The organism is Klebsiella sp. JN_Kp122, from assembly GCF_040062085.1.
In the GTDB taxonomy this organism is placed as follows: Bacteria; Pseudomonadota; Gammaproteobacteria; order Enterobacterales; family Enterobacteriaceae; genus Klebsiella; species Klebsiella aerogenes.
In genome coordinates this window covers 1-57,671 of sequence record NZ_JBEAHW010000024.1, presented here as the reverse complement: position 1 = coordinate 57,671, position 57,671 = coordinate 1, and the positions used below count along the sequence as shown (strand labels likewise).

The following is a 57,671-nucleotide window of genomic DNA, read 5'->3' as shown; positions in this document are numbered from 1 at the left end:
TAACTGTTTCAAATAGTAAATGTTTTAAATTTCAGTTGGTTATTTGGTTTTGTCCTAAGCGTAACGGATGATTTAGTTAACTTGCTCACAGCATTGTAGGAAGTAAAACTTTCTCTTAGTTGCATTTACCGCGTTGAAGGACCGATGCTGCTCGCAAAGCGAAGTAGATCTGGATCACACTTTTGCGCTATACAGATCAATAACGTTCATGCATTTGAGGTGTCACTATGCCGTCGGTATATCGTCCGCTGGTTAATTTTGTTGCGAAGGCCATGCAGGCCGTGCTCAACCTGGCGCTATTGTGCCTGGGAATTATTCTGGTGGTGTTCCTGGGAAAGGAGACCCTGCATCTGGCGCACGTGCTGTTTACGCCGGAGCCGGTGAGTAAGTACAAGCTGGTCGAAGGGCTGGTGGTTTATTTTCTCTACTTCGAATTTATCGCGTTGATTGTGAAATACTTTGAGTCCGGTTTTCACTTCCCGCTGCGTTATTTCGTCTATATCGGCATTACGGCGATTGTTCGGCTTATTATCGTCGACCATGAGTCGCCGATGGCGGTGCTGATTTACTCTGCGGCGATCCTTATCCTGGTGATTACCCTGTGGTTGTGTAATTCCAACCGCCTGAAACGGGAATAAAAAAAGCGGCCTCCAGGGCCGCTTGACCGACAATCACAAATGAAATTTATGTAGGGTCCAGTAGAGGATTGCAGTGGCATTTGCCCTACTTTTTCAGGGAGAGGTGGGCTGCCGTACCCGGTTGGGGTCGTGTACCACATCCCACCCTCTCTGAAATTTTGGGCGATAAAACAAGGGTCTAACATGATGAAACTTAACCTTTCACCCCGCCCGCCGTCAGGCCGTTGACCAACCAACGCTGAGCCAGCAGGAAGACGACGGTAATCGGAATCGCCGACAGTACCGCCGCCGCGGCGAAGTCGCCCCACAGGTAGTTCTGCGGATTGAGATACTGCTGCATCCCCACCGCCAGGGTATAGCTGTTCACATCGCGTAGCAGCAACGAGGCCACCGGCACTTCGGTAATCGCGGCGATGAACGACAGAATAAACACGACCGCCAGAATCGGCACCGACAGCGGCAGCAGCACCAGGCGGAAGGCCTGCCACGGAGTGGCGCCATCCAGCGCGGCCGCTTCTTCCAGTGAACCATCGATAGTTTCGAAGTAGCCCTTAATCGTCCAGACGTGCAGCGCGATGCCGCCCATATAGGCGAAGATCACCCCGCCGTGAGTGTTGAGGCCGACGAAAGGCAGATACTGACCGAGGCGGTCGAACAACGCATACAGCGCCACCAGCGACAGTACCGCCGGGAACATCTGGAAAATCAACATCCCTTTGAGCAGCGTCGCTTTACCCGGGAAGCGCATACGGGCGAAAGCGTAAGCGCAGGTGGTGGAGAGGGCGACGATGCCGATCGCAGTAATCCCGGCCACCTTAATTGAGTTCCACAGCCACAGCAGGACCGGGAATGGCGGCGGCGTTACCCGGCCATCGGCGTGTTCGACGCTGAAGCCTAATGCCAGACGCCAGTGCTCCCAGGAGATGGTATCCGGGATCAGGCTGCCGGTCGCGAAGTTGCCTTCGCGCAGCGAGATAGCGATAACCATCAGCAGCGGGAACATAATCGCGGCGATAAAAATCAGCAGCAGGAGATGCGTGGTAAATAAACGTAGCTTCTGCGATTTGGGTTGGACCATAGCCATTATCGTTATCTCCTTTAATCAAACTTCATGCGCGTGGCTTTCAGATTCACAATCGCTAACGCCCCAACCAGCAGGAAGATAAGCGTGGCGATAGCCGCCGCCAGGCCGAAGTCCTGACCGCCGCCGCCTTCAAAGGCGATGCGATAGGTGTAGCTCACCAGCAGGTCGGTATAACCGGCCGGCGTGGTGGTGCCGAGACGGTCCGGGCCACCGTTGGTTAACAGTTGAATCAGCACGAAGTTGTTAAAGTTAAAGGCGAAGCTGGCAATCATCAGCGGCGTGAGCGGCTTGATCAGCAGCGGTAGCGTAATTTTAAAGAAGTTCTGGAACGGCCCCGCGCCATCCATCGCCGACGCCTCGTACAGATCGTCCGGAATCGCCTTCAGCAGTCCCATGCACAGGATCATCATGTACGGGTAGCCCAGCCAGGTGTTGACGATGATGATCATCGTGCGCGCGGTGGTTGGGTCGCTAAACCAGGCCGGTTTAATGCCGAACAGTGCGCTCAGCATCATGTTGATTTCACCAAAGCTCTGGTTAAACAGCCCCTTGAAAATCAGTATTGAGATAAATGACGGCACCGCATACGGCAGAATCAACAGCACGCGGTAAATCGCTTTGCCCTTCAACGCTTCCCACTGCACCAGGCAGGCCAGCACCATTCCCACGGCGACGGTCAAAATCACCGTCAGCACCGAGAACACCACGGTCCAGACGAAAATGGCGAAGAACGGCTTCTGGATCCCTTCATCCTGGAAAACGCGGGTGAAGTTATCCCAGCCGATGGTGACGGTATAACCCGGGCTCAGCTTCTCATTGCCCCAGCTGCCGTCGGCATTGATGGATTGATAAAAGCCGATGTCGGCGTTGGGGCGATATTTCACGCCGCTTTGGTTGTTGGTGAGCGTGCCGTCGTTAGCCAGCGCGTACAGCGGCTGGGTGCCGGAAAACTGGCGCAGTGAACTCATAATCACTTTGCTTTCATCCGGCAGCACGGCGGTCAGTTGGTTCAGCGCGGCGCGGTTCTGGGTGATTACGCGTAAATTCGCGCGTTCGCCTTGCGGCAGGGCATCGGCTTCTTTTAACGCCAGCTTCTGCTCGCCGCCAAATTTAAAGGCCTCAGAGAGATAATTTTTACCGCTTTCACCGTCCGTCAGCGCCAACTGCCACTCATCGCCTGCCGGGTAGAGTGAGAAGTTATAGGCTTTGCCGGCCTGGAAAGAACGATCCATCAGTACCTGTTGGGCGCGTTCGAAGGTGAGCTGGTTGGTGCTGCTGTAGTTGGTGAAGGCGATGGCAATGGTGCAGATCAGCGGGAACAGAACAAACAGCCCCATCCCGGCGAGACCCGGATAAACGTAACGCCAGGCATAGGCCTTGCGATTGGAAAAGATATACAGGCCAACTGAGCTTAAAATCAGCGTCATGATGGCGAACAGGTACTCCCCCTGGGCGTACATTAAAACAACAAGGTAACCCACCAGCAGGCACAGCAAACCAATCACAGACCATGTGAGTTGCGGGCTTTGCCACCAGTGTTTCTTTTTAACGGCATCCATGGGGATCATCCTCTACAACGTTAAATATCTGTCGACAAGAGTGCCTGATGGCGCTGTGCTTATCCGGCCTACAAAGCGTGTAGGCCGGATAAGGCATTTATGCCGCCATCCGGCACGTGTGCGACGGTATTACTTGGTGATACGGCCCTGTGCATCCTTCAGCGCGGCATCGACGGTCTGACGGCCGCTTGCGGCGTTGATAACCGCGGTACGGACGGCATACCAGAACGCCGACATCTGCGGGATGTTCGGCATGATTTCGCCTTTCTGGGCGTTAGCCATGGTGGCGGCGATACGCGGGTCTTTCTCCAGCTTCTCCTGGAAGGATTTCAGCGCCACGGCGCCCAGCGGTTTATCGTTATTCACCGCTTCCAGGCCCGGATCGGTCATCAGGTAGTTTTCGAGGAACTCTTTCGCCAGTTCTTTATTCGGACTGGCGGCGTTAATCCCGGCGCTCAGTACGCCAACGAACGGTTTAGACGGTTTGCCTTTGAAGGTCGGCAGCAGAGTGACGCCGTAGTTAACCTTGCTCTTGTCGATGTTAGACCACGCCCACGGACCGTTGATGGTCATCGCGGTTTCGCCTTTGTTGAACGCCGCTTCCGCGATGGAGTAGTCGGTGTCGGCGTTCATGTGTTTATTTTTGATGAGGTCGACCAGGAAGGTCAGACCGGCTTTTGCCCCGGCGCTATCGACGCCGACGTTTTTCACGTCGTATTTGCCGTTTTCAAACTTAAACGCGTATCCACCATCGGCGGCGATCAGCGGCCAGGTGAAGTACGGTTCTTGTAGGTTGAACATCAGCGCGCTCTTGCCTTTCGCCTTCAGCGCTTTATCCAGCGCCGGGATCTCTTCCCAGGTTTTCGGCGGGTTCGGGACCAGGTCTTTGTTATAAATCAGCGACAAGGCTTCCACCGCCACCGGGTAAGCGATCAGTTTGCCGTTGTAGCGTACGGCATCCCAGGTGAACGGATAGAGTTTGTCCTGGAACGCTTTATCCGGGGTGATTTCCGCCAGCAGACCGGACTGCGCATAGCCGCCAAAGCGGTCATGCGCCCAGAAGATGATATCCGGGCCGTCGCCGGTCGCTGCAACCTGCGGGAACTTCTCTTCCAGCTTATCCGGATGTTCTACGGAAACTTTAATGCCGGTATCTTTCTCGAACTTTTTACCCACTTCAGCGAGGCCGTTATAGCCTTTATCGCCGTTAATCCAGATAACCAGCTTACCTTCTTCAATTTTTGCGAGGGCAGAGGCGGAAAACATCATCGTCGTCAATGCAGACAGCGCGAGGATGCGAGCGCCAGTTTTGATTTTCATATACCCGTCCTATTTGGTGATGTGCTCGTGGATACACTTGAGTGGTTTAACGCTGATGAGTTTCCTTTTTTAACAACCTCTTTCCATCCTCCCTATGTCTACGCCCCGCCCGCCGTTTATGTGATCCGTATTGCAGAAATGCCGGTAATGGGCCCTGGAGCACATAAAAAAGTCACCGTTTTTGTCGCTTCGATCACGAAATGACGTTGTGCCGGGAACTTCCGGCGGCGAGAGGCGGTTTCTCATCCTCCCGTCTCCTCCCCCATCAAAAACCCGGGGGGTGGAGGATTTGCCAACGTAATGAATGCCGCATAGTCAGCCCATCTTGAATGTGTCTTTAAGTGACAGGTTGTAACGAAGGGAGAAGGGCATGGCGAGCGTACAGCTACGAAATGTAACGAAAGCCTGGGGCGACGTGGTGGTATCTAAAGATATCAATCTCGAGATCCAGGATGGGGAGTTCGTCGTGTTTGTAGGACCGTCGGGCTGCGGCAAATCCACCCTGCTGCGTATGATCGCCGGACTGGAAACGGTCACCAGCGGCGATCTGTTTATTGGCGATACCCGAATGAACGACGTGCCGCCCGCCGAGCGCGGCATCGGCATGGTATTCCAGTCATATGCGCTCTATCCCCACCTTTCCGTTGCCGAAAATATGTCTTTTGGCCTGAAGCTGGCCGGGGCGAAAAAAGAGGTGATTAACCAGCGCGTGACCCAGGTCGCTGAGGTCTTACAGCTGGCGCACCTGCTGGAGCGTAAGCCGAAAGCGCTCTCCGGCGGCCAGCGTCAGCGCGTGGCCATCGGCCGTACCCTGGTCGCCGAGCCGCGGGTTTTCCTGCTTGATGAACCCCTGTCCAACCTCGATGCCGCGCTGCGCGTGCAGATGCGTATCGAAATCTCCCGTCTGCATAAGCGCCTCGGTCGCACGATGATTTACGTCACCCACGATCAGGTGGAAGCCATGACCCTGGCCGACAAAATCGTCGTGCTGGACGCCGGCCGCGTCGCGCAGGTCGGAAAACCGCTGGAACTCTATCACTACCCGGCAGACCGCTTTGTCGCGGGCTTTATCGGTTCGCCGAAGATGAACTTCCTGCCGGTCAAAGTCACCGCGACCGCCATTGAACAGGTACAGGTCGAACTACCGAACCGCCAGCAGGTCTGGCTGCCGGTAGACAGCGCCCACGTTCAGGTCGGCGCCAATATGTCTTTGGGTATCCGCCCGGAACACCTGCTGCCGAGCGACATCGCCGATGTCACCCTTGAGGGCGAAGTGCAGGTGGTCGAACAGCTTGGTCACGAAACGCAAATTCATATCCAGATCCCCGCCATCCGTCAGAACCTGGTGTACCGCCAGAATGACGTGGTGTTGGTAGAAGAGGGAGCCACATTCGCCATCGGTTTGCCGCCGGAGCGCTGCCATTTATTCCGTGAGGATGGCACCGCTTGTCGTCGGTTGCATAAAGAGCCAGGCGTATAAGGTTCCCCATTAAAAGAAGACGCGAACCCAGCGCGCAGCCAACCATGCGGCGGCCGACGGGGAAGTGTTCAAAGAAAAGCAATGATCTCAGGAGATAGAATGATGATTACTCTGCGCAAACTTCCACTGGCGGTAGCCGTTGCGGCGGGCGTGATGTCTGCCCAGGCGCTGGCTGTCGATTTCCACGGCTACGCGCGTTCCGGTATTGGCTGGACCGGCAGCGGCGGCGAACAGCAGTGCTTCCAGGCCACTGGCGCTCAAAGTAAATACCGTCTCGGTAACGAATGTGAAACTTACGCTGAACTGAAACTGGGCCAGGAAGTGTGGAAAGAGGGCGATAAGAGCTTCTACTTCGATACCAACGTTGCCTACTCGGTATCGCAGCAGAACGACTGGGAATCTACCAGCCCGGCCTTCCGTGAAGTTAACGTGCAGGGTAAAAACCTGATCGACTGGCTGCCGGGTTCAACCCTGTGGGCCGGTAAGCGCTTCTATCAGCGTCATGACGTTCACATGATCGACTTCTACTACTGGGATATATCCGGTCCTGGCGCCGGTATCGAAAACATCGATCTGGGCTTCGGTAAACTCTCTCTGGCCGCCACTCGTTCTTCTGAATCCGGCGGCTCGGCAACCTATGCTGACCGCGATCCGCTGACTGGCGAACGCGTTTATGATCATCTGGTACCGAACGACGTCTTCGATGTGCGTTTAGCGCAGATGGAAACCAACCCAGGCGGTACGCTGGAGCTGGGCGTGGACTATGGTCACACCAACGTGCCGGATGACTACTACCTGCAGCCGGATGCATCAAAAGATGGCTGGATGTTCACCGCTGAACATACCCAGAGCATCCTGAAAGGCTACAACAAATTTGTTCTGCAGTACGCGACCGACGCCATGACCTCCAACGGCAAAGGCGTACCGCAGGGCGGCAGCATTAATAACGATGGTTCCATGTGGCGTGTGCTTGACCACGGCGCGGTCTCTCTGGCGGACGATTGGGACATGATGTACGTCGCCATGTACCAGGACGTCAACCTGGACAACAACAACGGTACCAAATGGTGGACCGTCGGCGTACGTCCTATGTACAAATGGACGCCGATCATGAGCACCCTGCTGGAAGTCGGCTACGACAACGTCAAATCGCAGAAAACCGGCGACAGCAACAACCAGTACAAAATCACCCTGGCGCAACAGTGGCAGGCGGGCGACAGCATCTGGTCCCGTCCGGCAATTCGTCTGTTCGCCACCTACGCGAAGTGGGATGAGAAGTGGGGTTACACCGATAGCGGCGTCGCCATGCGCGATACCTCTGGTACCGGTATCAACACTTCCAGCCGCGGCGACGACGATGAGTGGACCTTCGGCGCCCAGATGGAAATCTGGTGGTAATGCTATCCGCATCATGATGAGTAAAAGAGGGGCATCAGCCCCTCTGTTTTCGGCCCAGCGCGCTATTGCCTGGCTAACGCTCGGCCATAGGAATTGAGGTGATAACAATGAATATGAAGAAAAGTCTCGTTGCCCTCTGCCTGTCCGCCGGCCTGCTGGCCAGCGTACCCGCAGTCAGTTTTGCTGATGTCAATTTCGTGCCGCAGAATACCTCTGCCGCGCCGTCAATCCCGGCTTCCTCGCTGCAGCAGTTGACCTGGACGCCGGTCGATCAATCGAAAACCCAAACCTCTAAAGTGGCGATCGCCGGTCAAACGCTGAATGTCCCCGGTATCGCCGGGCCGGTGGTGGCCTATAGCGTACCGGCCAATATCGGCGAGTTAACCCTGACGCTGACCAGTGAAGTCGACAAACAGACTAGCGTCTACGCGCCAAATGTCCTGATCCTCGATCAGAGCATGACGCCGTCCGCCTTCTTCCCGAGCAGCTATTTCACTTATCTGGAGCCGGGCGTGATGAGCGCCGACCGCCTGGAAGGGGTAATGCGCCTGACGCCGGCGCTGGGACAGCAGAAAATTTATGTGCTGGTGTTTACCACTCCGCAGGATCTGCAGCAGACCACCAAATTAATCGACCCGGCGAAAGCCTACGCGAAAGGCACCGGTAACGCGGTGCCGGACATTCCGGATCCGATCGCCAAACATACCACTGACGGCACCTTGAGCCTGAAGGTGAAAACGTCTTCGAGTTCCAGCGTGCTGGTGGGCCCGCTGTTCGGCTCCTCCGGCCCGGGCCCGGTGACCGTCGGCAATACCGCGGCGCCGGTCTATAACGCCCCGGCCGCTGCGCCGGTAGCCGCGCCAGCCCCAGCAGCCAAAAGCGAACCGATGCTTGACGATACCGAAACCTACTTCAACAACGGTATTAAGCAGGCGGTGAAGCAAGGTGATATCGACAAAGCCCTGAAATTGATGAACGAAGCTGAACGCCTCGGCTCGAAATCTGCTCGTTCCACCTTTATCAGCAGTGTAAAAGGCAAGGGGTGACCGTCTCCCCACAATGCTGATGTTTAGGCACAGCCTTTAGGTGCGTCCGCCTGGACGCACTTTTTTTTCTCGCGCAGCGGCAACTGTTGCATGCCTGTTGCGCGGATGATCGTATATTGACGTTTGCCCGCCCTCAAAACGCTATTCTGCGATACAATGCCTGCACGTTTTGTACCGGAGAATCAGGCATGCCACATCCTGCGCTTACGCAACTGCGTGCGCTGCGCTATTTTGCCGCCATACCCGAGCTGGACGCGCCGCTGCGCGACTGGCTGTTGCTGGAAGACTCAATGACCAAACGCTTTGAGCAACAAGGGAAAAAGGTCACCGTGACCATGATTAACGAAGGTTTCGTCGGGCGCGACGCGCTGGCGGGCGAAGAAGCCCTGCTGCCGGAAGAGGCGCGGTATTGGCTGCGGGAGATCATTCTTTGCGCCGATGGCGAACCCTGGCTTGCCGGTCGTACTCTCGTGCCGGAATCGACGCTATGCGGCCCGGAATTAGCCCTGCAGCAGTTGGGGCAGACGCCGCTGGGTCGGTATCTGTTTACGTCGTCGACGTTAACCCGTGATTTTATTGAGATTGGCCGTAGTGCACAGCTGTGGGGGCGACGTTCCCGTCTCCGGCTGAGCGGCAAACCGCTGCTGCTGACAGAGCTTTTTCTGCCTGCATCGCCATTGTATTAAGAGGAAGAGAAAATGGAGTGGAGTCTGACGCAGAATAAGCTGTTGGCGTTTCACCGCCTGATGCGTACTGACAAACCAATCGGCGCGCTATTGCTGCTGTGGCCGACGCTGTGGGCGTTATGGGTGGCTTCACCCGGGGTACCGCCGCTGTGGATTCTGGCGGTATTTGTCGCTGGCGTCTGGTTGATGCGCGCCGCCGGCTGCGTCGTGAATGACTATGCCGACCGTAAATTTGATGGTCACGTTAAGCGTACGGCTCGCCGGCCGTTACCAAGCGGCGAGGTCACGGAAAAAGAAGCGCGCATATTATTCGCGGTGCTGGTGGGGCTCTCCTTCCTGTTGGTGCTGACGCTCAATACCATGACCATCCTGCTGTCGGTCGCGGCGCTGGCGCTGGCCTGGGTCTACCCCTTTATGAAGCGCTACACCCATCTGCCGCAGGTGGTGCTGGGCGCGGCCTTTGGTTGGTCGATCCCGATGGCGTTCTCGGCGGTAAGTGAAGCGCTGCCGCTCAGCTGCTGGCTGATGTTCCTCGCCAATATTCTGTGGGCGGTAGCCTACGACACCCAGTACGCGATGGTCGATCGCGACGATGATGTCAAAATCGGCATTAAGTCGACGGCGATTCTGTTCGGCGAAAACGATCGTTTGATTATCGGTATTCTGCAGGTTGCCGTGCTGGTATTGATGGGGGCTGTAGGCTGGCTGAATGGGCTGAACTGGGCGTTTTACTGGTCGCTGTTTATCGCGGCAGGACTGTTTGTCTGGCAGCAGAAACTTATCTTCAAGCGCGAACGCGATAACTGCTTCAAAGCGTTTATGAATAATAACTACGTTGGGCTGGTGCTGTTTCTCGGTCTGGCGATGAGTTACCTGCAGTAAATCCTTCTGTTCCCCGACTCGCGCCGCGAGCCGGGGAACAGAAGCCGCAACGTTATGCGTCGTCCTGAGCGGCGCTTTCAATCGTCAAACGTACATCCGACGTAATCAAATCCGCCAGCATCTGGTAGACCTTCAGGGTCTCTGCCGGCTCGGCATCGCCAGTATCGCTGATGTAGCCTTCGTCACGCAGGGTCAGCACGAGGGTACTGAACACCGCCTTATCGAAGAACTCCGGCGCATTGATACCATGCAGTACCGACAGACGCTGCGCCATGGTGCGGCTTTCTTTCTCCAGCGTACTGCGGTTGATGGACGGGTTGGCGCTCAGCAGCCAGAAGGTAATCGCGTAGCGCTGTAACGTCTCACGCGCGCCGGCGGCCAGCAGCTGCAGGGAACGAGAGTGAGCCGGATTGACGCTCATCTCATCGCCATTCAGCACCACCAGCCCCTGACGCTGCATCTCTGCCATCAGCGCATCGATAACGCCCGCCAGTTCTTCTTTTTCCCAGCGCAGGAACAGTTCGGCTTTCAGGAACGGATAGAACATCTCGACATGACGCAGCACTTCGCTACGGGAGATGCGGCGATGCTGGGTCACGATAGCGGCCAGCAGCGATGGCATCACCAGCATATGGGCGATGTTGTTGCGATAGTAGGTCATCAGCACCGCCTGCTCGCGCGGCAGGATGATGATATCGCCGATGGTGTCTTTCTCGACTTCGAACTTGTTCATCTGCAGCGCGTGGTCGATAAGCTCGCTGGCGGAAGCCGTCGGCGCGGTCGAATCGGTGGAGTACGGCACGTTACGCAGCAGGTCGAGGTAGCAATCCAACTGTTGGGTTAGTTGCTCACGGGTCAAAGAACGCTGACGTGACGCCAGAAGCGCCGTACAGCACAGGTTCATGGCGTTAGCTGCCCCGGCATTGTTGATGCGCACCATCAGGTCGGCGGCGATATTATTCACCGTCGGCGTCAGCCAGGAAGGGCGGACGGCTTCGATAGGATCGATGGCTTCGCGCCATTCCGGCACGTGCTGATTGAGATAGGTCATCAGCGGCAGCGGTTCACCGAAGTTAACGTAGCCCTGGCCAAGATTACGCAGCTTACTGAGGCCGCGCATCATCTGCGGCAGGCTCTCTTTTTCTTTTGTCGCGCCGCGCAGCTCTTTGGCGTAGGTACCCACTTCCATCACGTGCTCGTAGCCGATATAAATCGGCACCAGCGTGATGGGGCGGCTACCGCCGCGCAGCATCGCCTGGATAGTCATCGACAGGGTGCCGGTTTTCGGATCCAGCAGACGGCCGGTACGGGAACGCCCGCCTTCGACAAAGTATTCCACCGAATAACCACGGCTGAACAGCTCGCCAAGATATTCGCGGAATACCGTGGAGTAGAGCTTGTTGCCCTTAAAAGTACGACGAATAAAGAAAGCGCCCAGGCGGCGGAAAATCGGCCCAGCCGGCCAGAAGTTGAGGTTTATGCCGGCAGCGATATGCGGCGGCACCAGACCCTGATGATAGAGCACATAGGAGAGCAGCAGGTAGTCCATGTGACTACGGTGACAAGGCACATAGACAATCTCATGGCCGTCATGCGCCAGCTGGCGTACGCGCTCGGCATTGTGCACGTTAATCCCCTGGTACAGACGGTTCCAGGTAAAGCCCAGAATACGGTCAGTCAGGCGGATCATTTCATAAGAGAAGTTAGCGGCAATCTCTTCCATCAGCGCAATGGCGTTCTGCTGGGCCTTCTCGTGAGATATCTTCTTGCTGCGCGCTTCATCTTCTACCGCGCGGGCGATAGCTTTCGACGCCAGCAGCTTGTTGAAGAGATCCTGGCGGGCAGGGAGGCGCGGGCCGACGGCGGCCAGACGTTGACGGGCGAAGTGCATACGCGCCACGCGGGCCAGCTTCTGAGCGATGATTTTATCGGTCCCGTGCTCATCCGCCATGCGGCGCAGAGAGACCGACGGCGAGAAACGCACGAAGCTATCGCGGCCAAGCCAGGAGACGGCGAAGAATTTCTGAATACCGTTAAGCATCCGCAGCGGCGGATTCTCTTCGCCTTTTTCACGACCCGGCGCGCGGCCGAACATGACCGACACCGGTACCATTTGCACGTCGAGGTCGGGATGGTTACGGTGCAGATCCAGGTAGTCGTGGAACAGCTTGATGGACTCTTCTTTCGGCGTGTAGTAAGTAAACACGCGCGGGCCGCCGTGGATGAAAACGTAGCGCGGCAGCAGTGTGCCGTCGATTTCCAGCGGTTCAAAAGGGTCGGGTAAATCATGCGCCAGGCACTGGGCGCGCAGGGTCAGCAGGTCCGCCTTGGAGTTATAAGGCAAGACGTACATTATCGGACGCGAGGTATCGAGCCCTAATTCCTGAGCAGGTTCTGCCGGAATAGACTTGCTTTTTACCAGCACCCGTAATGGTAAATTCAGTAATTTATAGTAAATTCGTTGCCAGCCGGACATAAACGATGTGAAGCCTCTGGTTAATCATGCAAATGCGCGGCAAGAATAACAGAAAGCGTACAAAATTTCCGTTGTCGCACGGCAAACACGTACACTCGTCGACGTCATTTACATTAAAAGGTTCTTTTTGATGGCCAATAATACCACTGGGTTAACCAGAATCATTAAAGCAGCAGGTTATTCCTGGAAAGGTTTCCGTGCGGCATGGGTTAATGAAGCCGCTTTCCGTCAGGAAGGGGTCGCCGCTATTGTGGCCGTGGCGATAGCTTGCTGGCTGGATGTCGATGTCATTACGCGAGTCCTGCTTATTGGCTCGGTCCTGTTAGTGATGATAGTCGAAATACTTAACAGCGCGATTGAAGCGGTGGTTGATCGTATCGGGCCTGAACACCATGAACTTTCCGGGCGCGCCAAGGATATGGGGTCGGCAGCGGTGCTGCTGGCGATAATCATCGCGCTGATCACCTGGGCCATGCTGCTGTGGTCGCATTACCGCTAAGTCTTGTCGGCAACGCTCGCAAAACGGAAAGAATCTCCTGATTTTTATATGATATGTGGTTCCAAAATCACCATTAGCTGTATATACTCACAGCATAACTGTATATACACCCAGGGGGCGGAATGAAAGCGTTAACGACCAGGCAGCAAGAGGTGTTTGATCTCATCCGGGATCACATCAGCCAAACGGGCATGCCGCCGACGCGTGCGGAAATTGCTCAGCGCTTGGGGTTCCGTTCCCCAAACGCGGCGGAAGAACACCTCAAAGCGCTGGCGCGTAAAGGCGCGATTGAAATCGTCTCCGGCGCTTCCCGCGGCATTCGTCTGCTGACGGAAGAAGAACATGGCCTGCCGCTGATTGGCCGCGTTGCCGCCGGCGAGCCGCTGCTGGCGCAGCAGCATATTGAAGGTCACTACCAGGTTGATCCGGCGATGTTTAAACCGAATGCCGACTTCCTGCTGCGCGTAAGCGGGATGTCGATGAAAGACATCGGTATCCTCGACGGCGATCTGCTGGCGGTGCATAAAACTCAGGACGTGCGTAACGGGCAGGTGGTTGTCGCGCGTATCGATGAAGAAGTGACTGTTAAGCGTCTGAAAAAGCAGGGCAACGTCGTTGAACTGCTGCCGGAAAACAATGAGTTTTCCCCGATCGTCGTCGATCTGCGCCAGCAGAGCTTCACCATTGAAGGTTTGGCCGTCGGCGTGATCCGTAACGGTGAGTGGCTGTAACTCCCGTCTTAACGCAGCGTCATCATGATACATGACGCTGCGATGTTCCTCCTCTGTCTGGTCCCTCTTCATGCTGCTCAACGCCGCCGATAAAGCACTGTGGCGCCTCGCGCTACCAATGATTTTCTCCAATATCACCGTTCCGCTGTTAGGGCTGGTCGATACCGCCGTTGTCGGTCATCTCGATAGCCCCGTCTATCTTGGCGGCGTCGCCGTCGGCGCGACGGCGACCAGTTTCCTCTTTATGCTGCTGCTGTTCCTGCGAATGAGCACCACTGGCTTAACCGCTCAGGCCTATGGCGCCAAAGATCCGCAGCGCCTGGCGCGCGCGCTGGTGCAACCGCTGATCCTGGCGCTGGCCGCCGGGCTGCTCATCGTTCTGTTCCGCATGCCGCTTATTGACCTCGCGCTGCATATCGTCGGCGGGAGCGAGGCGGTACTGGAACAGGCCAGGCGGTTCCTGGAAATCCGCTGGCTCAGCGCCCCGGCGTCGTTGGCCAACCTGGTGCTGTTAGGGTGGCTGCTTGGCGTGCAGTACGCTCGCGCCCCGGTCATCCTGCTGGTGGTCGGCAACGTGCTGAATATCGTGCTCGATCTGTGGCTGGTGATGGGGCTGCATATGAACGTGCAGGGGGCGGCGCTGGCGACGGCGCTGTCGGAATACGCCACCTTTATCATCGGCCTGCTGATGGCGAAACGGGTGCTGGCGCTGCGTGGCGTGACGTTTGCCATGTTGAAGGAGGCGTGGCGCGGCAATATGCGGCGCCTGCTGGCGCTTAACCGCGACATCATGCTGCGCTCGCTGCTGCTGCAGCTCTGCTTTGGCGCCATCACCGTCTTCGGCGCCCGTCTTGGCAGCGACGTGGTGGCGGTCAATGCGGTACTGATGACCATGCTGACCTTTACCGCATACGCGCTGGACGGTTTTGCCTATGCCGTCGAAGCTCATTCCGGGCAAGCCTACGGCGCGCGTGACGGTAGCCAACTGCTGGAAGTCTGGCGCGCGGCCTGTCGGCAGTCGGGAATGGTAGCGCTGGCGTTTGCGTTAATCTACAGCGTGGCCGGTGAGCATATCATCGCGCTATTGACCTCTATCCCATCATTGCAGCAGCTGGCCGACCGCTATCTGTTCTGGCAGATGATCCTACCGGTGATTGGCGTTTGGTGTTATCTGCTGGATGGCATGTTTATCGGCGCGACGCGCGGCGCGGAGATGCGTAATAGCATGGCGGTAGCCGCTGCGGGGTTTGCGGTGACGTTGCTCTCTGTGCCCATGCTCGGCAATCACGGCCTGTGGCTGGCGCTGGCCGTGTTCCTGGCTTTGCGTGGGCTTTCGCTGGCGCTCATCTGGCGCCGCCACTGGCAGCGTGGCACCTGGTTTAACTCACCCTCCTGAATGTAAAAAGCCCGGCTCAGCGTAGCGCGAGCCGGGAAAATCCCCCAGCGTTTTCAATCGACCTGATGGTTAAAAATTCCGAATAACGAATCGGTACCAGCATTGTCATCTATAGTTATTACCATGTCCGGAACAAAACGGGCTGTTAACCCACCGAATGATGAGGACGTAATGATGAATAAAGACGAAATCAGCGGTAACTGGAAACAGTTGAAAGGTAAAGCCAAGGAACAGTGGGGTAAGCTGACCGATGACGATATGACGGTCATCGAAGGGAAGCGCGACCAGTTGGTCGGTAAAATTCAGGAACGCTACGGCTATGCCAAAGATCAGGCCGAAAAAGAGGTGTCTGACTGGGAGCGTAAGAACGATACGCGCTGGTAGCGAACGCGGTTTTGACCCCCTGTTTATGCCTGTCTAACGGCATAGTGATATGCCGTAGCTTCCCGCTGATGTCGCCCGACTCAGCGGGCTTTCTTTTTAATCTGGATGGTATGATCGTGATGGCAGTGTTCGCGAGTACTGCAGGCTTCGACTTCCACGCAGGCCGCGCACAGGCCATGCGCTTCAATCACATTATGCCGTAGAGCGAAGCCCATTCTGGCCGCCAGCGTATGCATAATATCCTCTACGCCTTCCGCACACTCTTCTTTGACCACGCCGCAGCGATCGCAGATAAACATCGCCGAACTGTGGGTTGGCTGATCGAAAAGGTGGCACAGCACATAGCTGTTGGTCGATTCCACTTTGTGCACAAAACCTTGCTCCAGCAGAAACTCCAGCGCGCGATAGACCGTCGGCGGCTTCGCCTGCGGCTCTTTTTCACGCAGCAGATCCAGCAGATCGTAGGCGCTAATCGCCCCTTGCTGCAGGCTCATCAGACGCAACACTTCCAGACGCTGCGGGGTCAGGCGTACGCCACGTTGCACGCAAAGCTTTTCAGCCTGCGCTAACATTTCTTGCGAAGTGGTGTTATCCATGAGCATCCTCTGGTTGCGTGATGTTGAAACTGTTACTTTATCACGAACCAGGTAAAACGCCGAGAACCTGCAAGCTTTGCTATACCTGATGTATCTCATTTTCGGGAGAAAACGATGAAACGACCTGATTGCATTCGACATTGGCGCGAACTGGAAGGTGCGGATGATTCCACCTACCCCGATAGTCACGAGCTTTTTTCTATTGGCGCGCCTCTTGCCCGCGGCCTACGGCTAAATCGGCTGGGCATCCATCATGAACGTTTACCGCCGGGACGCAGAACCTCTTATCCGCACGCGGAAAGCGATGAAGAAGAATTCATCTACGTGCTGGAAGGCTTTCCGGAAGTCTGGATCAATGGCTATTTATGGAAGCTGGAGCCGGGCGATAGCGTCGGCTTTCCGGCGGGAACTGGCGTATGTCATACCTTCCTGAATAATACCGAGCAGGAGGTGCGACTGCTGGTCGTTGGCGAGGCGAATAAAAAGCACAACCGTATTTACTATCCGCTGAACCCGGGCTATGCCGCGACTCGCCAGGACCGTTGGGTGGATCACCCTCCGCAGTTCTTTGGCCCGCACGACGGTAAACCGCGTAAAATATAGGCCACATTTTGACCATGGCGCGTGGCGTTCGACTCTATGCGCCGTGGTTTGTGTTTGTGCTATAGTAGCGCCCCTTTTTACCCGGATGCTTATTTATTCGCCATGATGCCAGAATCCACGTCTACCGCTTTTGCCGCCCACCGTTTTTCTATCGCGCCCATGCTTGATTGGACCGACAGACATTGCCGCTATTTCCTGCGTCTGCTGTCGCGCCATACTCTGCTGTATACCGAAATGGTCACCACCGGCGCGATTATTCACGGTAAAGGCGACTATCTGGCCTATAGCGAGGAAGAACATCCGGTAGCGCTGCAGTTGGGCGGTAGCGATCCTGCGGCATTGGCGCAATGCGCAAAGCTTGCCGAAGCGCGCGGCTATGACGAGATTAACCTCAACGTCGGCTGCCCCTCTGACCGCGTGCAGAACGGGATGTTTGGCGCTTGTCTGATGGGTAATGCCGCGCTGGTGGCGGACTGCATCAAAGCGATGCGCGACGTGGTGTCGATCCCGGTAACGGTAAAAACCCGTATTGGCATTGACGATCGGGATAGCTATGAATTCCTGTGTGATTTCATTGAGACCGTCTCCGGCAAAGGGGAGTGTGAAATGTTCATCATTCACGCCCGTAAAGCCTGGCTTTCCGGCCTGAGCCCGAAAGAGAACCGTGAAATCCCGCCGCTGGATTATCCGCGCGTCTGGCAACTGAAACGTGATTTTCCGCATCTGACGATGGCGATTAACGGCGGAATTAAATCTCTGGCAGAGGCCAAACTGCAGCTTGAGCACATGGATGGCGTGATGGTGGGGCGTGAAGCCTATCAAAATCCGGGCATTCTGGCTTCGGTGGATCGTGAGATTTTCGGCGTCGACGGCGCGGATGCCGATCCGGTGGCGGTGGTGCGCGCAATGTACCCCTATATCGAGCGTGAGCTCAGCAACGGTACCTATCTGGGTCATATCACCCGCCATATGCTGGGATTGTTCCAGGGGATCCCCGGCGCGCGTCAGTGGCGCCGCTATCTCAGCGAAAACGCCCACAAAGCGGGCGCCGATATCAACGTGCTGGAGCACGCGCTGAAGCTGGTTGCCGATAAGCGTTAATTTTTTCGCTAAAACCTGGTCTTTTTCGCCACGCCCTGCGCTATTGCTGCAGGGCGTTTTGTTTTAATTCAATGAGTTATACCTGGCATGATTCTTGAAAATGACTCTTGAAATAGCTAATCAGCTATCTGGTTATTTTTTCGGGAGAAGACCATGCTGGAACTCTTATTTGTTATTGGCTTTTTTGTCATGTTGCTGGTCACCGGCATCTCGCTGCTTGGCATTATTGCCGCGCTGGTTGTCGCCACGGCGCTGATGTTCTTCGGCGGCCTGTTCGCATTAATGTTTAAACTGCTACCCTGGCTGCTGCTGGCGGTGGCTGTCGTATGGGTCATTCGGGCGATGAAATCGCCGACGACCACCCGCTATCGTCGTGAAGATCGCTGGCGCTATTAAGCCAACATTTTGGGTATTGAGCGGTATGTCACAACCTGAGTAATTTTGCATAAAACAGCGTAGGCATTGCGTATTAAATCTGTCACTATTAGCGCGATAACGAATTCATCGCGCTGTACCCTACATACAGCCGAACAAAAAAAGTCAGGGCCTCCGTCAGGAGGCCCTAAACTTTTCTGGCGATCTCACCCCGTTACGGCAGCAGCAGGCTCGACCCCTCGGTCACCCGGCTTTCCAGAATCTCATGCGCGCGCCGGGCGTCACGCAGGGCGTATTTCTGATTATCCGTGACATCGACCTTGATCACGCCGCTGGCGATCAGCGAAAACAGTTCATTGCTGGCTTCCGTTAGCTCTTCCCGGTTGGTGATGTAGCCTTGCAGAGAAGGGCGGGTCACATAGAGTGAGCCTTTCTGATTGAGGATACCCAAATTCACGCCGGTTACCGGGCCAGATGAATTGCCGAAGCTGACCATCAGCCCACGCCGCTGAAGACAATCGAGCGAGGCCTCCCAGGTATCTTTACCTACGGAATCGTAAACCACGGCGACTTTTTTGCCGCCGGTCAGCGCCTTGACGCGCTCGGCAATATTCTCTTCGCGGTAGTTAATGGTTTCCCAGGCGCCGGCCTGCCGGGCGCGCTGCGCTTTTTGCTCGCTGCCGACGGTGCCGATAAGTTTCGCCCCCAGCGCTTTCGCCCATTGGCAGGCAATCAGCCCCACGCCGCCCGCCGCCGCATGGAACAGGAAGGTCTCGTTGGCTTTTATTTCATAGGTTTTGCGCAGCAGATACCATACCGTCAATCCTTTAAGAAACGAGGCGGCGGCCTGCTCAAAGGAAATCGCATTCGGTAAAATTGCCGCTTTATCGGCATGCACGTTATGCACCGAGCTATAAGCGCCAAGCGCGGCCTGGGCGTACACCACCCGATCGCCAACCTTGATATGTTTAACGCCGCTGCCGATTTTACTGACGATACCGGCGGCTTCGGTGCCCAAACCGCTCGGCAGCGAGGGCGGCGGATACAGGCCGCTGCGGATGTAGGTGTCGATGTAGTTGATACCGATGGCTTTATTTTCTACCTGGATTTCGTGCTCGGCAGGATCGTTGGGGGTAAACTCGACCGCATGCAGCACCTCGGGGCCTCCATGCGCGGGAAATTCAATTCGTGTTGCCATGTGAACTCCTTTATAATTTTGTGTCTCTCATTTACAGGTAACTCCATTCACTATGGCAGGAAATAAACCCTTCAACAAACCACAGACAGAACCTCGCGAACGCGATCCGCAGCTCGCCGGGTTGAAAGTCCCGCCGCACTCGATTGAAGCGGAACAGTCGGTGTTGGGCGGTTTAATGCTGGATAACGAGCGCTGGGACGACGTCGCCGAAAGGGTGGTGTCGGAAGATTTCTATACCCGTCCGCATCGTCATATCTTTACCGAGATGGCGCGCCTGCAAGAGTCAGGTAGCCCGATTGACCTGATCACCCTCGCCGAATCGCTTGAGCGTCAGGGGCAACTGGATAGCGTTGGCGGCTTCGCCTATCTGGCCGAGCTCTCCAAAAATACGCCAAGCGCGGCGAACATCAGCGCCTATGCCGACATCGTGCGCGAACGCGCAGTGGTGCGTGAAATGATTTCGGTGGCCAACGAAATCGCCGAAGCCGGTTTCGACCCCCAGGGGCGCACCAGCGAGGATCTGCTGGATCTGGCGGAATCGCGGGTATTTAAAATTGCCGAAAGCCGCGCCAACAAAGATGAAGGGCCGAAGAACATCGCCGATGTGCTCGATGCCACCGTCGCCCGTATTGAGCAGCTGTTCCAACAGCCGCACGATGGCGTCACCGGGGTGAATACCGGCTATGACGACCTCAACAAAAAGACCGCCGGGTTACAGCCTTCGGATCTGATTATCGTCGCCGCGCGTCCTTCGATGGGTAAGACGACATTTGCGATGAACCTCGTGGAAAATGCGGCGATGCTGCAGGATAAACCGGTATTAATCTTCAGTCTGGAGATGCCCTCCGAGCAGATCATGATGCGTTCTCTGGCCTCGCTATCGCGCGTCGATCAGACTCGTATCCGTACCGGCCAGCTGGACGATGAAGACTGGGCGCGTATCTCCGGCACTATGGGTATCTTGCTGGAAAAACGGAACATTTATATTGATGATTCCTCCGGCCTGACGCCGACGGAAGTGCGTTCGCGCGCCCGGCGTATCGCCCGCGAGCACGGCGGTATCGGCCTTATCATGATCGACTACCTGCAGCTGATGCGCGTACCGTCGCTCTCCGACAACCGTACTCTGGAGATCGCCGAAATCTCCCGCTCGCTGAAGGCGCTGGCAAAAGAGTTGCAGGTGCCGGTGGTGGCGCTGTCGCAGCTGAACCGCTCTCTGGAACAGCGCGCCGATAAACGCCCGGTCAACTCCGACCTGCGTGAATCCGGCTCTATTGAACAGGATGCCGACTTAATCATGTTCATCTACCGTGATGAGGTTTATCACGAGAACAGCGATTTAAAAGGTATTGCTGAAATTATCATTGGTAAACAACGTAACGGCCCGATCGGTACAGTACGACTGACCTTTAACGGCCAGTGGTCGCGTTTCGATAATTATGCCGGCCCTCAGTATGACGATGAGTAAACCTCAGTCTGTCTTTTTTTAAGGAATTCAAATGCAAGCGGCAACTGTAGTTATCAACCGCCGCGCTCTGCGACACAACCTGCAACGCCTGCGTGAACTGGCTCCTGCCAGCAAACTGGTTGCGGTGGTGAAAGCGAACGCCTACGGACACGGCCTTCTTGAGACCGCGCGAACGCTGACCGACGCCGATGCCTTCGGCGTCGCCCGCCTGGAGGAGGCGCTGCGCCTGCGTGAAGGGGGTATTACCCAACCGATATTGCTGCTGGAAGGTTTCTTTGAAGCGGCGGATCTGGCGCTGATTTCCGCGCAGCGCCTGCATACCGTGGTACATAGCCCGGAACAGCTGGCGGCGCTCGAACAAGCGGAACTGGCCGAACCGGTTACCGTCTGGATGAAGCTGGATACCGGTATGCATCGCCTTGGCGTACTGCCGGAACAGGCCGAAGCGTTTTATCAGCGGCTAAGCCGGTGCAAAAATGTCCGCCAGCCGGTGAATATCGTCAGCCATTTCGCTCGCGCCGATGAGCCTGAATGCGGCGCGACCGAGCGTCAGCTGGATATTTTCACCACCTTTACCGAAGGTAAGCCGGGGCTGCGTTCTATTGCCGCCTCGGGCGGGATCCTGCTGTGGCCGCAGTCGCATTTCGACTGGGCGCGGCCGGGCATCATTCTCTATGGCGTTTCGCCGCTGGAGAACCACTCTACCGGTGAGGATTTCGGCTGCCTGCCGGTCATGTCGCTGACCTCCAGCCTGATTGCGGTGCGCGAGCATAAAGCCGGGGAGCCGGTGGGCTACGGCGGCACCTGGATTAGCGAGCGCGATACCCGCCTCGGCGTCGTGGCGATGGGCTATGGCGATGGCTATCCACGCGCCGCGCCCTCCGGCACGCCGGTGCTGGTCAACGGCCGCGAAGTGCCGATAGTCGGCCGCGTGGCGATGGATATGATTTGCGTTGACCTCGGCCCTCAGGCGCAGGATCAAGCCGGCGATCCGGTTGTGTTATGGGGAGAAGGGCTCCCCGTTGAGCGCATCGCGGAAATAACGAAAGTGAGTGCTTACGAACTTATCACTCGCCTGACCTCCAGGCTGGCTATCCGTTACCTCGACTAACTACGGTCAGTGGCATATTTCCCCGATTACGCTACGCTTATCGGGGTAATGAGCAGGGGCGGCGCGCGGCGTCGCCCATGTTTGCAGCGATCTTTGTCGATAACTTACCAACATCCCCTCGACCTTCCCCAACTTCCGGTTTATTGTGTAAATACCTGCTTTCGTAAACCTGGAGATACATCTCGTGTTTCAAAAAGTTGACGCCTACGCCGGCGACCCCATTCTCTCCTTGATGGAGCGTTTCAAAGAAGATCCGCGTAGTGACAAAGTGAACCTCAGCATCGGTCTTTACTACAACGAAGACGGCATTATTCCGCAACTACAGGCCGTGGCGGATGCCGAAGCACGACTCAATGCCCAGCCGCACGGCGCCTCGCTGTATCTGCCGATGGAAGGTCTCAATAGCTACCGCCACGCCATTGCGCCGCTGTTATTTGGTGCCGACCATCCGGTGCTGAAACAAAACCGCGTAGCATCAATTCAAACCCTGGGTGGCTCCGGCGCGCTAAAGGTTGGCGCCGATTTCCTTAAACGCTACTTCCCACCGTCTCGCGTATGGGTTAGCGACCCGACTTGGGAAAACCACATCGCCATATTTGAAGGGGCTGGATTCGAAGTAAGTACTTACCCATGGTTCGATGATGAGACCAACGGCGTACGTTTTGAAGCCTTCCTCGCCAAACTACAGACGCTCCCTGAGCGCGATATCGTGCTGCTGCATCCATGTTGCCACAACCCAACGGGCGCCGATTTGAGCAACGCACAGTGGGATGAAGTTGTTAAGGTGTTGAAAGCACGTAATTTAATTCCTTTCCTCGATATTGCCTATCAGGGCTTTGGCGCCGGTATGGAAGACGATGCCTACGCTATCCGCGCGATTGCCAGCGCCGGCCTGCCGATGCTGGTCAGCAACTCATTCTCCAAAATCTTCTCGTTGTACGGCGAACGCGTCGGCGGCCTGTCAATCGTCTGCGATGATGCTGAAACCGCTGGCCGCGTGCTGGGTCAGTTGAAAGCGACGGTGCGTCGTAACTACTCCAGCCCGCCTAATTTTGGCGCGCAGGTGGTGGCGGCAGTATTGAACGACCCGGCGCTGAAAGCCTCATGGCTGGCGGAAGTGGAAGCTATGCGTACCCGCATCCTGGCGATGCGTCAGACGCTGGTGGATGCGCTGAAAGAGGCCGTTCCCGGCAAAAACTTTGACTACCTGCTGAAGCAGCGCGGCATGTTTAGCTACACCGGATTGAGCGCGGCACAGGTAGATCGTCTACGCGAAGAGTTTGGCGTTTACCTGATTGCCAGCGGCCGGATGTGCGTGGCGGGACTTAACTCGCGTAACGTCCAGCGTGTCGCCCAGGCGTTTGCTGCCGTAATGTAAGTGCTTACTTACTAATTTGCCCTCGCCAGCGTTAAGGCGAGGGTAGTATTACCTCTGAAGTGTGATCATGCTCTTTTTATATGACATTTGAGCAGAAAATCCTTTCTATCTATGTGGTCAGGCGTTAAGGTCTTGGGGCATTAATGCGCTCACTCATTATTAAAAATAATAACGAATCGATTATTTAGACCCAAAATAACTCAGGTTGCCGCTAAGCGGCCTGGCGCATGAGGGGCATAGGGATAAATATGCGTAAGTTAACTTTGGCCATTAGCGCCACTTGTCTGTTGTTTGCTCTGAATAGCTCCGTTGTCGCTCGCGCGTCCACTCCACAGCCCATTTGGGAAGGGACGAATGTTGCGAAACTCGCCGAACAGGCGCCGATCCATTGGGTATCGGTGGCGCAAATCGAAAATAGCCTGCTGGGCCGCGCGCCGATGGCGGTGGGTTTCGATATCGATGATACCGTGTTATTTTCCAGCCCCGGTTTCTGGCGCGGGCAAAAAACCTATTCTCCCGGCAGCGAAGCCTATCTGAAGAACCCGGAGTTCTGGGAAAAGATGAATAACGGCTGGGACGAGTTCAGTATGCCGAAAGAAGTGGGCCGCCAGCTGATCGCGATGCATATTAAGCGCGGCGACAGCATCTACTTCGTCACCGGCCGCAGCCAGACCAAAACTGAGACCGTCTCCAAAACCCTGCAGGATGATTTCCTGATCCCCGGTGCTAACATGAACCCGGTGATTTTTGCCGGCGATAAGCCCGGCCAGAACACGAAAACTCAGTGGTTACGCGAGAAGAATATCAAAGTCTTCTACGGGGACTCTGACAACGATATCTCGGCGGCCCGCGATGCCGATGCGCGAGGAATTCGCGTGCTGCGTGCGGCAAACTCCTCCTATAAACCTTTGCCGATGGCCGGGTCGCAGGGGGAAGAGGTGATTGTGAATTCAGAATATTAAGGCGTGTGAAACGCAACGCATCTGAATACGAAAAGGCAGCCGCAGGCTGTCTTTTTTTTGTACGAATTTCAGCCTTTGAGGTTTTACCTTTTCGCTTCTTGCTGCAAACTTAGAAGGATTCACACATTACAGGAGTCGTTTATGTGGCATCAGCAAACCCTGACATTAGGCCCGAAATCTCGTGGTTTCCATCTGGTAACCAATGAAATTATTGGTCAAATCCGCGAACTCTCGCATATCAAGGTTGGCCTGCTGCATCTGTTACTCCAGCATACTTCCGCTTCCCTGACGTTGAATGAGAACTGCGATCCCACGGTGCGTTTTGATATGGAACAGCATTTTCTCAACGCCGTACCAGACAACGCGCCGTATGAACACGATTATGAAGGTCCTGATGATATGCCCTCGCACATTAAATCATCGCTGCTGGGCGTTTCCCTGATGTTGCCGGTGCAGAACGGCAACGTCATGTTAGGGACCTGGCAGGGGATCTGGCTGGGGGAGCATCGTATTCACGGCGGTTCGCGGCATATTGTCGCAACGCTCATGGGAGAATAAAAAATGACCATATCGGATCTACTGCAGTACTGCATGGCGAAGCCGGGCGCGGAGCAAAGTGTTCATAGCGACTGGAAAGCGACGCAAATCAAGGTCGCGGATGTGTTATTCGCCATGGTGAAAGAGGTGGAGGATAAGCGGCCGGCCGTTGCGTTAAAGACCAGCCCGGAGCTTGCCGAGCTGCTGCGCGAACAACATCGCGATGTTCGCCCCAGCAGGCATCTGAATAAAGCTCACTGGAGCACGGTTTTCCTCGATGGCTCTCTGCCAGACTCGCAGATTTACTACCTGGTGGATGCTTCCTATCAACAGGCGGTCGACCTGCTGTCGGAGGATAAGCGGAGGCAGTTGGCCTAGCTTATAGCCTGCCAGCCAGCGCCAGCAGCGTGATATCGAGCAGCCGTAACAACGTCGCCTGCAGCTGCGCCTGACGCGCGATGCTCTGGTTGTTGGCGCGAATGCGGGCAATATCGCGCTGACCTTCCAGCAGTAGCCGTAGATCGTCTTCGGTCAGCCAGCCCTGAGCTTTTTGCTGCAATGCCTGTAGCAAAAAGATGGCGCTATCGCGTACTTCGCGCTGCTCATCGCCAAGTACTCTATTCAGTAATGGCATCCATTCGGCGCTATTAATCGCGCAAGCGGACAACAGCGTGCGAATCTCCATGGTTGTCGGCATTATTCCCTCCCTGTACGCTGACATTCGCCAGCGATAGCCTGTTGATAAAGATAAATGGTCTGCCGCGTTAAATATTGCGCTTCGGCAGGGGTAAAGGGCGCGCCCCGCATCTGGCGATGGGCGTATACGCGCAGATAGTTACCTTCAAGTAGCTTGAAATTTTCCTGACGCAGCGAGTCGCCTTGGGCGATCGCCTGCGTGAACTGCTGGCGAATCTGTTCATCTTCCTTGTTCAATTGTTGATCGTCCTGCGTCGCTGCGGTGGCGATGAACTGCAAATGCAACTGTTTGAGTGTGAGCAATTGCTGATAGGCCGTATCGCTGTAGCGGCCAACCCATGAGCAGGCGCTTAACGTACATAGCGCGGCGGCGATGATAAATAACGGAATGAGGCGTGGTACTCGCATAGTTTTCCCGGCATCGGTGGGCGATAGCGACTATCAGACGCCAGAGTGAGCGCTCCGGGCAAATCACGAAGTCTCAGCGTGAAAAAATGAGATGAAATGAGATGAAATGAGGCCTCTTCCGTGAAGGAAGAGGCCTGAGAGATTACTTCAGCAAGGGCTTCAGGAAGCGCGCCGTGTGTGAGGCTTCACATTCGGCAACGGTTTCCGGCGTGCCGGAAACGAGAATTTCCCCACCGCCGCTACCGCCTTCCGGGCCTAGGTCGACAATCCAGTCGGCGGTTTTAATAACGTCGAGGTTGTGCTCAATGACCACGATGGTATTGCCCTGATCGCGTAGCTGATGCAGCACGTCCAGCAGCTGCTGAATATCGGCGAAATGCAGACCGGTGGTCGGTTCATCAAGGATATATAGCGTCTGGCCGGTACCGCGCTTGGAGAGTTCGCGCGCCAGCTTCACGCGCTGGGCTTCACCGCCGGAGAGCGTGGTTGCCGACTGGCCGAGACGAATATAGGTCAGACCAACATCCATCAGGGTTTGCAGCTTACGCGCCAGCGCCGGCACGGCATCAAAGAATTCGCGCGCTTCTTCGATGGTCATATCCAGCACTTCGTGGATAGTTTTGCCTTTGTACTTAATTTCCAGCGTTTCGCGGTTATAGCGTTTGCCTTTGCACTGGTCACACGGCACGTAGATATCCGGCAGGAAGTGCATCTCAACCTTGATCACTCCGTCGCCCTGGCAGGCTTCGCAGCGGCCGCCGCGGACGTTAAAACTGAAGCGGCCCGGCGTATAGCCGCGTGAACGTGATTCCGGAACACCGGCGAACAGTTCGCGCACCGGCGTAAACACGCCGGTATAGGTTGCCGGGTTTGAACGTGGCGTACGGCCAATCGGGCTCTGGTCGATATCGATGACTTTATCGAAGTGCTCCAGCCCCTGAACATCGCGATACGGCGCAGGCTCGGCAATCGTCGCGCCGTTCAACTGGCGCTGGGCGATGGGGAACAGGGTATCGTTAATCAGCGTTGATTTACCGGAACCGGAAACGCCGGTAATGCAGGTAAACAGGCCGACAGGCAACGTTAGCGTCACATCCTTGAGGTTATTGCCCCGTGCGCCGGTCAGTTTCAGCACTTTTTCCGGATCGGCGGCGACGCGCTGTTTCGGCACTTCGATTTTGCGTTTACCGCTCATGTACTGCCCGGTGAGCGATTCTGGTACCGCCATAATGGCGTCCAGCGGCCCTTCGGCCACCACCTGGCCGCCGTGAACCCCAGCGCCGGGGCCGATGTCGATCACGTGGTCGGCGGCGCGAATGGCGTCTTCGTCATGTTCAACGACAATGACCGTGTTGCCCAGATTACGCAGGTGGATAAGCGTACCGAGCAGGCGTTCGTTATCACGCTGGTGCAGGCCGATGGAGGGCTCATCCAGCACGTACATCACGCCAACCAGCCCCGCGCCAATCTGGCTCGCCAGACGAATACGCTGCGCTTCACCGCCGGAGAGCGTCTCCGCCGAACGAGAGAGCGTCAGGTAGTTCAGACCGACGTTGACGAGGAATTTCAGACGATCGCCAATCTCTTTCAGCACTTTCTCAGCGATTTGCGCCCGCTGCCCGGACAGCTTCAGGTTGTTGAAGAAGTCCATCGCGTGGCCGATGCTCATATCGGAAATGGTCGGCAGCGGTGTGTTCTCCACAAACACGTGGCGCGCTTCGCGGCGCAGACGTGTGCCTTCGCAGCTGGCGCACGGACGGTTGCTGATGAATTTCGCCAGCTCTTCGCGCACCGCGCTGGATTCCGTCTCTTTGTAACGGCGCTCCATGTTGTGCAGCACGCCTTCAAACGGATGGCGGCGTACTGACGTGTCGCCGCGGTCGTTCATGTATTTGAATTCAATATTCTCTTTACCTGAACCGTACAGCACGACTTTCTGAACATTAGCGCTGAGGGTGCCCCAGGGCGCTTCGACATCAAACTTATAGTGATCCGCCAGCGACTTCAGCATCTGGAAATAGTAGAAGTTGCGGCGATCCCAGCCGCGGATGGCGCCGCCAGCCAGCGATAGCTCCGGATTCTGAATCACCCGATCGGGATCGAAATACTGTTGAACGCCAAGGCCGTCGCAGGTCGGGCAGGCCCCTGCCGGGTTGTTGAAGGAGAACAGACGCGGCTCCAGTTCGCGCATGCTATAGCCGCAAATCGGGCAAGCGAAGTTCGCCGAGAACAGCAGTTCTTCCGCTTTACTGTCATCCATGTTGGAAACAATGGCGGTGCCGCCTGAGAGCTCCAGCGCGGTTTCGAAAGACTCCGCCAGACGCTGCGCCAGATCGTCACGTACTTTGAAGCGATCGATAACCACTTCGATCGTGTGTTTCTTTTGCAGCTCTAACTTCGGCGGATCCGAAAGATCGCAGACTTCGCCATCGATCCGCGCGCGAATGTAGCCCTGGCTGGCAAGGTTTTCCAGCGTTTTGGTGTGCTCGCCCTTACGCTCTTTAATAATGGGCGCCAGCAGCATCAGGCGCTGACCTTCCGGCTGTGAGAGCACGTTATCGACCATCTGGCTGACGGTTTGCGCGGCCAGCGGGACGTCGTGGTCCGGGCAACGCGGTTCGCCGACGCGGGCGTACAGCAGTCGCAGATAGTCGTGGATTTCAGTAATGGTGCCTACCGTCGAACGCGGGTTGTGGGAGGTCGATTTCTGTTCGATAGAAATCGCCGGCGACAGCCCTTCGATATGATCGACGTCCGGTTTCTCCATCAGCGACAGGAACTGTCGCGCATAGGCGGAGAGCGATTCGACGTAGCGACGCTGGCCTTCGGCGTACAGGGTGTCGAAAGCGAGTGAGGATTTGCCAGACCCAGAAAGCCCGGTGACGACAATGAGTTTGTCGCGCGGGATGACGAGGTTGATGTTTTTGAGATTATGGGTGCGGGCGCCCCGAACTTCGATCTTATCCATTCACCTTTCCCGGTAGGTAGATACACGGATTGCCTGGTTTGTTTGAAGGACAAACGGCAGAAACGGCTAATTATGACACAACTTAACCTGTCTGGATATACAGTATTGGAATGGCGCTGCAGTAAGAGGGTGAAAAATTGCATAGCGGCGGGATGTTTTCTGGAATTGGCTTCGCAGCTATCAAATTGCCCCTTTGTGGTGTTAGAATTCCCGGTTTACACTTATACAAAACGTATTATTCAGGAGATTCGATCATGGCCAGCAGAGGCGTAAACAAGGTGATTCTCGTCGGTAATCTGGGGCAGGACCCGGAAGTACGCTACATGCCAAGTGGCGGCGCTGTCGCCAACTTCACGCTGGCAACTTCCGAATCCTGGCGCGATAAGCAAACCGGCGAAATGAAAGAGCAGACTGAATGGCACCGCGTTGTGTTGTTCGGCAAACTAGCGGAAGTCGCTGGCGAATACCTGCGTAAAGGTTCTCAGGTTTATATCGAAGGCCAGCTGCGCACCCGTAAATGGACCGATCAGTCCGGTCAGGACAAGTACACCACTGAAATCGTGGTAAACGTCGGCGGCACCATGCAGATGCTGGGCGGCCGTCAGGGCGGCGGCGCACCGGCAGGCGGCGGCCAGCAGCAGGGCGGTTGGGGTCAGCCTCAGCAGCCGCAGGGCGGCAACCAGTTCAGCGGCGGCGCGCAGTCTCGTCCGCAGCAGCAGGCCCCGGCAGCGCCATCTAACGAACCGCCGATGGACTTCGACGACGATATTCCGTTCTAAGTGCGCAGTTTTTCTTTCTAAATCAAATGATTAACTCAATATTCTGAGTTAATCATGGGTTGTTGGAAAGCCTATTGCAAGCCTGACTTATCCTTACCCAGTAATGGGTTTGAACCTCGAAAGAGGGAGGGGAGTGTAGCATGTCAGGAAAAGGCTGGTTGCGGGGAAATAACCTACTTTGCGCCAGCCATTGCAAGTCCTATATGGTTAACCGCTCACATGTTTCACCCATGGTGAGTATACCGATTGATAAACTATCCAGGATTTCGGGTTCGCTTTCAGCCAGTTTCGTGTTTTCTCACTCTTGTGAATAATAAAGTTATCCAAGATAAGCGTTATCGTTTTTGCCCGGCGATACGTCGCTTTCAGATGTTCCCACAGGCTGATAATTAATACTACTGCCGCTCACGTAGCTGACCTTTCCTGAACTGCTGTGCAACGCCCCTGCCAGATAATCTTATTCAAGAAAATGAATACGGGAATTGCAGCATTGGATAAAGGACTCAGTATGTTGAGTGGCCAAGTTTCAAAACAGGAGGATTATTAGTTAATTGCCGACTTAGCCTAAATAAAACGGCTACACAATATTTCTAAGCCTGGAGGTATTTAACGAATTCGAATCAATGTTTTCGGGAAGAGATAATAATGCAGCAAAGATATGCGACTTCTATCTACAGATAACCACTAATACCATTTGTTGTATTTTATATAGACAATAGAAACAATGACTATCCACAGGGCGCTCAGTATTGCCGCGTAATTTGGGATAAAACGCACAAAAATATAAATCCCCGCGACAATAAGAACGGCAGGTATCAGGTAGAAAAATGACTGAATAAGCCACAGGAACGCACGCTTCATTTTCTCAAGATCTCATATAAAGCATCACCGATTTTTTCTTCGTTATTATCTCCAGAATTTATTTGATAAATTATCTCCGACATTTGCGGCTCAATAAGAAAATAAAGCATTTCAATATTTTCTTTATACAGTGCTTGATAGTAAGCAGGATCCTGAAACTTGAGACTGTTAGCTGCGGATGCGGCTATCTGTGCTTTAGCATAGAGCGTTGTTCCGTTCACAAACCATGCCGAAAAGGAATTAACGAGTTTGATATGGGTCTGTTTAAAATCCCTGCTGCTAATGACTAAATTAGCAATGGTAAGTGACAGCGCTAACTTGCTGGCTTTAACTGATGAATGTTCTGCTGCTTTGCCTAACAATTTTTGAATGTGGGCTACGAGGCTATTGCTTTTTTGCTCGCCGAGCCTGGTAAGAGTTTTCCGAAAATATATTTCAACCATGTCCAGAGTGACATCGCCTCTGTCATAAATTTCACCTAAGGCCATAACCAATCGTTTGTCCTCTCGCCATGTGTCACGGCAGGAACTGCGATAGTATTCGTCTGGCATAAGGCATGCGCTATAATTGACTAGCCGCTCTGCGCCTGGTTTCACCTTTTCGATTGTAGACATATGGTTGGCGTGCATGTTTCTTAATGACTTTGTTAATGTAATAGCTAATTGCTTGTTTGATTACATTTTCAATTGCAAATAGGTTTGTGCCATTTTATATAGCCTTGCTGTATCATTATCATTCAATAATTTATCATGGTTGCCAGAGAGGGCAAGAAGGAAGATGAGAAAAACAAAAAACTGCTGATTTATGTTCCAATTGTTATTATTTTCTTTCTCATTATACCGGAGATCATTTTACGTACATTGTCATCGGATCAGCTCGGGCGGGTTAGTGATTTCACTAGTCTGGGGGGCTGCTTAATCCCCTCCTTTCCCTGCTCATTTTTCTTGGACTTTTTTCCATCATTTTAGCTGTAATCACCGTGTCTGTAGTGGGTAAGATCTTCCGTTGGCTTTGTTGAATAGATCAGTTTTTGGGTAAGCATCCCCGTAGCGGTCGGGTTTTCTGGCAATATGCACGCTTTCTGGCATACCGACCTTTGTTATTTTGTTCAATGCACGCACTATGACCAGAGCCTCAGCTACCTGAGCATCGTAATCGCGCAGCGCAGGGAAAAGTCCATTAGGGCAAAAATGGAATCGATAAATCCCTGTACAGTCCGCAGAATCAGCCGGAATACACGTTTAATCACCAGAACAGTGGTGATGGCGAGATCAGAATAGCGCTGAGGTCGCCCCGTGATGACGGTGTTGCAGCTTCGTACCATGCCTTAACCACTTCATCGTCCAGCCAGAAGGTGATGGAGATACGGTTGGGGGAGGGCAATCATTCCATTAACGCCAGTTGCAGTTCAAAAATATAAAGTTTTCTCCATATAGCAGCATTAAAACCATTGAAAAATATTACAAAAGACAATTAAAAATAAATTAAAATAATGATTTAGATGTATTTTTATATTAAAGTTTAATTCACAGGTAATCAGAACCCTTTTAAGGTTTTCCTTATTACCTACTGCCTATGCAGTAAACCAACAAAAAGCCCCGAGTGTTCGGGGCTTTTTCGTTTTAGGCTCTCAGGTTGCCGGGGCCGAAGTTTCAGGAGCGGTTGACGGAACTGTGTCTGGCTGCGGCTTACCCGTTCCAGGCTCGGGTAGCGGCGCGGCGGTAGCTTTTTGTTTACGGGCGATATCATCCATAATCAGCCGATAGGCAATGTAGTATTTATAGATATTGCTGACGTAGGTCACCGTCTCAGCGCCGATCTTCTCTGCTGCGAGATTCTCGACGTTGCCAAACCAGATATTTGGGTCAAAACCGCGTTTTTGGGTTTCCGTACGTAGACGCGCGATGCGTGCCGGGCCGGCATTGTAAGAAGCAAACGAAAACAGCGCCTTATCAAGCGGCGTCATCGGTTGGTCACCATAGTAATGATCGATCATCCAGCGCATATACTTAACGCCGGCATGAATGTTGGGGTCGATTTTTTTGATATCACCAACCTTCAATTCCTTGCCGGTCGCGGGCATGACCTGCATCACGCCGATTGCGCCGACGTGGCTGCGTACCGATTGATTGAGCCGCGATTCCTGATATCCCTGGGCGGCCATCAGCAGCCAGTCGACATCATAGCGTTCGCCATATTTTCTAAAAATTTCCACCATCTGCAAAAACTTAGCGCGCTCTCTGTTGGCTGCGGCGTTTTTAACGTAGGTCGCGCTTTTCAGGTAGCGCAGCAGAATCATGTTTCCCAGGGTGCTGCCTTGACGATTATTTTTCACGAAATTATTCAGTACCGCGAGAAGCTGTGGGTTATCTTTGCGGACCGCCCAGGCGATGCTACCGCCATCCCGTAATACAATGTCGTCATGCACCTGAATTTTTGGAAACACCTGTTTCCAGAAAAGCGCCTTATGGCGATCCACTACGATCAGGGGAATCAGGCCGGCATTGAGCATTTCGAGAAGATCCTCATCTTCGAGCGCCTCTGGCGCTTCCTGCAGAATAACCGGCGGCAGCGACGCTTTAGCGAAGCGGGCGTTAAGCGTCTGCAAACTTTCGTAATAGCTGGAGGAGCGGCGGACAAACACGGTTTTACCGGAAAGCTGCTCCAGGTTTTTCACGTCGGGCGATGATGGCCCCGATACCAACAGTTCTTTGACATCGCTATAGAGCGGGGTGGTAAAGGCGACCTGCTCCTGACGCGACGAGGTAATCGTGAGATTGGCGGCGGCGATATCCCCCTTGCCTTCATTTAGCGCTTTGAACAGGTTATCCCGAGTGACCGGGATGAAAACGATCCGCACTTTGAGGTGTTTCTGCTTCAGCTTCTTCTCTTTTGCGAGTTGATTATTGAGATCTTTTTCTAAAGCGATGAAAAGATCGTGGGTAGCGCCGCGTTGGGTACCTTTGTCGATAAAAAAGAATGTCTTGCTGTAAGTCGTTAGCACTCGGATCGCCCGTCGGTTGATCATGTCGGGAAGATCGCCTTTTTGCGGCTGCATGATGTGATCCATATTGATAGCCAGTTCAGCTTTATCATTTTGCAACGGCGGCGGTTTTTCCGTCGAAGATACCGGGGCTGAGACGGCAAACAGTAAGGCGAGAAGGCAGGCGGAAAGCGTCGCCAGGCGACGCTGAAAACCGAAGATGTTCATGATGCGACACTCTGCAGGGAGATGGTTATATTTTAGACAATTCATACGCTCTCCCGCGTCTTTTTCTGCTTACCTCCATTGCGTCGGTACGGCGGAAGAGGTATTACCGTTTCCGCTATAATACAAAAGAAGGAGGTACGGCCCTCCCTGTAGAATATTTTTTATTTGTGATCGCTAATCACTTATTTAACCTGATGGACTATCAAAATGATATTTTTGTCTGTTATTTAAAATCTATTGTAAGGTTATTTATAGCCTCTGCATGGTTATGTTTTTTTAGTATTAATACAAAATTCGTATAAAGCCCGGATTAGCTTACTTCATGAGAGGTATGACCGATGTGTACCAGCCTCGTTCTATATCACACTATTAATAAGCTACCTTGCAGATAACGACCAGGAGTGCTATCACTAAATTCCCCGTCACAGATTTTACTTACAAGGATGGAAGATGAAATGGACTATTCTTAACACCCTTATCTGCCCGCATACCGGCGTTGCGTTCTCGTCAATATCGGGGCTGCGGTTTCTGAAGTTTATTATCTGGTATGAAGCCGATCTTTTATTGCTTCCCGGTGAAACAATGAAACTTTTTTCCTCTAAAGTTTTAATTAATGATCAATATCATTCATTAAAAATTTATAACATTACGCGTTATGACGATAAACAGTGGGAAACGTTAAGAGAGCGGCCAATCTGCCCGTACAATTTTGAAGCCGCGGAACCAGAATCTTGTCTTTATCAATCATATTGTGCAGTTAAGCGCTGCCCAAACGAGCGTCTACGGCCGCAGTTATGCGAACAATATTAGCCGGGGGCACGGGGAAGGCCCTCACTGTTGCTGAAAATAAAAAAGCTTCCCGTAGGAAGCTTTTTTATCAGGTCATCATCATTGGCCATTCTGGTGGCGTCTGACTCATGACTTCAACCATGACGTCTTTAATGTTGCCCCAGATTTTGGCGACATCCACCATGGTGATGCCTAACAAGCCAGTAGCAAACCAACAGGCGGCAGCGAGGCCCAGACAGCTACAAATAATCGCTAAACCGGCATAGTCGCTTTTACGTAATTGAATATTCAGCGAGCTGGCCAGGAACATCAATACTGCGCTCACCAGGGGCCAGCGCAAAAGAACGACACTGGTAGTAATGGAAGCCATTAACTTATCCTATCTCTCAATGAAAGTCGGGGGCCTTAGACAACCTGGCGCGATTATCAATTAATGAGACGCTCTGGCTATCTGGGGGCACTTCAGGGAGTGATGAAACGAAAGTTTTGTTTCATCAACTTGTGTGAACTATATCACATTTGCTGATTTATTCGCCAGACAAAAAATGACCTTTTTTGACACTTTAAAACCACAAAATAAATGTGGTTAATGTCGGGGGAATGTACGCCAGCTTGTCTGGCGTCTGTTTTTCGACGCTGCTAAGGGCTGGGCGTAGACTGCCGATAATTGTTCTACGGGTTTTGTTACTTATTACGAGTAATTGTACGGAGAAACCGAATTAGTAAGTGGCTAGTGTCTTAATTATTACGAGAATGTTTCTCGATCCATCTATAAGTAAGTATGATTCATCATTATTAGGTGTGAGGTTTTTACATAAACGTGTTCGTTGCTGAAATTCGCTGTTTTTTATAACAGTCGGTAATGCCTGGTTTTTGCCCTTATACCGTGATTGAGGCGTATCGCATGGATAAAAAGCGGAAATGAGTCGTAGCGCGCCGCATAAGGCGTTCAAAATATTCTTCATCATACTGGTGGTTGTGCTGCCGGTGGTGTTGGCGTTGTGGTTCGCGCAAATTAGAGCCCGGGAAGAAATCTCCGATAGATTGCAGTCGTTTTCGCAGCTGGCGTTGCAAAAAACGGAAATGGTCATTCATGAATCCGAGCAGGCGCGCGAAAAGGCCATGCAGTTTACAGGGGAATTGTGTTCCCCGCAGCATCAGCATTACATGTTGAATATTGTCCGCGGATTGCTGTATGTCGATGACTTGATTTACGCGAACGGTAACAAATTCATCTGTTCTACTGCAGTTCATCTCGAAGAGGGGTGGAGAATAGCCGCGGCGAATTACACCCGCCAGCCCGACGTCTCTATTTACTACTACCGCGATACGCCGTTTTATCCGGGCTATGATATGAATTATATGCAGCGCGGCCATTATGCCGTGGTGGTTAATCCTCTCTCTTATAGCTCGGTTATTTCCAGTGATAGAGACTTAGCCTACGGCGTCTTCGATACCAAAACGAACATGTTTTTCTCGGTGAGTAAAAACGTTGATGCCAGGGAACTACACCGCCTTATCCGCCACGAAGACGCTTTTTTTAATCAGGATGGCCGGGTTTATACCGTCGCTCATTCCTCGATTCGGCCGATTGCGGTCATCATGTCCACCTCGCGCGCCAGTTATTATGCCAGCCTGTACGATCAGGTCACCTTGACCCTGCCGTTAGGGATCATCTGCAGCATATTGATTCTGATGGTATGGTCGCGCAGCCGTCAGCAGTATCATTCACCGCGTAATAAGCTCTTGCGGGCGTTAAGCCACCGCCAGCTATGTCTGCATTATCAACCCATTATCGACATTAAGAATAATCGCTGCGTCGGCGCCGAGGCGCTGCTACGCTGGCCGGGATTTGATGGTCCGGTCATGAGTCCGGCGGAGTTTATTCCATTGGCGGAAAACTCAGGCATGATTGCTCAGGTCACAGATTACGTAGTTGACGAGTTGTTCAACGATCTTGGCGAATATTTGTCCCGACACCCGCAGCTCTATATCGCGATTAATCTTTCGGCCTCGGATTTCCACTCCGCGAGGTTGATTGCACAGATCACTGAGAAAGCGCGCAGCTATGCAGTTTGCGTGAAGCAAATCAAAATTGAAGTCACCGAAAGGGGGTTTATCGATGTGCCGAAAACCACGCCGGTGATCCAGGCTTTCCGCGAAGCGGGCTATGAGATAGCTATTGATGATTTCGGTACCGGTTATTCCAACCTGCACAATCTCTATTCGCTCAACGTCGATATTCTGAAGATTGATAAATCTTTTATCGATACGCTGACGACTAATAGCACCAGCCACCTGATTGCCGAGCATATCATCGACATGGCGCGTAGCCTGCGTTTAAAAACCATCGCTGAAGGGGTAGAAACGCTGGATCAGGTGGATTGGTTGCTTAAGCGCGGCGTGCAGTTTTGTCAGGGTTGGCATTTTGCCAGGGCAATGCCGCCACAGGAGTTTATCCAGTGGCTGGCGAAATCCCCGATCTTACTGCGTCCGCCGCACGACGGTCGTCAGGCGGAAATCTGATGACGGTAGTCGCTGGGAGTGCGATCGAACTCCCGGCGGAACACCCGTGAGAACGTCTGTTGCGAGACGTATCCCAAATCCATCGCAATATCAAAAATAGGGCGTTGCGTGGTCCTTAGCGCCTCAGCGGCGAGCAGTAGCCGGCGCTGGCGAATGTAATCACCCAGCGTTTGGTGGGTGACGGTACGGAACATCCGCTGTAGATACCATTTCGAGTATCCCGATTTTTTAGCGACTACATCAATGTTAAGTGGTTGATCGATATGTTCATCAATCCATTCAATAAGCGTTTGGATAATATCCTGATGGGACATAAAGCGGCCTCTCTCAATTCTCGATTCGTCGTTTTGTCTGCTGGCGAGTATAATTCCTCAAGTTAACTTGAGGTAAAGCGCTTTTATGGAAAAGAAACCAACCCGTATCAAAATGCTGCTCTCCCCTGGGGAAGTGGCGAAACGAACCGGCGTCGCCGTCTCGGCGCTGCACTTTTATGAAAGCAAAGGGCTTATCCGCAGCCAGCGCAACGCGGGCAATCAGCGGCGATATCGCCGCGATGTGCTGCGTGCGGTCGCTATCATCAAGATTGCGCAACGTATTGGTATTCCGCTGGCGACCATCGGCGAGGCATTCGGCGTCCTGCCGGAAGGGCATAATCTGAGCGCCAAAGAGTGGAAACAGCTGTCGTCGCAATGGCGGGAGGAGCTGGATCGGCGTATTCACACCCTGACCGCATTGCGCGACCAGCTCGACGGCTGCATCGGTTGCGGCTGTTTATCGCGCCGCGATTGTCCGTTACGCAACCCTGGAGATAAGTTGGGTGAAGAGGGGACCGGCGCACGCCTGCTGGAAGAGGATTAATGGTGATACCTGCAAAAAACTAAAGCGCCACAACAGGGCGCTTTAGTTGTTTTCCGGTCTTTGTCTTTCGCATTATCCCGCTGGCTCACGGGAGGGTTTCCCCCGACGTCGACTCCCCTCAGGTATTGCGCAATGTGTTGAAGGAGGTTCCGGATTGCGTCGACAATATAATTGTGGCACAGCCTGCTGATTTTGCCTGTTGACGTTGCCGAAATTTTTCCGTCATTGGCCGCCTGTTTCTATAGTTAATTTGAACGAACAACAGGAGAGCGCCATGTTGACGGTCCATCACCTCAACCAATCCCGCTCGCAGCGCGTGCTGTGGGCGTTGGAAGAACTGCAATTGTCCTATCAGGTAGTCTGCTACCAGCGTGAAAAAAACATGCAGGCGCCAGCGGAACTGAAAAAAATTCACCCGTTGGGTAAATCGCCGGTGCTTGAGGATCAGGGCGTGGTGCTGGCGGAGTCCGGCGCGATTCTGGAATATCTGCAGGAGACCTACGATAGCGCCCAGCAGCTCAGACCGCTGGGGCGGGAAGAGAAACTGCAATATCGCTTCTGGCTCCATTATGCCGAGGGATCGTTAATGCCTTTGTTGTTGATGAAGCTTATCTTCGCCAGCCTCGGCAAGCCGCCGGTGCCGCTTGGCATGCGCACGCTGGGCGGGGCGTTGGGCAAAGGGGTGCAAAAAGCGTGGCTGGACAAACAGCTGGCGACCCACGCGGCGTATATAGAACAGCATCTGGCCCGTCAGCCGTGGTTTGCCGGCAGTGCGTTGAGTATGGCGGATATCCAGATGAGCTTCCCGGTGATGGCGTTACTGGCGCGCGGCGGTGTTGGAGACTTGCCGCATACACGGCGCTGGCAGCAGCAGGTTGAGTCACGTCCGGCATGGATTAGCGCTATTGAGCGCGGCGGGCCGTTTACCCTACCTGGCGGTTAATGCGCCTGAAAGCGGATTAAAACATATAAAAATGTTAATGCTTTGCGCATTGACGATAACGTTTGCGCATCGTTTGTCTATTTCCTGAGCTTTGGCGGCGAAATTTGGCAAAATACGACAAACTTCAGTTGAAAAGGGCCGTCTAAAGACAGGATAATCGTTTGCCTTTTTACTTTGCTCGTTTTTTCCCCTGCCTACAGGGGGAGCAAAGACATTCCATATACCGCATTGTATGCGCGGAGTTAAACGTTTGCTTTTTCTCAGCCTCCCTCCTGGCGCCGGGAAACAGCACAAGGAGATGGCGTTTAACTGGCAGTGGACGGTCCATCACGCATACACGCGAACGATCAAAATTTTCAGGGGAAGTTTTCTATGTCTACGCCTTCAGCGCGTACCGGCGGTTCTTTAGACGCCTGGTTTAAAATTTCAGCTCGCGGCAGTTCCGTACGTCAGGAAATCGTTGCCGGGTTAACGACCTTCCTGGCGATGGTGTACTCGGTCATTGTGGTGCCGGGAATGCTGGGGAAAGCGGGTTTTCCGCCGGCAGCGGTGTTCGTGTCGACCTGCCTGGTGGCGGGCGTCGGTTCATTAGTCATGGGCCTGTGGGCCAACCTGCCGCTGGCTATCGGCTGCGCGATTTCGCTGACCGCGTTTACCGCTTTTAGCCTGGTGCTGGGGCAGCACATCAGCATTCCAGTAGCATTAGGCGCCGTTTTCCTGATGGGGGTGTTGTTCACCATTATCTCCGCTACCGGTATTCGTAGCTGGATCCTGCGCAACCTGCCGCAGGGTGTGGCGCACGGCACCGGCATCGGTATCGGCCTGTTCCTGCTGCTGATTGCCGCCAACGGCGTCGGCCTGGTGATTAAAAACCCGCTGGACGGCCTGCCGGTTGCGCTGGGCAACTTCGACAGTTTCCCGGTGATGATGTCGCTGATTGGCCTGGCGGTCATTATCGGTCTGGAAAAACTGAAAGTGCCGGGCGGCATTCTGCTGACCATCATTGGTATTTCCATTATCGGCCTGATTTTCGATCCGAACGTCCACTTCTCCGGGATTTTCGCCATGCCGTCGCTGAGCGATGACAAAGGCAATTCGCTTATTGGCAGCCTTGATATCATCGGCGCGCTGAACCCGGTGGTCTTACCAAGCGTACTGGCGCTGGTCATGACTGCAGTATTCGATGCTACCGGCACCATTCGCGCGGTTGCCGGCCAGGCTAATCTGCTGGATAAAGACGGGCAGATCATCAACGGCGGTAAAGCGCTGACTACCGACTCCCTGAGCAGCGTGTTCTCCGGCGTGGTGGGCGCGGCTCCTGCGGCGGTGTATATCGAATCGGCGGCCGGTACGGCGGCGGGCGGTAAAACCGGCCTGACGGCCGTCACCGTTGGCGTGCTGTTCCTGCTGATCCTGTTCCTTTCTCCGCTCTCCTATCTGGTGCCGGCCTACGCGACCGCGCCAGCGCTGATGTACGTTGGCCTGCTGATGCTGAGCAACGTGGCGAAAATCGACTTCAATGACTTCGTTGATGCGATGGCGGGGCTGATTACCGCGGTGTTCATCGTGCTGACCTGCAACATCGTGACCGGCATCATGATCGGTTTCGCATCGCTGGTGATTGGCCGCGTGGTATCCGGCGAGTGGCGTAAACTCAATGCGGGCACCGTGATCATCGCGGCGGCGCTGGTTATCTTCTATGCCGGCGGCTGGGCGATTTAACTTTTCCTGCTAACGACGGGCGGCTTTGGCCGCCCGTTTAATTTTTAAGCCACATCCTGTTTCCTTTTGCGTTAATCTGAGTAGCGTATCATTTCGAGACATGACGCCTCAGATGTAAAAAAAGAAAACGCAGCAAACAGGGAACACATGGAAATATTCTTCACCATACTCATTATGACCCTTGTGGTCTCACTCTCCGGGGTGGTTACACGCGTACTGCCCTTTCAGGTTCCACTACCGTTAATGCAAATCGCCATCGGCGCGCTGTTAGCCTGGCCGACCTTTGGTTTGCACGTCGAGTTCGACCCTGAACTCTTCCTCGTTCTGTTTATTCCGCCGCTGCTATTTGCCGATGGCTGGAAAACGCCGACCCGCGAATTTATCGAGCACGGGCGGGAAATCTTCGGCCTGGCGCTGGCGCTGGTGGTGGTTACCGTGGTTGGTATCGGCTTCCTGATTTACTGGATTGTGCCGGGGATCCCGCTGGTTCCGGCGTTCGCCCTGGCGGCGGTGCTGTCGCCGACCGATGCCGTGGCGCTGTCCGGTATTGTTGGCGAAGGGCGGATACCGAAGAAAATCATGGGCATCCTGCAGGGCGAAGCGCTGATGAACGACGCCTCTGGCCTGGTGTCGTTAAAATTTGCCGTTGCCGTGGCGATGGGGACGATGGTGTTCACCATTGGCGGCGCAACCGTTGAGTTCCTGAAGGTGGCGATTGGCGGCATCCTGGCCGGTTTTGTGGTCAGCTGGTTGTATGGCCGCTCAATGCGTTTCCTCAGCCGCTGGGGCGGCGATGAACCGGCAACGCAAATTGTGCTGCTGTTCCTGCTGCCGTTCGCTTCCTACCTGATTGCCGAACATATCGGTTTCTCCGGAATCCTGGCGGCGGTGGCCGCGGGTATGACCATCACCCGTTCCGGGGTGATGCGTACCGCGCCGCTGGCTATGCGCCTGCGCGCCAACAGTACCTGGGCCATGCTGGAGTTCGTGTTTAACGGCATGGTGTTCCTGCTGTTGGGCCTGCAGCTGCCGGATATCCTGTCGAGCTCGCTGGTGGCGGCGGAAGCCGATCCGAACGTTGAAACCTGGATGCTGTTCACCGATATCGTGCTGATTTACGCCGCGCTGATGCTGGTGCGTTTCGGCTGGCTGTGGACGATGCGTAAGCTTAGCCAGCGCTTCCTGAAGAAGAAACCGATGGAGTTTGGCTCCTGGACCACCCGCGAGCTGCTGATCTCCTCCGTCGCCGGGGTGCGCGGGGCGATTACCCTCGCCGGTGTGCTATCGATTCCGCTACTGCTGCCGGACGGCAACGTCTTCCCGGCGCGTTACGAGCTTATTTTCCTTGCCGCCGGGGTGATTCTTTTCTCCCTGTTTGTCGGGGTGATCGCGTTGCCGATTCTGCTGCGGCGTATTGAGTCCACCGACCACGTACAGCAGCGCAAAGAAGAGCGTCTGGCGCGCGCCGCGACGGCGGATGTGGCGATTGTCGCGATTCAGAAAATGGAAGAACGCCTGGCGGCGGATACCAAAGAGAATATCGACAACCAGCTGCTGACCGAGGTGAGTTCGCGTGTCATCGGTAATTTGCGTCGCCGCGTAGATGGGCGTAACGATGTCGAAACCTCGATGCTGGAAGAGAGCCTTGAGCGCCGTTTCCGTCTGGCGGCGCTGCGTTCGGAACGTGGTGAGCTGTACCACCTGCGCGCGACGCGGCAAATCAGCAACGAGACGTTGCAGAAACTGCTGCACGATCTCGACCTGTTAGAAGCGCTGTTAATCGAAGATCAGTAACCTTCGCCCCGGTAAGCGCGACGCTTATCGGGGCTACTCGCGGTGCCGTTTTTTGTCGGGTAGCGGCTAACGCCTTACCCGACCTTCGGTCCTACGGTCCGTGCGGCCTGCCTTTAATTTATTCACTATGCTGGCTGAAACTGCCGGTACCAATGGCCTCAAAATCCCCCGATGGCGCTGCCGCTTACCGGGGCTACAGTGCTGTGCGATTTGGTAGCCCGGAGAAGGCGCAATGCGCCGCCTCCGGGAAAAATCCTTAAAAAGTTGCCAACCGATAACAGTATCGACAGTCTATATGTAGCCCCGGTAAGCGTTAGCGCGACCGGGGAGTTACTCCAGCCAAAACGACTTACTGCACTCCAGCCACGCCTGGGCGCTGCGCGACATATACACTCCTTCCCGCCAGATCATCCCTAATTCCCAACGTAATTCGCTCTCCAGCGGGATCCAGTAAAAATCCTCGGCATCCAGCCGCTGGCAAATCGGCTCCGGCAAAATCGCCACGCCAATGCCTGCCTGCACCATCGCCGCCAGAAAATCCCACTGGCCGCTGCGCACGGCGATACGCGGCTTCACGTCATGCTCAGCAAACAGGCGCATCAGTTGCTGGCTGAGGGCGAAATCTTCGTTGTAGATAACCAACGGATGCTGCGCCAGCTTTTGCGGCGAGATCGAGGTGATACCCTGCCACTGCGCCGTCTTCGGTACGAGGACGCAGAGCGGATGGCTAAAGAGCGACAGCGTGGTCAGAGCGCTGGCCTCATCGACCGGTAGCGCGGTCATCGCCAGATCGAGTTCGCCGTTGCTAACCGCCTGCTGCACCGTCAACCCGCCGAACTCGGAAATTTTCAGCTCCACGCCGGGATAACGCAGGCGAAAGCGGCTGATGGGCTCGGCCATCAACATGCCGACCATCGGCGGGATCCCCAGGCGCAGCACGCCTTTATTTAGATGGTTGATGTCGCTGAGCTCGGCTTTTAACTGGCTGAATTCGCCGAGTATCGCCTGCCCGCGTTCGAACACTACCCGGCCGGTATCGGTTAATAACAGCTTACGGCCATCACGGATAAGCAGGGTGCAATTGAGCTCGTCTTCCAGATTTTTGAGCATCTTGCTGATGGTGGGCTGCGTGACGAAGAGCTTCTCCGCCGCGCGGGTAAAGCTTTGCTGGCGGACGACTTCGACAAAATACCGCAACGTACGTATATCCATGATTATTCCCTGAGACTATACCTGTGATGATTTTAATTCATTTCTGTCCGCAAGGGCGGCTCTCTATACTGCACCCCTGACTTATTTTTAGGGAATTCCGCTCATGGCCTTCGCGCCAGCACGTGTTGCGCCTTTCGTGATGCAACGTCTTCAGGTACCGGTTCAGGTACTGCTCTATGCCGGGTTGTTTGTCTGCGCTGAATATCTGGTTAATTGGCTACATCTCCCGCTTCCTGCCAATCTTGTCGGCATGTTGATGCTGCTGATGCTTATTGTCTGCCGGGTGATACCGCTAAACTGGGTGCGTGCAGGCGCGCGCTGGCTACTGGCGGAGATGCTGCTGTTTTTCGTCCCGGCGGTGGTTGCCGTCGTTAACTATGCGCAACTGCTGATGATAGACGGCTGGCGCATCTTCCTCGTCATCGGGCTAAGCACCACCATGGTACTGGGCGCCACGGCCTGGGTAGTGGATAAGGTCTATCGCTACGAAGTGAGCAGGTTGAAAGATGAGTGATTTTACCCTGAGCGTGTTGTGCCTGGCGGTCACCCTCGGGCTCTATTTCGCCAATAAACGCCTCTATCGCCGCTTCCACAAACTGCCGTTGATGCCGCTGGTGCTCACACCGGTACTGTTGGTGCTGATCCTCGTCTTTGGTCATATTTCCTACCAGAGCTATATGGGCGAGTCGCACTGGCTATTGTGGTTATTGGGGCCGGCCACCATCGCCTTCGCCGTACCGGTCTATGACAACATGGCGATTATTAAGCGTCACTGGATGTCGTTGACCGCCGGTGTCGTGACGGCTTCGGTGGTGGCGGTGACCACTTCCGTCTGGCTCGCGCGTCTGTTCACCCTGTCTGATGAAATTCAGCGTAGCCTGGCGGTACGCTCGGTGACCACGCCGTTTGCGCTGGCGGCAGCAAAACCGCTCGGCGGCCAGCCGGATCTGGTGGCGTTGTTTGTGGTGGTTACCGGAGTCTTTGGCATGGCGATTGGCGACGTGCTGTTCTTACGCCTGTCGATCAGCGCCGGAATGGCGAAAGGGGCAGGGTTCGGCGCGGCGTCGCACGGCGCCGGTACTGCCCGCTCCTACGAACTGGGCCAGCAGGAGGGTGTGGTCGCCAGCCTGGTAATGATGCTCTCCGGCGTGGTAATGGTTCTGGCGGCGCCGCTAGTACGCTGGGCAATATTTTAATATTCAGCAGTTTTACCTCAAAGTGCAGCAGGTAAGGCTGCTGATATTAGAATGATTTAAGAAACTACGTATATATAAGACGTTTGGCTTAATTGATATTTAAAGTGTTTAGGCTTTATTCCGAATCCATCAAAATACATTAACTTTCTTTATGGCTGAAGGTGTATCTAATTGGTTGATGTTTATGGTTTTATATTGTGTGATGACAGATGATGAATCTCAGCTAATAAGTGATGTTAGCTCTTCTTATTGAAAAATATTTTCTGCACGATATTCTTTTTACGTGGGCTATTATTATTGAATGGATTCAATGAGTGACCACGTGATCAAATAAATTGCTCTTATCATTATTGGCATAGCAAATTTGTAATGCGAATATTGAATTCCATTCTCTAATAAACCTGCATGAAGCAATTGACGGATTGATTGTCATTTACAATGGATATGGGAATTCATATGAAAATTAGTAAGAAATATGCGTTAAGCGCGCTGGCAATTTCTGCCTCCTGCATGCTGTCGACTTTTACACAAGCTGCATCGAATACTATCACTTTCAACGGTACCGTTTCTGATACCACCTGTACCGCAACAATTGATGGTGGAGTGACATCTATCGAAATGGGTACCACTTCAGTGGCGGACTTGAAAGCGAATACCTTTGGTGCGGCGAAGAATTTTTCATTTTCACTCGCTAACTGTCCTGCTACTGAAGAAGGGGGCAACGCTGTCGCCCGCATCACCTTCGGTGGCGAGGCAGATGCTGCGAACAGTGATTACTTCAAAAACCAGGCCACGAGTTCTGCTGCTTCCGGCGTTGCGGTCGCCATTTTTGATAACGAGGGTAATCTGCTGAAAAATAACGAAGAAGGTGCCGATGTCGATATTTCATCCGGGGCAGCGACTATTCCCTTTACTGTGAAAATGGTCAAGTCAGGCGCTTCTGATCCTACGAAAGGTACGGTAAATACGACAGTGACCTATAACGTGACTTACTATTAATTTATTTTATACGGAGAAAGGGGAGCTGGGTGTAGATTCCCCTTTATTAGGGATATATGAGAAATTGTTTATTCTTTATTAGCTTATTGCTAACTTTTTCGAATGCACAAGCGAGCGTGGTGGTGGGCGCGACTCGTGTGATATTTGATGGCGCCAAAGAGAGTACGGTGGTTGGTGTTGATAATAAAGATAATACTACTAATATTGTTCAGTCCTGGCTTTCTGTCGTTGATACGTCATCGCCAGTAAAAGACGCTTTTATTATTACACCACCGCTATTTCGATTAAATTCGGGAGAGAAAGGATTTGTCCGGATCGTGCGCTCAGGGAAACCATTGCCAACAGATCGCGAGTCTATGCTCTGGTTAAATGTTAAAGGCATACCCGCGATGGACAATGTGCCAGATAAAAATACGGTGCAGTTTGCCATTAACTCTAAAATTAAACTTATTTATCGTCCAAAAGAACTACAGGGCCAAATACCAGAAAACTATGCGGATAAATTACAATGGCGCCGCGATAGCAATTTTTATAGTGTTATAAATTATTCACCATTGTATATGAACTTCTCACAAATAAAGATTAGTGGTCAGAATATATCTGGAATATGGTTCGTTGCACCATTTTCTACGTTAAAAATACCGGCAAAAGCTGTTTTATCCTCTGCGGGAAGTAAAGAAATCACATGGAGCGTGATTAATGATTATGGCATGGCAGGGAAAAAATATTCCGCAATCATACAGTAGCATTGCTCTGTTTCAGACTCCGGGGTATATCGGAGTAGCATTTCTGCTATACGTTACTACCCTAAGTTCTGGCGCGCAAGCCGGAGAATACTTCAACCCTCATTTACTGGAAGTGACTGAAAGTAGTGCTACCGCTGTGGATTTATCCTGGTTATCTCAGGATACGATTCCTCCCGGCAGTTATAATCTGGATATTTATATTAATGATAAATATATATCTTCCGAGGTTGTTGAATTTAAAAAAAACACGGATAACCAGCAGATAAAGGTTCAACCCTGCATTGGCGTTGAGCTGTTAAGATCATGGTCGATTAATACCGAGCGTTATCCGCAGTTAGCGGATATGGCAACGCATTGTGCCCGTCTGTCTGTTATTCCTGGTCTTGAATACTCCGTATCGTTATCGCAGCAGCGCCTCACACTTTCCGTGCCGCAGGCGGCGTTGCTTAATCGCCCTGGAGACTATGTTCCGGAAGAACAGTGGCAGCAAGGAATAAACGCGGGTTTGCTTAACTACAGTTTGTCGGGGCAATGGAATACACCGCGGCACGGCGGTAGCGCCACCGAAAGTCAGTTTGCGAGTTTGCAGCCTGGCATAAATCTGGGGCCGTGGCGTCTTCGCAACTATAGCACGTTTGATCATGGCGATGACGGCAGCCACTGGCAATCGGTGTATAGCTATCTTGCTCGCGATATTCATACCTTGAGAAGCCAATTCGTTCTGGGTAATACGTATACCTCATCAGGTATATATGACAGTATGAATTTTACTGGTCTGCAACTAAGCTCTGATAAGGAAATGCTGCCGGACAGTCTGCATGGTTTCGCGCCAACGATTAAAGGTATCGCGCGTACTACCGCTGAGGTCACCGTTTATCAGAATGGTTACAGTATCTATAAAACAACGGTTGCCCCCGGGGCCTTCGAGATTAAGGATCTTTATTCAACGGGGAGCGCAGGCGATCTCAACGTTAATATTAAAGAGTCCGATGGTAGTGAGCAAAATTTTATCGTGCCTTATGCGTCGCTTGCCATTTTGCAGCGAGAGGGACAGTTGGACTATGCCTTTAGTAGCGGAAAAACGCGCGCGACCAGTTCTGGCGATAAAGAATATAATTTTATCCAGTCGACAGCGGCATACGGCGTTTCAAGCAATATTACGTTATATGCTGGATTGCAACAGGCTGAAGATAAATATACTAATATATTAATGGGTTCTGGTTTTAACTTAGGCAGTATTGGCGCGTTGTCGTTTGACGCTTCTCAGTCATTGGCAGATATTAAACAAAACGAAAACCGTTCTACGTTATCGCAAAAAAAAGGACAATCTTTACGTCTGCGCTTTAGTAAGAGCTTTATACGGACGGGAACTAATTTTTCGGTTGCGGGTTATCGCTATTCTACCGCGGGATATTACTCCTTTCAGGATTTTATCGATAATGCCTCAAATGACCGCGATTGTTGTACCTTAAATGGTCGGAAAAAAGGGCGCTTTGATGCCTCAATATCGCAATCACTATTTGGACACGGTTCTCTGTCGCTGTCTTTAGTCAATGAAACCTACTGGGATAGTTCGCGAATGGAGTCTCTGGGTATTGGCTATAGCGGGTCTGTGGGAAAAGTCTCGTATTTTATTAATTACTCATATAACCGAAACGTGCAAAGTAGCGAAAATAGTACCGAGACTAAACCTGACAGCGATACCCTTGTGTCTTTAACGCTGTCTCTGCCGCTCGGCGAGAGTCTCTCATCTAACTACAGCATGAGTTCTGGCCGTACCAGCGACACTACCCACAGCGTAGGACTGAACGGCATGATGCTGGCGGATCGATCGCTTAACTGGAATATTCAGCAAGGTTATAACGCCAGTAATAAAAGCACTTCCGGAAATATTGGCGTGGATTATCAGAGTTCCAGAGGAGATATTTCCGGCGGTTACGGCTATGACCATTATAGCAACCATTATAACTATTCATTACGCGGTGGCATGATCGCCCACGCCGGTGGACTCACGCTTTCCCGATTCCTCGGCGAGAGTTCCGCCCTGATTGCCACGCCCGGTGTGGGTGATGTGGCGGTACGCGGACAAACCAATGTCACTACCGATTCCACAGGTTACGCAATTGTGCCATATATTCGGCCGTACCATATTAATAACCTGTCATTGGATGAACAGCAGATTGCAGGTGCGGAGATCGATAATGTGGTGAAAAACGTGGTACCGACGCGCAACGCGATAGTAAGAGTGCAATACGATACTTATATTGGAGCGAAAGCGATGGTCACTTTAAAGACGCGGACCGGCGTCGCGCCGTTCGGCGCCATTGTGACTTTAGAAAAACAGCCGCAACGGCGCCAGGATATTCGCAGCAATATTGTTGGTGATGACGGGCAGGTTTATATGACAGGGCTTCAGCAAAAAGGAACCATGCTGGTGAAATGGGGTGAGGGAGACAATGAACAATGCCGCGCAAACTATGATTTGACGGGTAGAGAAAAAAGCCAGGAGATTATTTTTTATCAAACACTGTGTCATTAATTTATGCAATTGCTCAAAGCAATGGGGTTTTATAATGGGTGATGTGAAAAATATTGGCGGTATCTTGATCTGTTTATTAGGTTATTTAATTTGTGGGTTGTTTGTTATTTCGCCACCAGTTTTCGCCTATGAGGATTCAAGTACGCTCAATTTTAATGTTTCCGGAAACATTGAGGAGCCATCCTGTAACGTTGAAATAAAACCCTCTATCACCATTGATCTAGGCACGGTGTCGTATCAAACGCTTACCGGCAAAGCGGGTTCTAGTGGGGAAAGCACGCCGGTTAAGCTTGAGTTTAGTAACTGCTCCGCGGGAATCTCTACGGTCACCTTATCCTTCAGTGGCTCCTATTTTGATGATGCCCATGCTTCAATTTATAAAAACTATCAAACCGGTAGTGATGGGGCCAGCGGTGTCGGAATGCAACTGCTTAGCCAGGCGGATAACCAGCCATTAGGGCCGAACGATCGGTATGTTTATACGTTTGATGATAGTGCTGGCTCTCATATATTTAACATGATCGCCAGAATGTATTCACCCTACGGAAAAATTAGTGCTGGCATTGTGGGATTTACCGCGACCTTTGATGTCACCTATAAATAACTATTACATGCAGGAGGATGCATGAAAAAATTTATCTGGCTAGCTCTGTTCCTGTTTACTGAGTTTAGCTGGGGGTGTGGCGGGGCAAATTACGGTGATATATCCATGACTAATTTACCTGAGAAGATTTTAGTTAGTGCCGGGAATTACTCAGCCGGAACAGTATTATATGACTCAGGAAAAATAACTCATTCGTCAACCGCTCTAACTAATTGTGAAGGAGATATCTACGCTCTCTTTCAGTGGGCCTCAAATAATGCAGGTAGTTTACTCGGGGATAATATCTATACCACCTCGTTACAAGGCGTTGGATTGAGAGTCAAAGTCTGGCTAAACATTACCGGGGAATATGACGGCGATAGTGGTGATTTCAGTAGTGACTATCAGACGCATTTTATTGGTGATGCTAATTACTATCTTGGTAAACCTTCCGGGCTACTGGATTATTATGCTTCAACCAGTTATTCACCCGCTTACCAGCTGCAGTTAGTGGCGACAGGCGGTCCAATAGCGACAAATAGTAAACTGTCTTTGACCGATCCGAACGCTACGGTTTCTGCGAAAGATAGCACAGGCACTATCGTGATTTCGCAACTGCATATTAGCGGCACCACCACGATTCAACTGACCCCGATGGGCTGTGTAACCAATAGCTCGGGGCTGAACTTCGAGATGGGTACGGTCAGCGCTTCGGCGTTTAATTCAGCGACGAAAGTGGGCTCAGCTCGGCAGTCGGTCACGCTCTCCTGCGAACCGGGCACTAACGTCTCGATGCGGGTGACGGCGGCACAAGCGGGCGGTGATAATCCTGATAACACGGTGATGGCGCTGACAGCAGATAGCAATGTCGCCACCGGTGTTGGCGTCCAGCTCAATCTGAATGGCGAGGCGCTACCGTTGAATACGGATATCAGTTTGTATTCTTCAAGCCGCACGACGGTGACCAATAGCGACGCGGATGCCGGTTATACCGTCTTTACCAACCCTGATAGCCCCGGCGGAGCTACCGCTTTGCAGACATTATCGTTTTCCGCCAACTATTATAAGACGGGGGCTGAGGTGACGGCGGGGCCGGCAAATGCGAGCGGGGTGATAACCTTTACCTATAACTAAAACACAGCCTCTTCCTCAAGGCGAGGAAGAGGCTGATACACTTAGTGCGCCTGACCGCGTTCGATACCGATACCGGTTTGCGAACGGATAAACTGAGCGCGGAACTGCTCGCGCTCGCGCATCCCTTCGGCGGAGTTATCGGTAATCGAGAACAGCCAGATGCCGATGAAAGCGATGGCGATGGAGAACAGCGCCGGGTATTCATACGGGAAGACCGCTTTCTCGTGACCAAGGATCTGCACCCAAATGGTCGGGCCGAGGATCATTAAAATCACCGCAGTGAGCAGGCCGAGCCAGCCGCCGATCATCGCGCCGCGGGTGGTCAGCTTCGACCAGTACATCGACAGCAGGATAATCGGGAAGTTACAGCTGGCGGCGATAGAGAACGCCAGGCCGACCATGAAGGCGATATTCTGGTTTTCGAACAAAATACCCAGCAGAATCGCCACCACGCCCAGGATCAGCACGGTAATTTTCGACACTTTCAGCTCTTCACGTTCGGTCGCCCCTTTCTTGAACACGTTGGCATACAGGTCATGAGAGACCGCCGATGCCCCCGCCAGCGTCAGCCCGGCGACTACCGCCAGGATCGTGGCGAAAGCCACCGCCGAGATAAAGCCAAGGAACAGATTACCGCCGACGGCATCCGCCAGATGCACCGCCGCCATATTATTGCCGCCGATAAGCTGACCGGCGGCGTCTTTAAACGCCGGATTCGCTCCCACCAGCATGATGGCACCGAAGCCGATGATAAAGGTAAGAATATAAAAGTAGCCCATGAAACCGGTGGCGTAGAACACGCTCTTACGCGCTTCTTTGGCGTCGCTCACGGTGAAGAAACGCATCAGAATATGCGGCAGACCCGCGGTACCGAACATCAGGCCGAGACCGAGCGATAGCGCCGAGATGGGGTCTTTCACCAGCCCGCCGGGGCTCATGATCGCCGCCCCTTTCGGATGCACCGCCATCGCTTCGGCGAACAGATTATTGAAGCTGAAGCCGACGTGCTTCATCACCATAAAGGCCATAAAGCTGGCGCCGAACAGCAGCAGGACCGCTTTGATAATCTGCACCCAGGTGGTGGCAAGCATGCCGCCGAACAGTACGTACAGCACCATCAGCACGCCGACCAGCACCACCGCAACGTGGTAGTTGAGGCCGAACAGCAACTGGATGAGCTTACCGGCGCCAACCATCTGCGCAATCAGATACAGCGCCACCACCACCAGCGAACCGCAGGCGGAGAGGGTGCGGATCGGCCCCTGCTTCAGGCGGTAAGACGCTACGTCGGCAAAGGTGTAACGGCCGAGGTTACGCAGGCGTTCGGCGATCAGAAACAGAATAATCGGCCAGCCGACGAGGAAGCCGAGCGAATAGATCAGTCCATCGTAGCCGGAGGTGTAGACCAGCGCCGAAATGCCGAGGAACGAGGCCGCGGACATAAAGTCGCCGGAAATCGCCAGCCCGTTCTGGAAGCCGGTAATATTGCCGCCAGCGGTGTAGTAATCGCTGCGCGAACGTACGCGTTTTGACGCCCAGTAAGTGATGTACAGCGTCAGGGCGACGAAAATCACGAACATGATAATCGCCTGCCAGTTGGTCGGCTGACGCTGCACCGCGCCGGTAATGGCATCGGCGGCGTTAGCGGCGAAAGGGAGCGTGGCGGCAAGCGCCGTCAGGACTTTTTTCATGATGCTTGCACCTCGCTGATCACGCTTTTGGTCAACTTGTCGTATTCGCCGTTTGCCCGCCAGACGTAAATCCCGGTCAGGACGAAGGACACAATAATGACGCCGATACCAATAGGGATGCCGCGGGTCACGCTGGTGCCTTCATGCAGAGGCGTCCCCAGCCAGCCGGGCGCGAAGGCGATAAGCAAAATAAAGCCTACGTAAATGACCAACATAATGACTGACAGAATGGCGGCAAACCGTTGCCGTGATGCAACTAACTCCCTGAAATGCGCACTATTTTCTATCCGCTGACAAATTTGTTCATTCATCTTCGCGTCTCCAGAGGTAACCCTTATGTCATCCATCGGCTATCCGTCGGCAACAGTGACTCGCCCGACGCTATTGCGTCGAGTCGTCGCTGATTTACCGCTTTCCTGCTGAATAGAATCCTTGGGGGGAGTTTATGTTTTTAACCTCTCCCTCCTAAGAGGGAGAGGGGGTAGGGAATAGGTTAAGGTTATGACGGCATCGCAATGGCCTGCTTCTCTTCGAGCAGTTTGTCCACTACGCCCGGATCGGCCAGCGTCGAGGTATCCCCGAGATTACTGGTATCACCAGCAGCAATCTTACGCAGAATACGGCGCATGATTTTGCCGGAGCGGGTTTTCGGCAACGAGTCAGTCCAGTGCAGTACATCCGGCGTCGCCAGCGGGCCAATCTCTTTGCGTACCCAGTTACGTACTTCGGCATACAGCTCCGGCGTCGGCTCTTCGCCGTGATTCAGCGTCACGTAGGCGTAGATGGCCTGGCCTTTGATGTTATGCGGAATACCGACCACCGCCGCTTCGGCGATTTTCGGATGCGAAACCAGCGCGGATTCAATTTCCGCGGTGCCCAGACGGTGGCCGGAGACGTTCAGTACGTCATCGACGCGACCGGTGATCCAGTAGTAACCATCTTCGTCGCGACGGGCGCCGTCGCCGCTAAAGTACATATTTTTAAAGGTTGAGAAGTAGGTCTGCTCGAAGCGTTCATGATCGCCAAACAGGGTACGCGCCTGGCCAGGCCAGGAGTCGGCGATCGCCAGGTTGCCCTCGGTCGCGCCTTCCAGCGGCGTCCCTTCGTTGTCCACCAGTACCGGCTGGACGCCGAAGAATGGACGCGTGGCGGAACCGGCCTTCAGTTCGGTGGCGCCCGGCAGCGGGGTGATCATGAAGCCGCCGGTTTCGGTCTGCCACCAGGTGTCCATCACCGGGCATTTTTCGTTGCCGATCTTCTTCCAGTACCACTCCCAGGCTTCCGGGTTAATCGGCTCGCCGACCGAGCCAAGGATGCGCAGTGAGGAACGATCGGTACCTTCGATAGCTTTGTCGCCCTCCGCCATCAGCGCGCGGATCGCCGTCGGCGCGGTGTACAGAATATTGACCTGATGTTTATCCACTACCTGGCACATGCGCGCCGGGGTCGGCCAGTTTGGCACGCCTTCAAACATCAGCGTGGTGGCGCCGCAGGCCAGCGGGCCGTACAGCAGGTAGCTGTGACCGGTGACCCAGCCCACATCGGCGGTGCACCAGTAGATATCGCCCGGATGATAATCAAAGACGTATTTGAAGGTAGTCGCCGCATACACCAGGTAGCCGCCGGTAGTGTGCAGCACGCCTTTCGGCTTGCCGGTCGAGCCGGAGGTATAGAGGATGAACAGCGGGTCTTCGGCGTTCATTTCCACCGCTTCATGTTGGTCATCCGCTTTTTCAATCAGATCGCTCCACCACAGGTCGCGACCTTCCTGCCAGTCGATTTTGCCGCCGGTGCGTTTGAGGACCACCACATGCTCGATGCTGGTGACGTGCGGGTTTTTCAGCGCATCATCGACGTTTTTCTTCAGCGGGATGGCGCGACCGGCGCGTAACCCCTCGTCAGAGGTGATCACCAGGCGAGCGCTGGAGTCGATAATGCGTCCGGCAACCGCTTCCGGCGAAAAGCCGCCGAAGATAACCGAATGGATAGCGCCGATGCGCGCGCAGGCCAGCATGGCCACGGCGGCTTCCGGCACCATCGGCATATAGATTGCAACGACATCGCCTTTTTTAATGCCCAGATCGAGCAATACGTTGGCAAAACGGCAAACATCGCGATGAAGCTGGCGATAAGTGATATTTTTGCTCTGGCTGGCGTCGTCGCCTTCCCAGATGATAGCGGTCTGGTCGCCGCGCTCGTGCAGATGACGGTCGAGACAGTTGGCCGCGAGGTTCAGGGTGCCATCTTCATACCATTTGATGGAGATGTTTCCCGGCGCGAAAGAGGTATTTTTCACCTGTGTGTAAGGTTTGATCCAATCGAGGATTTTACCCTGCTCGCCCCAGAAGGCATCTGGGTTGCTGATGGATTGTTGGTAGTTCACCTGGTACTGTTGCGGATTCATCAGGCAATGTTCCGCAATCTCTGCGGGAATAGGGTGTTTATGTATTTGGCTCATGGCTTTTTTTCTCCTTTAACTTGTTAAATATATGTCAAATAACCGTTAAGAATAGGGGCTTTATGAGCTTTGTTTACTATTTGGGGGGCAGATCACGCATTGATTAAACTGAATGAAATTCAACCAAATGAAACTTTGAAGTGAAATAATTCATTTGCTGTATTTATAGAAACTGAATGTGTTAAATATTTTTTATAACAAATACTTATGCAATGTAATGCGCTGAAATGAGCGGATTTATGCAGAAAACCAGAGGAAAGCGCTGTTCTTAAAGGCTTGCGCAGCATGCCGTGCAAATGATACTGATATTGCGCGTTAAATAACCCCATAAAGCAACGCAACACAATTCATACCCCTTTCAGTGGGTGCCATTACCTCCCGGAATGGTGCCTTTCATTGAGGAAGTCAGTAGTGATGAAAAAAACAAAAGTCAGCCTGGCCTGGCAGATTTTGCTAGCCCTGGTGCTTGGCATACTTCTGGGCAGCTACCTGCATTACCACGCCGAAAGCCGTGATTGGTTAATCTCTAACCTCCTGACCCCGGCAGGCGATATCTTTATCCACCTGATCAAAATGATTGTCGTCCCGATTGTCATCTCGACGCTGGTGGTGGGCATTGCGGGTGTAGGCGACGCCAAGCAACTGGGCCGCATCGGCGCTAAGACCATCATCTATTTTGAAGTGATCACCACGGTGGCGATTGTGCTGGGGATCACCCTGGCGAACGTCTTCCAACCGGGCAGCGGCATTGATATGTCGCAGCTGGCGGCGGTCGATATCTCGAAATATCAGAACACCACCGCAGAGGTGCAGAGCCACGCTCATGGCCTGATGGGGACTATCCTGTCGCTGGTGCCGACCAATATCGTCGCCTCGATGGCGAAAGGCGATATGCTGCCGATTATCTTCTTCTCGGTGCTGTTCGGTCTGGGCCTCTCTTCATTGCCGGCGACCCATCGCGAACCGCTGGTCACCGTTTTCCGTTCTATCTCTGAAACCATGTTCAAAGTGACGCACATGGTAATGCGCTATGCGCCGGTCGGGGTCTTTGCCCTGATCTCGGTGACCGTCGCCACCTTCGGCTTCGCTTCGCTGTGGCCGCTGGCTAAGCTGGTTATCCTGGTTTACTTCGCGATTCTGTTCTTCGCGCTGGTGGTGCTGGGTATCGTGGCGCGGGTATGCGGGCTGAGCATCTGGATCCTGATTCGTATCCTTAAAGACGAGCTGATTCTGGCCTACTCAACGGCGAGCTCCGAGAGCGTGCTGCCGCGTATCATTGAGAAAATGGAAGCCTACGGCGCGCCGGCCTCAATCACCAGTTTCGTGGTGCCGACCGGCTACTCCTTTAACCTCGATGGTTCGACGCTATATCAGAGCATCGCGGCGATCTTCATCGCCCAACTGTACGGTATCGACCTTTCCCTGTGGCAGGAAATCACTCTCGTGCTGACGCTGATGGTGACCTCGAAAGGCATCGCGGGTGTACCGGGCGTCTCCTTCGTGGTGCTGCTGGCGACCCTGGGTAGCGTGGGGATCCCGCTGGAAGGGCTGGCGTTTATTGCCGGCGTCGACCGTATCCTCGATATGGCGCGTACCGCGCTGAACGTGGTCGGCAACGCGCTGGCGGTGCTGGTTATCGCCAAGTGGGAACATAAGTTTGATCGCAAGAAAGCGCTGGCGTATGAACGCGAAGTGCTGGGCAAGTTTGATAAAACCGCCCAATAAGATGTCAGAGCCCGGCCATTCGCGCCGGGCTTTTTTTAGCCTTTGGTTATCCTGTCGAACTCTTCACATCCGGTATCAAACCCCTCCTGACAGCTGACGTTAAGCCAGTGCAGCGCTTTTTGCGGGTTTGGTTCGATAAAACCTTTCTCTCCCTGCTGGAACATCATCCCTGCCCAGTATTCGGCATAGCCGGTGCGTGAAAGCGCCGAGCTGCCTTTGAAGTATTGCGCGGCCTTGAGGTCATCTTCCGGCGGCAGCACGCCGCTGGCGTAGATAAGCCCCAGCAGCATCTGCGCATCGACGGCTGAGTCGCTCTCTTCATCTTTGGCCGCATCCTGCAGCAGCCTGATGGCGTGCGCATAATCGGTAGGGCCTGCCTGCTGATTGACCAGTACGCGGGCGAGGATAATCTCGCCGGCCTTGCTGCCGGCCTGCACGGATTTTTCCGCTAGCTGTCGGGCCTGTTGATAGTCGGCCTGCTGCGGGTTACGGATTTTAAGCTGAGCCAGCAGCGCCATCGCGTCGCCATCGCCCTGCGCCGCCGCTTTCTGCGCCCAGTATTCAGCCTGTTGATAGTTGCCGGAGCTAACCCAGGTGTCCGCCAGATAAAACTGCGCGCGTGGGTCGCCAGCTTCGGCCTGTTGTTGGTATTGGCTGCCCGGATCCGCAGCGTCTGCGGCGAAGCTTGTCAGCGCCAGCAGTAAATAGAGGTATTTCATTTTTTTATTATCAGTAAGGGAGACCCCCGCAGTATAAAGGGCGGCGGAAAAGAAGAAAATGGCGGGAATTAGCGGGGTGAATACCCGGATAGCGGCGCATAGCGCCTTATCCGGGCTACGGTTCGGTAGTCGGTCGGTAGCCCCGGTAAGCGTAAGCGCCACCGGGGGAGGGTTCCCGGATAGCGGCGCATAGCGCCTTATCCGGG

General features: G+C 53.8%; 52 protein-coding genes and 2 pseudogenes. 34 read left to right on the top strand and 20 right to left on the bottom strand.

Annotation, left to right across the window (positions count from 1 at the left end; translation table 11 throughout):
* Positions 1-227: 227 nt before the first annotated feature.
* Positions 228-638, top strand: coding sequence for a phosphate-starvation-inducible protein PsiE (psiE, locus tag ABLU78_RS11470; protein WP_015368775.1), 411 nt, complete (start codon positions 228-230; stop codon positions 636-638).
* A 193-nt stretch (positions 639-831) separates the two neighbouring features.
* On the opposite strand, the gene malG is transcribed toward psiE, so the two are convergent.
* The 3 genes from malG to malE form a co-directional block, all read right to left on the bottom strand.
* A complete protein-coding gene (gene malG, locus ABLU78_RS11465) occupies positions 832-1,722 on the bottom strand; it encodes a maltose ABC transporter permease MalG (protein WP_015368774.1) in 891 nt (296 codons plus the stop codon).
* A gap of 14 nt (positions 1,723-1,736) precedes the next feature.
* The gene (gene malF / locus ABLU78_RS11460) at positions 1,737-3,281 is read right to left on the bottom strand and encodes a maltose ABC transporter permease MalF (protein WP_015368773.1); all 1,545 of its coding nucleotides are present in this window, start codon (positions 3,279-3,281) and stop codon (positions 1,737-1,739) included.
* A 129-nt stretch (positions 3,282-3,410) separates the two neighbouring features.
* Positions 3,411-4,601: a maltose/maltodextrin ABC transporter substrate-binding protein MalE gene (gene malE, locus ABLU78_RS11455; RefSeq protein WP_015368772.1), complete on the bottom strand. Its 1,191-nt coding sequence runs from the start codon at positions 4,599-4,601 to the stop codon at positions 3,411-3,413.
* 370 nt (positions 4,602-4,971) lie between these two features.
* On the opposite strand from malE, the gene malK reads away from it, so the two are divergent.
* From malK to ubiA, 5 genes are all read left to right on the top strand, one after another.
* Positions 4,972-6,081 carry a maltose/maltodextrin ABC transporter ATP-binding protein MalK gene (gene malK / locus ABLU78_RS11450; protein WP_015368770.1) on the top strand — a complete coding sequence of 370 codons (1,110 nt, stop codon included), beginning with the start codon at positions 4,972-4,974 and terminating at the stop codon, positions 6,079-6,081.
* Positions 6,082-6,180: 99 nt separating this feature from the next.
* Positions 6,181-7,479 carry a maltoporin gene (locus tag ABLU78_RS11445; protein WP_015704036.1) on the top strand — a complete coding sequence of 433 codons (1,299 nt, stop codon included), beginning with the start codon at positions 6,181-6,183 and terminating at the stop codon, positions 7,477-7,479.
* A 107-nt stretch (positions 7,480-7,586) separates the two neighbouring features.
* Complete coding sequence (gene malM / locus ABLU78_RS11440; RefSeq protein ID WP_015368768.1) at positions 7,587-8,525, top strand: maltose operon protein MalM; 939 nt, start codon at positions 7,587-7,589, stop codon at positions 8,523-8,525.
* A gap of 188 nt (positions 8,526-8,713) precedes the next feature.
* A complete protein-coding gene (ubiC, locus tag ABLU78_RS11435; RefSeq protein WP_015704038.1) occupies positions 8,714-9,211 on the top strand; it encodes a chorismate lyase in 498 nt (165 codons plus the stop codon).
* 12 nt (positions 9,212-9,223) lie between these two features.
* The gene (gene ubiA / locus ABLU78_RS11430) at positions 9,224-10,093 is read left to right on the top strand and encodes a 4-hydroxybenzoate octaprenyltransferase (RefSeq protein WP_015368766.1); all 870 of its coding nucleotides are present in this window, start codon (positions 9,224-9,226) and stop codon (positions 10,091-10,093) included.
* A 52-nt stretch (positions 10,094-10,145) separates the two neighbouring features.
* Here ubiA and plsB read toward each other — a convergent pair whose 3' ends face one another.
* Entirely contained in the window at positions 10,146-12,569 is a 2,424-nt protein-coding gene (gene plsB / locus ABLU78_RS11425) for a glycerol-3-phosphate 1-O-acyltransferase PlsB (protein WP_015368765.1), read from the bottom strand.
* A 130-nt stretch (positions 12,570-12,699) separates the two neighbouring features.
* On the opposite strand from plsB, the gene ABLU78_RS11420 reads away from it, so the two are divergent.
* The 4 genes from ABLU78_RS11420 (at position 12,700) to ABLU78_RS11405 (ending at position 15,579) form a co-directional block, all read left to right on the top strand.
* Entirely contained in the window at positions 12,700-13,068 is a 369-nt protein-coding gene (locus ABLU78_RS11420) for a diacylglycerol kinase (protein ID WP_015368764.1), read from the top strand.
* Between the two features lie 122 nt (positions 13,069-13,190).
* Positions 13,191-13,799 carry a transcriptional repressor LexA gene (lexA, locus tag ABLU78_RS11415; protein ID WP_015368763.1) on the top strand — a complete coding sequence of 203 codons (609 nt, stop codon included), beginning with the start codon at positions 13,191-13,193 and terminating at the stop codon, positions 13,797-13,799.
* A gap of 70 nt (positions 13,800-13,869) precedes the next feature.
* Positions 13,870-15,195: an MATE family efflux transporter DinF gene (gene dinF, locus ABLU78_RS11410; RefSeq protein ID WP_020079875.1), complete on the top strand. Its 1,326-nt coding sequence runs from the start codon at positions 13,870-13,872 to the stop codon at positions 15,193-15,195.
* Positions 15,196-15,369: 174 nt separating this feature from the next.
* Positions 15,370-15,579 (top strand): CsbD family protein, encoded by a 210-nt coding sequence (locus ABLU78_RS11405; protein WP_015704042.1) that lies wholly within the window; start codon positions 15,370-15,372, stop codon positions 15,577-15,579.
* 80 nt (positions 15,580-15,659) lie between these two features.
* On the opposite strand, the gene zur is transcribed toward ABLU78_RS11405, so the two are convergent.
* Positions 15,660-16,175, bottom strand: coding sequence for a zinc uptake transcriptional repressor Zur (zur, locus tag ABLU78_RS11400; protein WP_015368760.1), 516 nt, complete (start codon positions 16,173-16,175; stop codon positions 15,660-15,662).
* 114 nt (positions 16,176-16,289) lie between these two features.
* Here zur and ABLU78_RS11395 point away from each other — a divergent pair, with 114 nt between their 5' ends.
* The 3 genes from ABLU78_RS11395 (at position 16,290) to pspG (ending at position 18,275) form a co-directional block, all read left to right on the top strand.
* Positions 16,290-16,778: a cupin domain-containing protein gene (locus ABLU78_RS11395; protein WP_015368759.1), complete on the top strand. Its 489-nt coding sequence runs from the start codon at positions 16,290-16,292 to the stop codon at positions 16,776-16,778.
* 102 nt (positions 16,779-16,880) lie between these two features.
* Positions 16,881-17,879, top strand: coding sequence for a tRNA dihydrouridine(20/20a) synthase DusA (gene dusA, locus ABLU78_RS11390; RefSeq protein WP_020079874.1), 999 nt, complete (start codon positions 16,881-16,883; stop codon positions 17,877-17,879).
* 153 nt (positions 17,880-18,032) lie between these two features.
* Complete coding sequence (gene pspG / locus ABLU78_RS11385) at positions 18,033-18,275, top strand: envelope stress response protein PspG (protein WP_015368757.1); 243 nt, start codon at positions 18,033-18,035, stop codon at positions 18,273-18,275.
* A 193-nt stretch (positions 18,276-18,468) separates the two neighbouring features.
* Here pspG and ABLU78_RS11380 read toward each other — a convergent pair whose 3' ends face one another.
* On the bottom strand, positions 18,469-19,452 hold the full coding sequence (locus ABLU78_RS11380; protein ID WP_047052938.1) for a quinone oxidoreductase: 984 nt from the start codon (positions 19,450-19,452) through the stop codon (positions 18,469-18,471).
* Positions 19,453-19,504: 52 nt separating this feature from the next.
* Between ABLU78_RS11380 and dnaB the strand changes: the two genes are divergently transcribed.
* From dnaB to ABLU78_RS11350, 6 genes are all read left to right on the top strand, one after another.
* Complete coding sequence (dnaB, locus tag ABLU78_RS11375; RefSeq protein WP_015368755.1) at positions 19,505-20,920, top strand: replicative DNA helicase; 1,416 nt, start codon at positions 19,505-19,507, stop codon at positions 20,918-20,920.
* Between the two features lie 31 nt (positions 20,921-20,951).
* Entirely contained in the window at positions 20,952-22,031 is a 1,080-nt protein-coding gene (gene alr / locus ABLU78_RS11370) for an alanine racemase (protein ID WP_015704045.1), read from the top strand.
* 184 nt (positions 22,032-22,215) lie between these two features.
* Entirely contained in the window at positions 22,216-23,409 is a 1,194-nt protein-coding gene (gene tyrB / locus ABLU78_RS11365) for an aromatic amino acid transaminase (protein ID WP_048229779.1), read from the top strand.
* A gap of 248 nt (positions 23,410-23,657) precedes the next feature.
* Positions 23,658-24,371, top strand: a complete 714-nt coding sequence (aphA, locus tag ABLU78_RS11360) for an acid phosphatase AphA (RefSeq protein ID WP_015368752.1) — start codon at positions 23,658-23,660, stop codon at positions 24,369-24,371.
* Between the two features lie 141 nt (positions 24,372-24,512).
* The gene (locus ABLU78_RS11355; RefSeq protein ID WP_015368751.1) at positions 24,513-24,929 is read left to right on the top strand and encodes a secondary thiamine-phosphate synthase enzyme YjbQ; all 417 of its coding nucleotides are present in this window, start codon (positions 24,513-24,515) and stop codon (positions 24,927-24,929) included.
* Positions 24,930-24,932: 3 nt separating this feature from the next.
* Positions 24,933-25,286: an MmcQ/YjbR family DNA-binding protein gene (locus ABLU78_RS11350; protein ID WP_020079872.1), complete on the top strand. Its 354-nt coding sequence runs from the start codon at positions 24,933-24,935 to the stop codon at positions 25,284-25,286.
* A gap of 1 nt (position 25,287) precedes the next feature.
* Here the strand turns inward: ABLU78_RS11350 and ABLU78_RS11345 are convergent, their stop codons facing one another.
* The 3 genes from ABLU78_RS11345 to uvrA form a co-directional block, all read right to left on the bottom strand.
* Complete coding sequence (locus tag ABLU78_RS11345; protein ID WP_032713444.1) at positions 25,288-25,605, bottom strand: hypothetical protein; 318 nt, start codon at positions 25,603-25,605, stop codon at positions 25,288-25,290.
* Complete coding sequence (locus ABLU78_RS11340) at positions 25,605-26,012, bottom strand: hypothetical protein (protein WP_045362430.1); 408 nt, start codon at positions 26,010-26,012, stop codon at positions 25,605-25,607. Before ABLU78_RS11340 ends, ABLU78_RS11345 begins: the two co-directional genes overlap by 1 nt.
* Positions 26,013-26,154: 142 nt before the next feature.
* A complete protein-coding gene (gene uvrA, locus ABLU78_RS11335) occupies positions 26,155-28,980 on the bottom strand; it encodes an excinuclease ABC subunit UvrA (protein WP_015368747.1) in 2,826 nt (941 codons plus the stop codon).
* 254 nt (positions 28,981-29,234) lie between these two features.
* Here uvrA and ssb1 point away from each other — a divergent pair, with 254 nt between their 5' ends.
* Positions 29,235-29,759, top strand: coding sequence for a single-stranded DNA-binding protein SSB1 (gene ssb1, locus ABLU78_RS11330; protein WP_015368746.1), 525 nt, complete (start codon positions 29,235-29,237; stop codon positions 29,757-29,759).
* A gap of 216 nt (positions 29,760-29,975) precedes the next feature.
* Here ssb1 and ABLU78_RS11325 read toward each other — a convergent pair.
* The 4 genes and pseudogenes from ABLU78_RS11325 to ABLU78_RS11310 form a co-directional block, all read right to left on the bottom strand.
* Positions 29,976-30,213 (bottom strand): annotated as a pseudogene (locus tag ABLU78_RS11325) (IS630 family transposase); the annotation flags it as partial.
* Between the two features lie 403 nt (positions 30,214-30,616).
* On the bottom strand, positions 30,617-31,234 hold the full coding sequence (locus tag ABLU78_RS11320) for a hypothetical protein (protein ID WP_226925591.1): 618 nt from the start codon (positions 31,232-31,234) through the stop codon (positions 30,617-30,619).
* A 545-nt stretch (positions 31,235-31,779) separates the two neighbouring features.
* A pseudogene (locus ABLU78_RS11315) lies at positions 31,780-32,003 on the bottom strand (transposase); the annotation flags it as partial.
* Positions 32,004-32,250: 247 nt separating this feature from the next.
* The gene (locus ABLU78_RS11310) at positions 32,251-33,831 is read right to left on the bottom strand and encodes a lytic transglycosylase F (RefSeq protein WP_323806368.1); all 1,581 of its coding nucleotides are present in this window, start codon (positions 33,829-33,831) and stop codon (positions 32,251-32,253) included.
* A gap of 450 nt (positions 33,832-34,281) precedes the next feature.
* On the opposite strand from ABLU78_RS11310, the gene iraM reads away from it, so the two are divergent.
* Positions 34,282-34,641 carry an anti-adapter protein IraM gene (iraM, locus tag ABLU78_RS11305; RefSeq protein WP_015704054.1) on the top strand — a complete coding sequence of 120 codons (360 nt, stop codon included), beginning with the start codon at positions 34,282-34,284 and terminating at the stop codon, positions 34,639-34,641.
* A gap of 67 nt (positions 34,642-34,708) precedes the next feature.
* Here the strand turns inward: iraM and ABLU78_RS11300 are convergent, their stop codons facing one another.
* Positions 34,709-34,990 (bottom strand): YjcB family protein, encoded by a 282-nt coding sequence (locus ABLU78_RS11300; RefSeq protein WP_015704055.1) that lies wholly within the window; start codon positions 34,988-34,990, stop codon positions 34,709-34,711.
* Positions 34,991-35,541: 551 nt separating this feature from the next.
* Between ABLU78_RS11300 and ABLU78_RS11295 the strand changes: the two genes are divergently transcribed.
* Complete coding sequence (locus ABLU78_RS11295; RefSeq protein ID WP_048229776.1) at positions 35,542-37,146, top strand: EAL domain-containing protein; 1,605 nt, start codon at positions 35,542-35,544, stop codon at positions 37,144-37,146.
* On the opposite strand, the gene soxS is transcribed toward ABLU78_RS11295, so the two are convergent.
* Positions 37,131-37,460, bottom strand: coding sequence for a superoxide response transcriptional regulator SoxS (soxS, locus tag ABLU78_RS11290; protein WP_015368734.1), 330 nt, complete (start codon positions 37,458-37,460; stop codon positions 37,131-37,133). The genes ABLU78_RS11295 and soxS overlap by 16 nt on opposite strands.
* An 85-nt stretch (positions 37,461-37,545) precedes the next feature.
* On the opposite strand from soxS, the gene soxR reads away from it, so the two are divergent.
* The 4 genes from soxR (at position 37,546) to ABLU78_RS11270 (ending at position 42,463) form a co-directional block, all read left to right on the top strand.
* A complete protein-coding gene (soxR, locus tag ABLU78_RS11285) occupies positions 37,546-38,004 on the top strand; it encodes a redox-sensitive transcriptional activator SoxR (protein ID WP_015368733.1) in 459 nt (152 codons plus the stop codon).
* Between the two features lie 274 nt (positions 38,005-38,278).
* Entirely contained in the window at positions 38,279-38,947 is a 669-nt protein-coding gene (locus ABLU78_RS11280) for a glutathione S-transferase (RefSeq protein WP_015368732.1), read from the top strand.
* Between the two features lie 372 nt (positions 38,948-39,319).
* Positions 39,320-40,669, top strand: coding sequence for an NCS2 family permease (locus ABLU78_RS11275; protein WP_015704058.1), 1,350 nt, complete (start codon positions 39,320-39,322; stop codon positions 40,667-40,669).
* A gap of 147 nt (positions 40,670-40,816) precedes the next feature.
* Positions 40,817-42,463 (top strand): Na+/H+ antiporter, encoded by a 1,647-nt coding sequence (locus ABLU78_RS11270; RefSeq protein ID WP_015368729.1) that lies wholly within the window; start codon positions 40,817-40,819, stop codon positions 42,461-42,463.
* Positions 42,464-42,793: 330 nt separating this feature from the next.
* On the opposite strand, the gene ABLU78_RS11265 is transcribed toward ABLU78_RS11270, so the two are convergent.
* A complete protein-coding gene (locus tag ABLU78_RS11265; RefSeq protein ID WP_015368728.1) occupies positions 42,794-43,675 on the bottom strand; it encodes a LysR family transcriptional regulator in 882 nt (293 codons plus the stop codon).
* Between the two features lie 103 nt (positions 43,676-43,778).
* On the opposite strand from ABLU78_RS11265, the gene ABLU78_RS11260 reads away from it, so the two are divergent.
* From ABLU78_RS11260 to ABLU78_RS11230, 7 genes are all read left to right on the top strand, one after another.
* Positions 43,779-44,189 (top strand): CidA/LrgA family protein, encoded by a 411-nt coding sequence (locus ABLU78_RS11260; protein ID WP_015368727.1) that lies wholly within the window; start codon positions 43,779-43,781, stop codon positions 44,187-44,189.
* Positions 44,182-44,871: an LrgB family protein gene (locus ABLU78_RS11255; RefSeq protein WP_015704061.1), complete on the top strand. Its 690-nt coding sequence runs from the start codon at positions 44,182-44,184 to the stop codon at positions 44,869-44,871. The genes ABLU78_RS11260 and ABLU78_RS11255 overlap by 8 nt, the downstream gene beginning before the upstream one ends.
* Before the next feature lie 438 nt (positions 44,872-45,309).
* Positions 45,310-45,870: a fimbrial protein gene (locus ABLU78_RS11250; protein ID WP_162619017.1), complete on the top strand. Its 561-nt coding sequence runs from the start codon at positions 45,310-45,312 to the stop codon at positions 45,868-45,870.
* 56 nt (positions 45,871-45,926) lie between these two features.
* A complete protein-coding gene (locus ABLU78_RS11245) occupies positions 45,927-46,616 on the top strand; it encodes a fimbrial assembly chaperone (protein ID WP_045412667.1) in 690 nt (229 codons plus the stop codon).
* On the top strand, positions 46,570-49,155 hold the full coding sequence (locus ABLU78_RS11240) for a fimbria/pilus outer membrane usher protein (RefSeq protein WP_048229775.1): 2,586 nt from the start codon (positions 46,570-46,572) through the stop codon (positions 49,153-49,155). The genes ABLU78_RS11245 and ABLU78_RS11240 overlap by 47 nt, the downstream gene beginning before the upstream one ends.
* A gap of 34 nt (positions 49,156-49,189) precedes the next feature.
* Positions 49,190-49,759, top strand: coding sequence for a fimbrial protein (locus ABLU78_RS11235; RefSeq protein ID WP_048229774.1), 570 nt, complete (start codon positions 49,190-49,192; stop codon positions 49,757-49,759).
* A gap of 21 nt (positions 49,760-49,780) precedes the next feature.
* Positions 49,781-50,872, top strand: a complete 1,092-nt coding sequence (locus ABLU78_RS11230; protein WP_348820565.1) for a type 1 fimbrial protein — start codon at positions 49,781-49,783, stop codon at positions 50,870-50,872.
* Positions 50,873-50,913: 41 nt separating this feature from the next.
* On the opposite strand, the gene actP is transcribed toward ABLU78_RS11230, so the two are convergent.
* The 3 genes from actP to acs form a co-directional block, all read right to left on the bottom strand.
* Entirely contained in the window at positions 50,914-52,563 is a 1,650-nt protein-coding gene (gene actP / locus ABLU78_RS11225) for a cation/acetate symporter ActP (RefSeq protein WP_015704067.1), read from the bottom strand.
* The gene (locus ABLU78_RS11220; RefSeq protein WP_015704068.1) at positions 52,560-52,874 is read right to left on the bottom strand and encodes a DUF485 domain-containing protein; all 315 of its coding nucleotides are present in this window, start codon (positions 52,872-52,874) and stop codon (positions 52,560-52,562) included. Before ABLU78_RS11220 ends, actP begins: the two co-directional genes overlap by 4 nt.
* A gap of 188 nt (positions 52,875-53,062) precedes the next feature.
* Entirely contained in the window at positions 53,063-55,021 is a 1,959-nt protein-coding gene (acs, locus tag ABLU78_RS11215; protein WP_032709622.1) for an acetate--CoA ligase, read from the bottom strand.
* A gap of 414 nt (positions 55,022-55,435) precedes the next feature.
* Here acs and gltP point away from each other — a divergent pair, with 414 nt between their 5' ends.
* Positions 55,436-56,746, top strand: coding sequence for a glutamate/aspartate:proton symporter GltP (gltP, locus tag ABLU78_RS11210; protein WP_015368716.1), 1,311 nt, complete (start codon positions 55,436-55,438; stop codon positions 56,744-56,746).
* Positions 56,747-56,781: 35 nt separating this feature from the next.
* Here gltP and ABLU78_RS11205 read toward each other — a convergent pair whose 3' ends face one another.
* The gene (locus ABLU78_RS11205; protein ID WP_026612428.1) at positions 56,782-57,465 is read right to left on the bottom strand and encodes a tetratricopeptide repeat protein; all 684 of its coding nucleotides are present in this window, start codon (positions 57,463-57,465) and stop codon (positions 56,782-56,784) included.
* Between the last annotated feature and the right edge of the window lie 206 nt (positions 57,466-57,671).

Coding starts and splice junctions, on each gene's coding strand:
- ABLU78_RS11445 (WP_015704036.1), top strand. CDS start 6,181: ATGATGATTACTCTGCGCAAACTTCCACTGGCGGTAGCCGTTGCGGCG.
- malK (WP_015368770.1), top strand. CDS start 4,972: ATGGCGAGCGTACAGCTACGAAATGTAACGAAAGCCTGGGGCGACGTG.
- ABLU78_RS11245 (WP_045412667.1), top strand. CDS start 45,927: ATGAGAAATTGTTTATTCTTTATTAGCTTATTGCTAACTTTTTCGAAT.
- dinF (WP_020079875.1), top strand. CDS start 13,870: ATGCTGCTCAACGCCGCCGATAAAGCACTGTGGCGCCTCGCGCTACCA.
- ABLU78_RS11345 (WP_032713444.1), bottom strand. CDS start 25,605: ATGCCGACAACCATGGAGATTCGCACGCTGTTGTCCGCTTGCGCGATT.
- ABLU78_RS11270 (WP_015368729.1), top strand. CDS start 40,817: ATGGAAATATTCTTCACCATACTCATTATGACCCTTGTGGTCTCACTC.
- acs (WP_032709622.1), bottom strand. CDS start 55,021: ATGAGCCAAATACATAAACACCCTATTCCCGCAGAGATTGCGGAACAT.
- lexA (WP_015368763.1), top strand. CDS start 13,191: ATGAAAGCGTTAACGACCAGGCAGCAAGAGGTGTTTGATCTCATCCGG.
- alr (WP_015704045.1), top strand. CDS start 20,952: ATGCAAGCGGCAACTGTAGTTATCAACCGCCGCGCTCTGCGACACAAC.
- gltP (WP_015368716.1), top strand. CDS start 55,436: ATGAAAAAAACAAAAGTCAGCCTGGCCTGGCAGATTTTGCTAGCCCTG.
- ABLU78_RS11310 (WP_323806368.1), bottom strand. CDS start 33,831: ATGAACATCTTCGGTTTTCAGCGTCGCCTGGCGACGCTTTCCGCCTGC.
- ABLU78_RS11230 (WP_348820565.1), top strand. CDS start 49,781: ATGAAAAAATTTATCTGGCTAGCTCTGTTCCTGTTTACTGAGTTTAGC.
- dnaB (WP_015368755.1), top strand. CDS start 19,505: ATGGCAGGAAATAAACCCTTCAACAAACCACAGACAGAACCTCGCGAA.
- ABLU78_RS11220 (WP_015704068.1), bottom strand. CDS start 52,874: ATGAATGAACAAATTTGTCAGCGGATAGAAAATAGTGCGCATTTCAGG.
- ABLU78_RS11265 (WP_015368728.1), bottom strand. CDS start 43,675: ATGGATATACGTACGTTGCGGTATTTTGTCGAAGTCGTCCGCCAGCAA.
- ubiA (WP_015368766.1), top strand. CDS start 9,224: ATGGAGTGGAGTCTGACGCAGAATAAGCTGTTGGCGTTTCACCGCCTG.
- ABLU78_RS11275 (WP_015704058.1), top strand. CDS start 39,320: ATGTCTACGCCTTCAGCGCGTACCGGCGGTTCTTTAGACGCCTGGTTT.
- aphA (WP_015368752.1), top strand. CDS start 23,658: ATGCGTAAGTTAACTTTGGCCATTAGCGCCACTTGTCTGTTGTTTGCT.
- ABLU78_RS11340 (WP_045362430.1), bottom strand. CDS start 26,012: ATGCGAGTACCACGCCTCATTCCGTTATTTATCATCGCCGCCGCGCTA.
- soxR (WP_015368733.1), top strand. CDS start 37,546: ATGGAAAAGAAACCAACCCGTATCAAAATGCTGCTCTCCCCTGGGGAA.
- ABLU78_RS11280 (WP_015368732.1), top strand. CDS start 38,279: ATGTTGACGGTCCATCACCTCAACCAATCCCGCTCGCAGCGCGTGCTG.
- ubiC (WP_015704038.1), top strand. CDS start 8,714: ATGCCACATCCTGCGCTTACGCAACTGCGTGCGCTGCGCTATTTTGCC.
- ABLU78_RS11295 (WP_048229776.1), top strand. CDS start 35,542: ATGAGTCGTAGCGCGCCGCATAAGGCGTTCAAAATATTCTTCATCATA.
- ABLU78_RS11205 (WP_026612428.1), bottom strand. CDS start 57,465: ATGAAATACCTCTATTTACTGCTGGCGCTGACAAGCTTCGCCGCAGAC.
- uvrA (WP_015368747.1), bottom strand. CDS start 28,980: ATGGATAAGATCGAAGTTCGGGGCGCCCGCACCCATAATCTCAAAAAC.
- ABLU78_RS11350 (WP_020079872.1), top strand. CDS start 24,933: ATGACCATATCGGATCTACTGCAGTACTGCATGGCGAAGCCGGGCGCG.
- malE (WP_015368772.1), bottom strand. CDS start 4,601: ATGAAAATCAAAACTGGCGCTCGCATCCTCGCGCTGTCTGCATTGACG.
- ABLU78_RS11395 (WP_015368759.1), top strand. CDS start 16,290: ATGAAACGACCTGATTGCATTCGACATTGGCGCGAACTGGAAGGTGCG.
- ABLU78_RS11235 (WP_048229774.1), top strand. CDS start 49,190: ATGGGTGATGTGAAAAATATTGGCGGTATCTTGATCTGTTTATTAGGT.
- ABLU78_RS11320 (WP_226925591.1), bottom strand. CDS start 31,234: ATGTCTACAATCGAAAAGGTGAAACCAGGCGCAGAGCGGCTAGTCAAT.
- ssb1 (WP_015368746.1), top strand. CDS start 29,235: ATGGCCAGCAGAGGCGTAAACAAGGTGATTCTCGTCGGTAATCTGGGG.
- soxS (WP_015368734.1), bottom strand. CDS start 37,460: ATGTCCCATCAGGATATTATCCAAACGCTTATTGAATGGATTGATGAA.
- ABLU78_RS11405 (WP_015704042.1), top strand. CDS start 15,370: ATGAATAAAGACGAAATCAGCGGTAACTGGAAACAGTTGAAAGGTAAA.
- ABLU78_RS11250 (WP_162619017.1), top strand. CDS start 45,310: ATGGATATGGGAATTCATATGAAAATTAGTAAGAAATATGCGTTAAGC.
- malM (WP_015368768.1), top strand. CDS start 7,587: ATGAATATGAAGAAAAGTCTCGTTGCCCTCTGCCTGTCCGCCGGCCTG.
- psiE (WP_015368775.1), top strand. CDS start 228: ATGCCGTCGGTATATCGTCCGCTGGTTAATTTTGTTGCGAAGGCCATG.
- dusA (WP_020079874.1), top strand. CDS start 16,881: ATGATGCCAGAATCCACGTCTACCGCTTTTGCCGCCCACCGTTTTTCT.
- ABLU78_RS11260 (WP_015368727.1), top strand. CDS start 43,779: ATGGCCTTCGCGCCAGCACGTGTTGCGCCTTTCGTGATGCAACGTCTT.
- ABLU78_RS11355 (WP_015368751.1), top strand. CDS start 24,513: ATGTGGCATCAGCAAACCCTGACATTAGGCCCGAAATCTCGTGGTTTC.
- iraM (WP_015704054.1), top strand. CDS start 34,282: ATGAAATGGACTATTCTTAACACCCTTATCTGCCCGCATACCGGCGTT.
- ABLU78_RS11240 (WP_048229775.1), top strand. CDS start 46,570: ATGATTATGGCATGGCAGGGAAAAAATATTCCGCAATCATACAGTAGC.
- ABLU78_RS11255 (WP_015704061.1), top strand. CDS start 44,182: ATGAGTGATTTTACCCTGAGCGTGTTGTGCCTGGCGGTCACCCTCGGG.
- ABLU78_RS11380 (WP_047052938.1), bottom strand. CDS start 19,452: ATGGCAACACGAATTGAATTTCCCGCGCATGGAGGCCCCGAGGTGCTG.
- malF (WP_015368773.1), bottom strand. CDS start 3,281: ATGGATGCCGTTAAAAAGAAACACTGGTGGCAAAGCCCGCAACTCACA.
- actP (WP_015704067.1), bottom strand. CDS start 52,563: ATGAAAAAAGTCCTGACGGCGCTTGCCGCCACGCTCCCTTTCGCCGCT.
- malG (WP_015368774.1), bottom strand. CDS start 1,722: ATGGCTATGGTCCAACCCAAATCGCAGAAGCTACGTTTATTTACCACG.
- pspG (WP_015368757.1), top strand. CDS start 18,033: ATGCTGGAACTCTTATTTGTTATTGGCTTTTTTGTCATGTTGCTGGTC.
- ABLU78_RS11300 (WP_015704055.1), bottom strand. CDS start 34,990: ATGGCTTCCATTACTACCAGTGTCGTTCTTTTGCGCTGGCCCCTGGTG.
- zur (WP_015368760.1), bottom strand. CDS start 16,175: ATGGATAACACCACTTCGCAAGAAATGTTAGCGCAGGCTGAAAAGCTT.
- ABLU78_RS11420 (WP_015368764.1), top strand. CDS start 12,700: ATGGCCAATAATACCACTGGGTTAACCAGAATCATTAAAGCAGCAGGT.
- plsB (WP_015368765.1), bottom strand. CDS start 12,569: ATGTCCGGCTGGCAACGAATTTACTATAAATTACTGAATTTACCATTA.